Source organism: Marivirga sericea, assembly GCF_900177665.1.
Taxonomy (GTDB): domain Bacteria; phylum Bacteroidota; class Bacteroidia; order Cytophagales; family Cyclobacteriaceae; genus Marivirga; species Marivirga sericea.
The window spans coordinates 57,672-115,342 of record NZ_FXAW01000002.1; the positions used below are offsets into that span (position 1 = coordinate 57,672).

Annotated in this window: 54 protein-coding genes (2 of these 54 cut by a window edge); 39 read left to right on the top strand and 15 right to left on the bottom strand. The window is 36.1% G+C overall.

Features of this window, described 5'->3' with window-relative positions:
* Both B9Y84_RS05420 and B9Y84_RS05425 read right to left on the bottom strand, forming a co-directional pair.
* Positions 1 to 805, bottom strand: partial view of a pyridoxal phosphate-dependent decarboxylase family protein gene (locus B9Y84_RS05420; protein WP_085516089.1) — the 5' portion only. It extends 614 nt beyond the left edge of the window; only the first 805 of its 1,419 coding nucleotides appear in the window; its start codon is at positions 803 to 805; its stop codon lies beyond the left edge, outside the window.
* Positions 806 to 939: 134 nt separating this feature from the next.
* A complete protein-coding gene (locus B9Y84_RS05425; protein WP_085516090.1) occupies positions 940 to 1,188 on the bottom strand; it encodes a type B 50S ribosomal protein L31 in 249 nt (82 codons plus the stop codon).
* A gap of 142 nt (positions 1,189 to 1,330) precedes the next feature.
* Here B9Y84_RS05425 and B9Y84_RS05430 point away from each other — a divergent pair, with 142 nt between their 5' ends.
* On the top strand, positions 1,331 to 3,043 hold the full coding sequence (locus B9Y84_RS05430; protein WP_085516091.1) for a capsule assembly Wzi family protein: 1,713 nt from the start codon (positions 1,331 to 1,333) through the stop codon (positions 3,041 to 3,043).
* Positions 3,044 to 3,081: 38 nt separating this feature from the next.
* On the opposite strand, the gene B9Y84_RS20565 is transcribed toward B9Y84_RS05430, so the two are convergent.
* Together B9Y84_RS20565 and B9Y84_RS05435 are read right to left on the bottom strand one after the other, a co-directional pair.
* A complete protein-coding gene (locus B9Y84_RS20565; protein ID WP_176223729.1) occupies positions 3,082 to 3,231 on the bottom strand; it encodes a hypothetical protein in 150 nt (49 codons plus the stop codon).
* Positions 3,232 to 3,352: 121 nt separating this feature from the next.
* Entirely contained in the window at positions 3,353 to 4,636 is a 1,284-nt protein-coding gene (locus B9Y84_RS05435) for an acetyl-CoA hydrolase/transferase family protein (RefSeq protein WP_085516092.1), read from the bottom strand.
* Positions 4,637 to 4,801: 165 nt separating this feature from the next.
* On the opposite strand from B9Y84_RS05435, the gene B9Y84_RS05440 reads away from it, so the two are divergent.
* Entirely contained in the window at positions 4,802 to 5,272 is a 471-nt protein-coding gene (locus B9Y84_RS05440) for a hypothetical protein (protein ID WP_085516093.1), read from the top strand.
* A gap of 36 nt (positions 5,273 to 5,308) precedes the next feature.
* Here B9Y84_RS05440 and B9Y84_RS05445 read toward each other — a convergent pair whose 3' ends face one another.
* The 5 genes from B9Y84_RS05445 to B9Y84_RS05465 form a co-directional block, all read right to left on the bottom strand.
* Positions 5,309 to 5,719, bottom strand: coding sequence for an STAS/SEC14 domain-containing protein (locus tag B9Y84_RS05445; protein ID WP_085516094.1), 411 nt, complete (start codon positions 5,717 to 5,719; stop codon positions 5,309 to 5,311).
* A 159-nt stretch (positions 5,720 to 5,878) separates the two neighbouring features.
* A complete protein-coding gene (locus B9Y84_RS05450) occupies positions 5,879 to 7,342 on the bottom strand; it encodes a glutamate synthase subunit beta (protein ID WP_085516095.1) in 1,464 nt (487 codons plus the stop codon).
* Position 7,343: 1 nt separating this feature from the next.
* The gene (gene gltB, locus B9Y84_RS05455; protein WP_085516096.1) at positions 7,344 to 11,867 is read right to left on the bottom strand and encodes a glutamate synthase large subunit; all 4,524 of its coding nucleotides are present in this window, start codon (positions 11,865 to 11,867) and stop codon (positions 7,344 to 7,346) included.
* Between the two features lie 223 nt (positions 11,868 to 12,090).
* Complete coding sequence (locus tag B9Y84_RS05460) at positions 12,091 to 13,206, bottom strand: PQQ-dependent sugar dehydrogenase (RefSeq protein ID WP_176223730.1); 1,116 nt, start codon at positions 13,204 to 13,206, stop codon at positions 12,091 to 12,093.
* Positions 13,207 to 13,320: 114 nt separating this feature from the next.
* A complete protein-coding gene (locus B9Y84_RS05465) occupies positions 13,321 to 15,081 on the bottom strand; it encodes an AMP-dependent synthetase/ligase (RefSeq protein WP_085516097.1) in 1,761 nt (586 codons plus the stop codon).
* A gap of 190 nt (positions 15,082 to 15,271) precedes the next feature.
* On the opposite strand from B9Y84_RS05465, the gene B9Y84_RS05470 reads away from it, so the two are divergent.
* The gene (locus B9Y84_RS05470; protein ID WP_085516098.1) at positions 15,272 to 15,589 is read left to right on the top strand and encodes a hypothetical protein; all 318 of its coding nucleotides are present in this window, start codon (positions 15,272 to 15,274) and stop codon (positions 15,587 to 15,589) included.
* Positions 15,590 to 15,654: 65 nt separating this feature from the next.
* Here the strand turns inward: B9Y84_RS05470 and B9Y84_RS05475 are convergent, their stop codons facing one another.
* Positions 15,655 to 16,074, bottom strand: coding sequence for a nucleoside-diphosphate kinase (locus B9Y84_RS05475; RefSeq protein ID WP_085516099.1), 420 nt, complete (start codon positions 16,072 to 16,074; stop codon positions 15,655 to 15,657).
* 194 nt (positions 16,075 to 16,268) lie between these two features.
* On the opposite strand from B9Y84_RS05475, the gene B9Y84_RS05480 reads away from it, so the two are divergent.
* The 16 genes from B9Y84_RS05480 to B9Y84_RS05555 all read left to right on the top strand — a co-directional run bounded on the left by B9Y84_RS05480 (position 16,269) and on the right by B9Y84_RS05555 (position 30,290).
* Positions 16,269 to 17,312 (top strand): DHH family phosphoesterase, encoded by a 1,044-nt coding sequence (locus B9Y84_RS05480; RefSeq protein WP_085516100.1) that lies wholly within the window; start codon positions 16,269 to 16,271, stop codon positions 17,310 to 17,312.
* Entirely contained in the window at positions 17,299 to 18,231 is a 933-nt protein-coding gene (locus tag B9Y84_RS05485; protein WP_085516101.1) for an FKBP-type peptidyl-prolyl cis-trans isomerase, read from the top strand. The genes B9Y84_RS05480 and B9Y84_RS05485 overlap by 14 nt, the downstream gene beginning before the upstream one ends.
* A gap of 1 nt (position 18,232) precedes the next feature.
* Complete coding sequence (locus B9Y84_RS05490; protein ID WP_085516102.1) at positions 18,233 to 18,772, top strand: FKBP-type peptidyl-prolyl cis-trans isomerase; 540 nt, start codon at positions 18,233 to 18,235, stop codon at positions 18,770 to 18,772.
* Positions 18,773 to 18,784: 12 nt separating this feature from the next.
* On the top strand, positions 18,785 to 19,282 hold the full coding sequence (locus B9Y84_RS05495) for an FKBP-type peptidyl-prolyl cis-trans isomerase (protein WP_085516103.1): 498 nt from the start codon (positions 18,785 to 18,787) through the stop codon (positions 19,280 to 19,282).
* Between the two features lie 4 nt (positions 19,283 to 19,286).
* The gene (locus tag B9Y84_RS05500; protein WP_085516104.1) at positions 19,287 to 19,865 is read left to right on the top strand and encodes a non-canonical purine NTP diphosphatase; all 579 of its coding nucleotides are present in this window, start codon (positions 19,287 to 19,289) and stop codon (positions 19,863 to 19,865) included.
* Positions 19,866 to 19,894: 29 nt separating this feature from the next.
* Positions 19,895 to 20,512, top strand: a complete 618-nt coding sequence (gene udk / locus B9Y84_RS05505) for a uridine kinase (RefSeq protein WP_085516105.1) — start codon at positions 19,895 to 19,897, stop codon at positions 20,510 to 20,512.
* Entirely contained in the window at positions 20,509 to 21,201 is a 693-nt protein-coding gene (locus B9Y84_RS05510) for a potassium channel family protein (protein ID WP_085516106.1), read from the top strand. Before udk ends, B9Y84_RS05510 begins: the two co-directional genes overlap by 4 nt.
* 313 nt (positions 21,202 to 21,514) lie before the next feature.
* Positions 21,515 to 22,813 (top strand): carboxypeptidase-like regulatory domain-containing protein, encoded by a 1,299-nt coding sequence (locus B9Y84_RS05515; protein ID WP_085516107.1) that lies wholly within the window; start codon positions 21,515 to 21,517, stop codon positions 22,811 to 22,813.
* Between the two features lie 121 nt (positions 22,814 to 22,934).
* Positions 22,935 to 23,219 carry a hypothetical protein gene (locus B9Y84_RS05520; RefSeq protein ID WP_085516108.1) on the top strand — a complete coding sequence of 95 codons (285 nt, stop codon included), beginning with the start codon at positions 22,935 to 22,937 and terminating at the stop codon, positions 23,217 to 23,219.
* 278 nt (positions 23,220 to 23,497) lie between these two features.
* A complete protein-coding gene (locus tag B9Y84_RS05525; protein ID WP_085516109.1) occupies positions 23,498 to 24,412 on the top strand; it encodes a patatin-like phospholipase family protein in 915 nt (304 codons plus the stop codon).
* Positions 24,390 to 25,004, top strand: coding sequence for a class I SAM-dependent methyltransferase (locus tag B9Y84_RS05530; RefSeq protein ID WP_085516110.1), 615 nt, complete (start codon positions 24,390 to 24,392; stop codon positions 25,002 to 25,004). The genes B9Y84_RS05525 and B9Y84_RS05530 overlap by 23 nt, the downstream gene beginning before the upstream one ends.
* A gap of 183 nt (positions 25,005 to 25,187) precedes the next feature.
* Positions 25,188 to 26,876 (top strand): sensor histidine kinase, encoded by a 1,689-nt coding sequence (locus tag B9Y84_RS05535; RefSeq protein ID WP_085516111.1) that lies wholly within the window; start codon positions 25,188 to 25,190, stop codon positions 26,874 to 26,876.
* A gap of 158 nt (positions 26,877 to 27,034) precedes the next feature.
* On the top strand, positions 27,035 to 28,516 hold the full coding sequence (locus B9Y84_RS05540) for a glycine--tRNA ligase (RefSeq protein WP_085516112.1): 1,482 nt from the start codon (positions 27,035 to 27,037) through the stop codon (positions 28,514 to 28,516).
* A 118-nt stretch (positions 28,517 to 28,634) separates the two neighbouring features.
* Positions 28,635 to 28,946 (top strand): thioredoxin family protein, encoded by a 312-nt coding sequence (locus B9Y84_RS05545; protein ID WP_085516113.1) that lies wholly within the window; start codon positions 28,635 to 28,637, stop codon positions 28,944 to 28,946.
* Complete coding sequence (locus tag B9Y84_RS05550) at positions 28,927 to 29,184, top strand: DUF6952 family protein (RefSeq protein ID WP_085516114.1); 258 nt, start codon at positions 28,927 to 28,929, stop codon at positions 29,182 to 29,184. The genes B9Y84_RS05545 and B9Y84_RS05550 overlap by 20 nt, the downstream gene beginning before the upstream one ends.
* 239 nt (positions 29,185 to 29,423) lie before the next feature.
* Entirely contained in the window at positions 29,424 to 30,290 is an 867-nt protein-coding gene (locus B9Y84_RS05555; RefSeq protein WP_085516115.1) for a substrate-binding periplasmic protein, read from the top strand.
* 106 nt (positions 30,291 to 30,396) lie between these two features.
* On the opposite strand, the gene B9Y84_RS05560 is transcribed toward B9Y84_RS05555, so the two are convergent.
* Positions 30,397 to 30,705, bottom strand: a complete 309-nt coding sequence (locus B9Y84_RS05560) for a hypothetical protein (protein WP_085516116.1) — start codon at positions 30,703 to 30,705, stop codon at positions 30,397 to 30,399.
* Between the two features lie 608 nt (positions 30,706 to 31,313).
* On the opposite strand from B9Y84_RS05560, the gene B9Y84_RS05565 reads away from it, so the two are divergent.
* The 3 genes from B9Y84_RS05565 to B9Y84_RS05575 all read left to right on the top strand — a co-directional run bounded on the left by B9Y84_RS05565 (position 31,314) and on the right by B9Y84_RS05575 (position 34,503).
* On the top strand, positions 31,314 to 32,633 hold the full coding sequence (locus tag B9Y84_RS05565) for an NAD(P)/FAD-dependent oxidoreductase (protein ID WP_085516117.1): 1,320 nt from the start codon (positions 31,314 to 31,316) through the stop codon (positions 32,631 to 32,633).
* A 96-nt stretch (positions 32,634 to 32,729) separates the two neighbouring features.
* A complete protein-coding gene (locus B9Y84_RS05570) occupies positions 32,730 to 33,764 on the top strand; it encodes a sensor histidine kinase (protein ID WP_085516118.1) in 1,035 nt (344 codons plus the stop codon).
* A 19-nt stretch (positions 33,765 to 33,783) separates the two neighbouring features.
* Positions 33,784 to 34,503, top strand: coding sequence for a LytR/AlgR family response regulator transcription factor (locus B9Y84_RS05575; RefSeq protein ID WP_085516119.1), 720 nt, complete (start codon positions 33,784 to 33,786; stop codon positions 34,501 to 34,503).
* On the opposite strand, the gene hemW is transcribed toward B9Y84_RS05575, so the two are convergent.
* Entirely contained in the window at positions 34,500 to 35,630 is a 1,131-nt protein-coding gene (gene hemW / locus B9Y84_RS05580) for a radical SAM family heme chaperone HemW (RefSeq protein ID WP_085516120.1), read from the bottom strand. The two genes, B9Y84_RS05575 and hemW, sit on opposite strands and share 4 nt — an antisense overlap.
* On the opposite strand from hemW, the gene B9Y84_RS05585 reads away from it, so the two are divergent.
* The 8 genes from B9Y84_RS05585 (at position 35,620) to porN (ending at position 44,870) form a co-directional block, all read left to right on the top strand.
* A complete protein-coding gene (locus B9Y84_RS05585; protein WP_139827951.1) occupies positions 35,620 to 37,272 on the top strand; it encodes a BamA/TamA family outer membrane protein in 1,653 nt (550 codons plus the stop codon). The genes hemW and B9Y84_RS05585 overlap by 11 nt on opposite strands.
* A 29-nt stretch (positions 37,273 to 37,301) precedes the next feature.
* Positions 37,302 to 38,387 carry a DUF4271 domain-containing protein gene (locus tag B9Y84_RS05590; RefSeq protein WP_085516122.1) on the top strand — a complete coding sequence of 362 codons (1,086 nt, stop codon included), beginning with the start codon at positions 37,302 to 37,304 and terminating at the stop codon, positions 38,385 to 38,387.
* Positions 38,388 to 38,412: 25 nt separating this feature from the next.
* On the top strand, positions 38,413 to 39,192 hold the full coding sequence (locus tag B9Y84_RS05595; protein ID WP_085516123.1) for a uroporphyrinogen-III synthase: 780 nt from the start codon (positions 38,413 to 38,415) through the stop codon (positions 39,190 to 39,192).
* A gap of 113 nt (positions 39,193 to 39,305) precedes the next feature.
* The gene (locus B9Y84_RS05600; protein WP_085516124.1) at positions 39,306 to 40,262 is read left to right on the top strand and encodes a PorP/SprF family type IX secretion system membrane protein; all 957 of its coding nucleotides are present in this window, start codon (positions 39,306 to 39,308) and stop codon (positions 40,260 to 40,262) included.
* Positions 40,263 to 40,432: 170 nt separating this feature from the next.
* Entirely contained in the window at positions 40,433 to 41,470 is a 1,038-nt protein-coding gene (gene porK, locus B9Y84_RS05605; RefSeq protein ID WP_085516125.1) for a T9SS ring complex lipoprotein PorK/GldK, read from the top strand.
* A gap of 58 nt (positions 41,471 to 41,528) precedes the next feature.
* On the top strand, positions 41,529 to 42,341 hold the full coding sequence (gene porL / locus B9Y84_RS05610; RefSeq protein ID WP_085516126.1) for a type IX secretion system motor protein PorL/GldL: 813 nt from the start codon (positions 41,529 to 41,531) through the stop codon (positions 42,339 to 42,341).
* Between the two features lie 31 nt (positions 42,342 to 42,372).
* Positions 42,373 to 43,959 carry a type IX secretion system motor protein PorM/GldM gene (gene porM / locus B9Y84_RS05615; RefSeq protein WP_085516127.1) on the top strand — a complete coding sequence of 529 codons (1,587 nt, stop codon included), beginning with the start codon at positions 42,373 to 42,375 and terminating at the stop codon, positions 43,957 to 43,959.
* Positions 43,960 to 43,979: 20 nt separating this feature from the next.
* Positions 43,980 to 44,870, top strand: coding sequence for a type IX secretion system ring subunit PorN/GldN (gene porN, locus B9Y84_RS05620; RefSeq protein WP_085516488.1), 891 nt, complete (start codon positions 43,980 to 43,982; stop codon positions 44,868 to 44,870).
* A 36-nt stretch (positions 44,871 to 44,906) separates the two neighbouring features.
* Here porN and uvrC read toward each other — a convergent pair whose 3' ends face one another.
* The 3 genes from uvrC to porW are packed head-to-tail and all read right to left on the bottom strand — an operon-like array spanning position 44,907 to position 51,653.
* A complete protein-coding gene (gene uvrC, locus B9Y84_RS05625) occupies positions 44,907 to 46,718 on the bottom strand; it encodes an excinuclease ABC subunit UvrC (RefSeq protein ID WP_085516128.1) in 1,812 nt (603 codons plus the stop codon).
* An 11-nt stretch (positions 46,719 to 46,729) separates the two neighbouring features.
* Positions 46,730 to 49,009, bottom strand: a complete 2,280-nt coding sequence (locus B9Y84_RS05630; RefSeq protein WP_085516129.1) for a penicillin-binding protein 1A — start codon at positions 49,007 to 49,009, stop codon at positions 46,730 to 46,732.
* A 43-nt stretch (positions 49,010 to 49,052) separates the two neighbouring features.
* Positions 49,053 to 51,653, bottom strand: coding sequence for a type IX secretion system periplasmic lipoprotein PorW/SprE (porW, locus tag B9Y84_RS05635; protein WP_085516130.1), 2,601 nt, complete (start codon positions 51,651 to 51,653; stop codon positions 49,053 to 49,055).
* Positions 51,654 to 51,769: 116 nt separating this feature from the next.
* Here porW and B9Y84_RS05640 point away from each other — a divergent pair, with 116 nt between their 5' ends.
* The 9 genes from B9Y84_RS05640 to atpA all read left to right on the top strand — a co-directional run.
* Entirely contained in the window at positions 51,770 to 52,621 is an 852-nt protein-coding gene (locus B9Y84_RS05640) for a M23 family metallopeptidase (protein ID WP_245830826.1), read from the top strand.
* Positions 52,622 to 52,643: 22 nt separating this feature from the next.
* Positions 52,644 to 53,084: a bactofilin family protein gene (locus B9Y84_RS05645; protein ID WP_085516132.1), complete on the top strand. Its 441-nt coding sequence runs from the start codon at positions 52,644 to 52,646 to the stop codon at positions 53,082 to 53,084.
* The gene (locus B9Y84_RS05650; protein WP_221406410.1) at positions 53,062 to 53,274 is read left to right on the top strand and encodes an AtpZ/AtpI family protein; all 213 of its coding nucleotides are present in this window, start codon (positions 53,062 to 53,064) and stop codon (positions 53,272 to 53,274) included. Before B9Y84_RS05645 ends, B9Y84_RS05650 begins: the two co-directional genes overlap by 23 nt.
* 5 nt (positions 53,275 to 53,279) lie before the next feature.
* Positions 53,280 to 53,684 (top strand): DUF6168 family protein, encoded by a 405-nt coding sequence (locus B9Y84_RS05655; RefSeq protein WP_085516134.1) that lies wholly within the window; start codon positions 53,280 to 53,282, stop codon positions 53,682 to 53,684.
* A 96-nt stretch (positions 53,685 to 53,780) separates the two neighbouring features.
* The gene (atpB, locus tag B9Y84_RS05660) at positions 53,781 to 54,848 is read left to right on the top strand and encodes a F0F1 ATP synthase subunit A (protein ID WP_139827952.1); all 1,068 of its coding nucleotides are present in this window, start codon (positions 53,781 to 53,783) and stop codon (positions 54,846 to 54,848) included.
* 38 nt (positions 54,849 to 54,886) lie between these two features.
* Positions 54,887 to 55,075 carry an ATP synthase F0 subunit C gene (gene atpE / locus B9Y84_RS05665; RefSeq protein ID WP_085516136.1) on the top strand — a complete coding sequence of 63 codons (189 nt, stop codon included), beginning with the start codon at positions 54,887 to 54,889 and terminating at the stop codon, positions 55,073 to 55,075.
* Positions 55,076 to 55,159: 84 nt separating this feature from the next.
* Positions 55,160 to 55,660, top strand: coding sequence for a F0F1 ATP synthase subunit B (locus B9Y84_RS05670; protein ID WP_085516137.1), 501 nt, complete (start codon positions 55,160 to 55,162; stop codon positions 55,658 to 55,660).
* Between the two features lie 9 nt (positions 55,661 to 55,669).
* Positions 55,670 to 56,227 carry an ATP synthase F1 subunit delta gene (gene atpH, locus B9Y84_RS05675; RefSeq protein WP_085516138.1) on the top strand — a complete coding sequence of 186 codons (558 nt, stop codon included), beginning with the start codon at positions 55,670 to 55,672 and terminating at the stop codon, positions 56,225 to 56,227.
* A gap of 29 nt (positions 56,228 to 56,256) precedes the next feature.
* Positions 56,257 to 57,671, top strand: the 5' portion of a protein-coding gene (gene atpA, locus B9Y84_RS05680) for a F0F1 ATP synthase subunit alpha (RefSeq protein ID WP_085516139.1). The gene runs 160 nt beyond the window's last position; only the first 1,415 of its 1,575 coding nucleotides appear in the window; the start codon lies at positions 56,257 to 56,259; the stop codon falls past the right edge of the window.

Genomic DNA, 57,671 nt, shown 5'->3' on the forward strand with positions numbered 1-57,671 from the left:
CTGCCCCAGAGTAGGCTGCATCGATATGAAACCAAATGTGATGTTTTTTAGCGATCTCACCAATTTTCTCAAGAGGATCAACAGCTGTAGTGCCGGTGGTTCCTAATGCTCCAAGCACGAAAAGTGGCTCATAACCTGAGTCAATATCTTTCTGGATTCTTTCTTCTAACTTTTCAGGTATCATGGCAAAGTTCTGATCAACTGGGATTTTTACAAGGTTTTGAGATCCGAAACCTGCAATTTTAACATTTTTATCAATGGAACTATGTGCCTGTTCCGATGCATAAACCCTATACTTTGGCATTCTGAAAAAGCCTTTATCATTGATTTGAAAGTTGCTGGCTTTTTCCCTAGCGGTAATTAGGGCATTGAATGTTCCGGTGGAGGCAGTATCTTGAATAGAGCCTGTCCACTCTTTTGAAAGGCCTAGCAATTCACGCATCCATTCCATCATGCGATCTTCCAATTCAGTAGCGGCAGGGGAAGTTAGCCATACCATTCCTTGAGTACCCAGAACAGACATCAGCATTTCTCCTAATATGGAGGGCTTACTTTTAGAGGCAGGGAAGTAGGCCAAGAAGTTTGGACTTTCCCAGTGGGTAATGCCAGGCATTATTTTGTCTTCAAAATCTTTAAAGATAGCAGTGAAATCTTCAGGATTATCTGGAAATTCCAGAGGGAGTTTAGCTTTTATATCACCGGGTTTTGAATTTGATAATACGGGGTACTGTTCTACATTTTCTAAATAATCGGCCATCCAATCAACCATGGAATGAGCATGCTTTCTAAATTCTTCTATATCCATCAAATACTTAATTGAACCTTCAGTTCAAAGATAAGCTTTAATTCTTGACGGAATAATTTATAGGAGATATAAACAAAAAAGTCTCACTAAAACTAGGCTTAGTGAGACTTTTGTAAAAAAGTGATAATATAAAATTATTTCTTCTTTTTGTATTTTTGGTTGAACTTCTCCACACGACCTGCAGTATCCAAGAAGATTTTCTTTCCTGTATAAAAAGGGTGGGAAGCTGAACTAACTTCTATTTTAACTACCGGATATTCTTTCCCATCTTCCATTTTGATGGTTTCACCTGAGGACATTGTAGACCTCGTTAAGAATTTCACGTCTGCTTGAGTATCCCAGAAAACAACTTCTTTATATTCCGGATGCGTATCTTTTTTCATAACTAATTAAATTAAATTATTGATTTCCAACCAATTCTTTTAAAAGGATTGCAAAAATAAGGTAAGCTTTTGTTCTTTCCAAGCCTCTTCTTATTTATCCGTGATAATTTTTAGTTAAATTGCAGACGTTAATGTATGCAATATGAGATTATTATTTACTTTCCTATTCGGTTTATGTACTTTTGCCGCTTTTTCTCAGGCTGTGAATGCTCCCTTGAATAGAGATTACTATCATCTTTTGGAAAGATTAGAAGTGCGGAATGGGAAGTTTTCAAACAGTTTTCACGCTTCTATGAAGCCATTTAATAGAAAAGAAATTGCTAAGTTTTTAGATAGTTTAGATGCTGATAATCTGAATAGGAAAGATAAATTCAATTATAACTACCTGAAAAATGACAATTGGGAATGGGTCGATAGTGCCGATTATAAAAATGAAAGAGGTGTTTTCGGCCATATTTATAAAACTAAGCCCGACTTTTTAAATGTGCATGAGAATGAATTTGATTTACATGTGAATCCTGTTTTGGCTCTTTCTTTGGGTCAGGAGTCTATGAGCGATAATAGACTGTATACTAATACTCGTGGACTAGAAGTCAGAGGACTCATCAATAATAAGCTTGGTTTCTACACTTTCGTTGGTGAAAATCAGGTGGTTTTTGCAAACCATGTAAGCAATTATATTGAGGAGTACAATGCGGTTCCAAATGAGGGTTTTTGGAAACCTTATGGTGATAATAATGAAGGGGTAGATTTCTTTACTGCCAGAGGATACATTTCCTTTCAAGCCACTAAGAATATTAACTTGCAGTTTGGTCATGATAGGTTTTTTATCGGAAACGGTGAGCGATCGCTTATTTTAAGTGACTTTGCTACGGGCTATTTGTTTCTCAAAGCTGAAACTAATATATGGAAGTTGAATTATACTAATCTCTTTGGATTGCAAACTGCTGATGTTGTTTTAAGGGGTAATCAATTATCCGGGACACAAAATCAATACCCAAGAAAATTCTTATCTCTTCACCACTTAAGTTATAATATCACGGACAATATTAACATAGGAATTTTTGAAGCTATTATGTCTGGTGATTCTTCCGTGGCTCAAAACCCAATAGATCCGGTTTATTTTAATCCCATTATTTTTTACCGTGCCTTAGAACAGCAAGATGGCAGTTCTGGAAATGCATTGGTAGGGATGGATTTTAGAGCTTTACTCTTGAAAAGATTTAGTCTTTATGGACAGTTGGTACTAGATGAGTTTTTGATTGATAATCTAAGGCAAGGTGGCTGGTGGGCCAATAAATGGGCAGTGCAAACTGGTTTAAAGTATTTTAATGCCTTCGAAATCCCAAATTTGGACTTGCAAGCAGAATATAATGTTGCTCGTCCTTTTATGTATGCTCACGACTCAAATTTTACCAATTATGCGAATTATAAGCAACCATTGGCACATCCACTAGGAGCAAACTTTGAAGAATGGGTAGCTACTTTACGTTATCAGATCACGCCAAGAATACACTTCCAAGCTAAAGCTGTAATGGCAGAATTTGGTACAGATACCACCCAGAACAATCATTTTGGAGGAGATGTTTTTAAGCCAAATAATAACCGTTACAGTCATATTAACCCTGACACTGGAAGCAGATGGCAGTTTGGTCATACTATAGGACAGGGGGAAAGCAATCAATTAAGGTTGATAAAAATGACCTTAAGCGTAATGCCTTATCATAATGTATTTGTGGATTTGAATTACAGCATCCGAAATCAAAATAGCGAATTTGGGAATAATACTAGTGAAAATAATTTCTATGGGGTTGATTTACGCTGGAATATTCCAAAACGAGAGAACCTATTTTAAAAGCTTTATGGGTTCAATAAGAGGAAAAACGAGCTAAGTTACTTTTTGATTTCTGACTTTTTTGCCATATCGTAACCTTCTTTGAATGCAATTACATATTTCTCTGTGTTCACTAAAAGATCAGTTACAATTACTGAGATTAAACCAATAAAAAGGCCAATAAGGTAATCTTTATTAATTTTTTTCATTTCCTATTTAAGGATGGTTCAAGTAACAAAACTATAAAAAATGCTGATAGTCAAAAAAATGTCTGACCACTTTAAAGTCAGACATTAATATTTTTTAAGTTTTGGGAGATTTATTATTTAACTATAAACTATTAAACCTTTCAAAAGCCGCTTTTTCTAGCTCTTCTCTTGCATCTGGATGTGCAATAGAAATCAAAGCTTTGGCTCTTTGTTTCAGGTTTTTACCATAAAGGTCAACCACTCCGTATTCGGTTACTACATAATGTACGTGTGCTCTGGTAGTAGTAACGCCTGCTCCTTCCTGTAAGAAAGGCACGATTTTACTCACTCCTTTTTTGGTCGCGGAAGGCATCGCAATAATCGCTTTCCCTCCTTCAGACAATGAAGCTCCTCTGATAAAATCCATTTGACCGCCTACACCCGAAAATTGCATTTTACCAATTGTATCGGCACAAACCTGGCCTGTTAAATCTATTTCAATTGCTGAATTAATAGCTGTTACTTTTGGGTTTCGTCTTATGATAGCCGTATCATTAGTATATGCTGCTTCTTTCATATGAACCAATGGATTATCGTCCATGAAGTCATAGAGTTTTTGTGATCCAACAGCAAAGCAGGTTACTAGCTTGCCTGTTTTCACTTCCTTCTTACTTCCGTTTATCACCCCGCTTTCTACAAGTGGTAGAATTCCATCAGAGAACATTTCGGTATGTATACCAAGGTTCTTATGATTTCCTAAATTTTGCAATGCAGCATTTGGTATAGCACCAATACCCATTTGAAGGGTAGCGCCATCTTCCACTAAGCCGGCAACATGAGCCCCTATTTTCTGCTCAATTTCAGAAGCTACTACTATATTATGTCCATGAATAGGTTCATTTGCCTCAATGGCAAAATCTACCTGACTAACGTGAATAATGCCATCTCCGTGTGTTCTTGGTACATTTGGGTTGACTTGGGCAATTACTAATTTAGCCGTTTGTATGGCGGGAATAGTTACATCTACTGAGGTTCCTAAAGAGCAATATCCATGTTGGTCAGGAGTGGAAATCTGGATAAATGCCACATCTAGTGGTAAAATATTTCTTCTGAATAACCAATGTACTTCGCTCAAGAAAATTGGAATATAATCACCTCTTCCTTCTTGAATCGCTTTTCTAACGTTTCCACCTACAAATGCACTGTTAATTCTAAAAGATTTATAAAAAGGCTCTTCTGTATAAGCAGCCCTTCCTTCTGTATGCAAATGCATGATTTCCACATTTTCCAATGATTGATATCTGTTGGATAGTGCGTCTATCAAAGTTACAGGAGTCATGGCTGCACCTTGAATAAATACTCTGTCGCCTGATTTTACATGTGAAACTGCGTCTTCTGCAGTTACTATTTTTAATGAGTTATCCATTGTTCTTATTGTTTTGCGATTGCAAATTTACTAGCCTTAAGATAAAGATTATTGACCAATACCAAAGAAAAGGTTGATTAATGTCAGGGTTTCTGAGATTAAGGTAACGTTTTATTGAGAATAACAGTTTATTCCTATCTTAGCGGAATATTGGTATTGAACTATATGTCAAATAATTATTTAAATATAAGAAAAGGAATGCTATTTCCTTTTCAATTTCAATTGCTGGGCTATATACTTTTATTGACGGGACTTGCAGTGTTAGTTATTAATATTTTGGCTAGTGTAATTCTTGTTGTAATAGGCGGATTCATCGTCACAGCATATTCAGGAACTGAATTCAAAGAAGGGCACTTTAGAGCATACAATGCTTTCGGTTTTATGAAATTTGGAGAATGGCAGACACTTTCCAAAGTAGAAAAGCTTTTTATTAAGAAGGTGAATACAAGTCAAAAAATGTATGGCCGGGCCAATCAAAGTTCAATAATTAAAAGTATCAGATTTAAAGCTTTTTTAAAGTTTGAAAACGGCAATTCGATTCTCTTTTACGAAACTAAAAACTACAATAGACTGAAAGAGAAGGCAGAAAATATGGCTAGGTACCTAAATCTAGAAATTGTTGATTATTCTAAGTAATGGACTATAGAGAGTCACTAAAATTTCAAGATTGATTTACAATGATTTGGCTTCTTTATTATCTTTATTTAATTCTTGTATCCAGTCATGAGCTTCTTCCATTTTTGAAACTATCTTGTAAGGAACCGGTTGATTTTGAAATGAAAAAATCATTTTTAAGACAGCCCTGATTGCTGTACTCGGGATTACGTATGCGGTACCTAAACAATAGTTTTGCATTAGTTTCCAATGTTGGTTTAACCAAGATGCCTGTTTTTTCTGATGAGATAATTTCGGAATTGTTGCTTTACTAGCATCAAAAATGATTGCTATAGTTTTGCGATCATCGTAACAGCTTTCCACTTCGTCCAAGTATAATTGGAAATTCTCATCTGTGCTTTTTTCTCCCGTAAAACTAACGGTAACAATTGGCATTTGGGAAGAATCGATTTTTGCGTAGGGCTTCATTCTAAAAAGATGTTAGATATCTAGAAACTACGTAAAATTAGTAATGTTTAGATTACTTTTGCTAACGCGTACTTTAGTTGAACTTAAAACAGCTTTTTAACTAAAAGCTATTCATCGAGTTTTCTTGTAGCACTTATACTTGCAATTTAAGCCAGAACATTAAGCGAGATCCGCTACGTTAAAGAAAGAATCATCCTTTGCCGGCAATTCAGTTTTGCCCATCAAATAGTGATCTACTTCTCTAGCGGCTTCTCTGCCTTCCGAAATAGCCCATACTACTAACGATTGTCCCCTTCTCGCATCACCTGCTGTAAATATGTTATCCACATTGGTTTTGTAATCATTGGCCTCAACAGTCCCTGTTTGTGTTTTATGCACGCCAAGGCTATCTAATAAATGATTTTCAGGATGCGTGAAACCTATTGCTAACAATGCCAATTCACAAGGCACATCTCTTTCAGTACCTTGGATTTCCTGCATACTTTGTCTTCCACCTTGATTTACCCACTCAATATCGACTAAAGTAATGTGAGTCAATTCTCCTTTTTCGTTGCCCTTAAATTCTTTGGTCAGTACACCCCATTTTCTTTCGCCACCTTCTTCGTGAGATGATGAAGTACGTAAAGTCATAGGCCATAGTGGCCAAGGATCCGCTTCCCCTCTATTTTGAGGTGGTTTTGGCATTAATTCCAATTGTAACACTGAACTTGCATGTTGCCTGTGAGAAGTTCCTATGCAATCAGAACCGGTATCACCGCCACCAATTACCACCACATTTTTTCCCTCAGCTGATATTTTATCTTTTACTTCATCACCGGCAACTTCTTTATTTTGCATAGTCAAGAAATCCATAGCGTATTGAATACCTTTTAATTTCCTTCCTGGGATAGGTAAATCTCTAGGGACTGTAGATCCGGTGCAAATCACAATGGAATCAAAATCATCTTTTAACATATCAGGATTAATATTTTTACCCACTTCCGCATTTACTTTAAAGCGAACACCTTCTTCGTCCATGATATTGATTCTGCGCTCAACATATTGTTTTTCCAGTTTAAAATCAGGAATTCCATAGCGTAATAAGCCTCCAATTCTGGATTCTCTTTCGAAAACAGTGACCCAATGACCAGCTTTGTTGAGTTGATCAGCGGCTGCTAAACCGGCTGGTCCTGAACCAATTACTGCTACTTTTTTGCCTGTTCTATCCTTCGGCGGATCTGCTTTTATATAGCCTAATTCATAAGCCTTTTCAGCTATGGTTTTTTCAATATGCTCAATGGCTACAGCAGGTTTATTAATACCCAACACGCAACTTGCCTCACAAGGTGCGGGACATATCCTTCCTGTAAATTCAGGAAAATTATTGGTGGAATATAAAATATCGGCCGCTTCTTCCCAGTTTTCCCGATAAACTGCATCATTAAATTCAGGTATGATATTACCTAAAGGACAGCCGGAATGGCAAAATGGGATACCACAATCCATACATCTAGCTGCCTGCTTTTTAGTTTTTACTTCAGGAAATGGCTGATATATTTCCTTGAAATCTTCTACTCTCTTTCTAGGGGACCTGCTATCCGGCAACTCCCTATCAAATTTTAAAAATCCGTCTTGTTGTGCCATATTATGCTACAATTTTTTCCTTCTCTTTTTGTTCCTCGACTTTTTTAGCCTCCAATATGCGTTTGAAATCATGCGGAATTACTTTGATAAATTGAGGAAGGTATTCTTCAAAGTTATCTAGTATTCGATGGGCTTTTTGGCTTCCCGTTGACTGCGCATGATAATTAATGAGGGTCTTCAATTCTTCCACATCTTCTTCCGATGGACTTTCTAAGCCAACCATGGCTTTATTGCAGTTATCCTCAAAATCTTGTTTTTCATCTAATATATATGCAATACCACCACTCATTCCAGCGGCAAAGTTTTTACCGGTTTCACCGAGTACGACTACTCTTCCTCCTGTCATATATTCACAAGCGTGATCGCCCACTCCTTCTACCACGGCTGTAACTCCTGAATTTCTTACTGCAAATCTTTCTCCTGCCATGCCGTTGATGTAGGCATATCCGGAAGTAGCTCCGTAGAAGGCTACATTTCCAATGATTATATTCTCAGAAGCATCGAAACTAGAGTTTTTAGGTGGGTAAATGATTAATTTTCCACCAGAAAGTCCTTTGCCGTAATAGTCATTAGATTCTCCTTCTATCTCAAATGTGACGCCTTGTGCTAAAAAAGCGCCAAAACTTTGTCCAGCAGAGCCTTCAAATTTATATCGGATGGTGTCCTCTGGCAGACCCTCTCCCTTGTATTTTTTACTGATTTCATTTGACAGAATAGCGCCAACTGCTCTATTGATATTGCGAATCTGGAAAGTGGAACGTATAGGTTTCTGACTATCCATTGCCTCTTTGGCTGTTTCCAGTAGTTCCCAATCTAGTACGTCTTCTAGCTCGTGTTCTTGCTCTATTTGTTTGAAAACCCCCACTTGTTCTGGGATATTTTCCTGATACAGGATTGGGCTCAAATCTAGATCTTTTAATTTCCAGAAAGGCACATCATTTCTGATTTTAAGCACCTCAGAATGTCCGACCATTTCATCAATAGTTCGGAAGCCCAATTGGGCCATGATTTCACGTAAATCCTCAGTTAAGAATTTGAAGAAATTCACCACATGCTCAGGCTCACCAGTAAATAATTTTCTTAGTTCGGGATTTTGTGTAGCAACTCCTACCGGGCAGGTGTTGGTATGACATTTTCGCATCATAATACAGCCTTCCACTACAAGTGCTGCAGTGGAGATTCCCCATTCTTCAGCGCCCAAAAGTGTGGCGATTGCTAAATCTCTACCTGTACGCATCTGCCCATCTGTTTGGACGGTAATGCGGCTTCTCAGATTATTTTTCACCAAGGTTTGGTGCGCTTCTGCTAAGCCCAGTTCCCATGGCAAACCTGCATGTCGAATGGAGCTAAGTGGCGATGCCCCCGTCCCGCCATCTGCGCCTGAAATCAAAACAACATCTGCATTAGCTTTAGAAACTCCCGCTGCCACAGTGCCAACCCCAGCTTGTGAAACCAATTTCACATTGATTCTCGCAGCCCGATTAGCATTTTTCAAATCAAAGATTAACTGTGCTAAATCTTCAATAGAATAAATGTCATGATGTGGAGGCGGTGAGATTAATCCTACTCCCGGCGTGGAATGCCTTACTCTTCCGATCCATTCATCAACTTTATGACCTGGTAACTGTCCCCCTTCTCCGGGCTTGGCTCCTTGGGCCATTTTAATTTGCAATTCATCAGCATTGGTCAAATAATAACTGGTTACGCCAAATCTACCTGAAGCTACTTGTTTGATGGCAGAGCGTTCCCAATCTCCATTGGGTTTAACCTCAAATCTCACTTCATCTTCTCCACCTTCTCCACTATTACTTTTAGCGCCAATTCTATTCATAGCGATAGCTAATGTGGAATGGGCTTCATGAGAAATAGAACCAAATGACATAGCACCAGTGGCAAATCTTCTCATGATTTTTTCAGCTGGTTCCACCTCTGATAAAGAAATAGGAACTCGCTTTTTGAAATCAAAGAGCCCTCTTAAAGTGAGTGTATCTTTAACTTGATCATTAATTTTGGAAGCATATTTCTTGTATAAAGAGAAATTAGCCGTCTTGGTCGAATGCTGAAGCAGATGGATGGTTTCTGGATTGAAAAGGTGCTTTTCACCTCTTTGTTTCCATTGATATACACCGCCAACTTCAAGACCTTTCTTGACGTGCTCATTTTTAGGGAAAGCTTGCAAATGTCTGACCAAAACTTCTCTTGCTAAGCCATCAAAATCAATTCCTTCAATTCTAGATATAGTGCCGGTGAAGCATTTTTCGATTACGGTAGAATGCAGGCCTAGGGCTTCAAATATTTGTGCGCTTTGATAAGATTGCAAAGTACTAATACCCATTTTGGATAAGATTTTCAATAAACCGTATCCAATGGCAGTTTGATAGTTGGCAACGGCTTCTTCCTTAGTGATGTCCTCACCTAAAAGCTTTTTATCATGTAAATTTTCTATGGATTTGATGGCCAGATATGGATTGATAGCACTGGCTCCATAGCCGATAATCGTTGCATAGTGATGTGTTTCACGAACATCTCCAGCCTCTACAATTAGACCGGTCTTAGTTCTTAAGTTCTTTTTTACCAAGTGTTGGTGCACAGCACCTGTTGATATGAGCGAAGGAATAGGGGCATGATTTTCATCTATGTTTTTATCGGAAAGAATTAAGACAACTTTTCCGTTATTGGCCGCATCTTCTGCTTTTGCACAAATAGCATTTAGGCCTTCTTCTAATCTGCCAGGAGCTCCATCAGCATTAAATACGCAATCGATGATCTCGTAATCAAAGCCGATATCTTTCAAATACATGAATTTGGCTATATCCGAATCAAGCAAAACAGGTTGTGATATATGTACTTGTTTTGCATGTGCAGGCGTTTCCTCCAAAATATTTAAACTTTCCCCTACTCGGGTGAATAAGGACATCACCATTCGCTCACGAATCGGGTCAATTGGCGGGTTACTCACTTGTGCAAAAAGCTGTTTGAAATAATTAGCTATATGTTGGCTTTGCTTGCTCAAAATAGCTAAAGGCGTATCGGCACCCATAGAGCCAATAGGTTCTGTCGCACGAACTGCCATATCTGCTAAAATTACTTTTAGCTCTTCGGAAGTATATCCGTAAGCCTTCTGTTTTCTTAGCAGGATATCTCCGGAGATCTTTTCAGTTTTGATTTCTGGAACTGGAAGGTTTCTCAATTTTACTCTATGAGCGATAATCCAATCTTGATACGATTTATTAGCCGTAACTCCTTCCTTGATCTCTTCATCAAATAGGACTTTTTGTTTCTCGATATCAGCCATGAGCATTTTTCCAGGCTGCAGCCTACCTTTTTGAATCACATCATCTGATGCAACTGGTAAGGCTCCAGCCTCTGAAGAAACGATCAATCTTCCGCTTTTAGTAATGCAAAATCTGGAAGGACGTAAGCCATTCCTATCTAAGGTAGCCCCAACTTTTTTGCCATCTGTGAATATCAAGGCGGCAGGACCATCCCAAGGTTCCATTATGGAAGCATGATATTTATAAAATGCCTTGCGGTCTTTGTCCATCATGCTATTATCTTGCCAAGCTTCCGGAACCAACATCATCATAACATGTTCCAAAGGTCTGCCGTCCAATACCAACATTTCTACTATTCCATCCAAATTGGCAGAATCTGAATGTTCTGGATTGGTTACCGGCAATAATTTTGCTAAATCTTCATCCGTAAAAACTTTGGAATCAAAATTGGCTTCCTTGGATTTCATTTTGGTGACATTTCCTCTAATGGTATTGATTTCACCATTGTGGGCAATAAAACGGAAAGGCTGTGCCAGTTTCCAATTTGGGAATGTATTAGTTGAAAATCTTGAATGAATAATTGCAAAGGCAGATTTGAACCGCTCATCCCTTAAATCATCAAAATACTCTCTCAGTTGATTGGTTCTTAATTGACCTTTATAGATTACAGTATTAGTAGACAGACTGCAAACATAGAATGCTTTGTTGTTTCCTTGTACATTATGGCCAATGAAGTGAGTACTATAATTTCGTAAGACAAATAGCTTTCTTTCTAATTCATCTACAGTGATCTCATTATTCGCTTGAATAAATACCTGCTCAATGATAGGCTCTACTGGCTTTGCACCTGCACCGGGCACTTTTTCGTTGACTGGAATGGTTCTGTAACCTAAAATTTTTAAATCTAATTCTAGGGCATGTTTATCTAATATAGCTTTACATTCCTCTGTAACCTTTGTCATTTTGGAGAAGAAGAATACGCCTGTACCTACAGGTTTATTATCGTCTATGGAAATATTGGCGTCTTGGGAAGTCCATTTGATGAAATGTTCATCAATCTGCAACATGATACCAGCTCCATCACCAGTTTGTTTGTCAGCCCCAGTTCCGCCTCGATGCTCCATATTTTCTAACATATCCAGAGCATCTTGAATAAGTTGGAATTCTTTTTTTCCATTGATATTAACGATGGTGCCTATTCCGCAGGCATCATGTTCAAAAGCTGAATTGTAAAGAGAATTATTGTGCATAAATTTGATAGTCAGTCAATTGTAAAGTATAATTTACTGATAAATACTAATCCAAAAAAGTAAAAAATGTTCGAATTTAGTGTAGATACTTAGTGTCTAAGTTACACTAACCAACTTTCATATGCAAATTTAAGTTCAGGGGTAAATGTTAGATTTGCTAATATATAAAACAGCCCTACACGATTTGAGCGAGATAGAGCAGTTTTTAAGTACTAAAAAAAAATTAATTTTTTGGCATGAGTTTAACGATTTTTCCTGGGCCTTCCACAGCAACGTAAATGTAGCCATCTGGACTTTCGGCTACATGCCTCACTCGGCCAATGCCCTCTAATAGTTTTTCTTCTTTTACATAGTTGCCTTCACCATCTAATACCACTCTATTTAAATATTGGAATTTAAGTGAACCCATCAGTATATTGTTTTTCCATTCTGGATACCGGTCACTTGTAACGAAAGTCATCCCACATGGAGCAATCGATGGATCCCAATAATGAACGGGTTGCATCATACCCTCTTTTTGGGTTTCATCCGTAATGATGCTGCCATCGTAATCAATTCCGTAACTAATTTCAGGCCATCCGTAGTTTTTGGCTTTCTGAACAATGTTTAATTCATCGCCTCCCTTAGGACCATGTTCGTGTGCCCAAAGTTCGCCTGTTTGTGGATGAAATTGCATTCCTTGAGGATTTCTGTGGCCATAGCTCCAAATGCTATGTTGCGCATCTGGTATTTGTACAAAAGGATTATCATTCGGAACGTCCCCGTTTTCATGTAATCTATGTACTTTCCCAAAAGGATTCCCAACGGATTGTGCATTATCCATTTCGCCTCTTTCACCTATAGTGAAAAATATATAGCCATCTTTAAAGTCTATTCGGGAGCCAAAATGAACCCCAGAACGAGTTTTTGGGAATGATTCAAAAATCAATTCTTTGTTCACTAAGTTGTCACCTTCTAATTTGGCTCTCATAATGGCTGTACTTCCACCACCATCACCTGGCTTTGAAAAGCTAAAGTAAATCCAGCCATTGTTTTCATAATCTGGATGCAATTGGATATCCAATAGTCCGCCTTGATTATTAGCGTATACTTTTGGAACCCCATTGAGTTTTTTGCCTGCATATTGATCATTTTCAATTACCAATATTTCTCCGCTGAGTTCTGTTACAAGCATTCTGCCGTCTGGGAGCCATGTCATTCCCCAGGGATTGTCTAATCCATCTGCAATGGTTACTACTTCAAAGTCTGCCGCAGCTTGTTGTTTTTCCGGGTCTGCTTGACAAGAAAGGACAATCAGTAAACTGAATAACAGTGTTGGTATAAAGATCGAATTTTTCATAGTTGATGATTTTTGCTACCTACTAGTATACCTAATTGATCAAAATATGTTGGATAACAGCGCTGATCGTCTCCAATAAAGCGAATCTATCATATTAAATAAAGACACTCTTTCCTATCCATTATAAATACTCTCAATCTCTTTTTGGTAGTTCCCTTCAATAATTTTCCTTTTTAAACTCAATTTCGCGGTGAGCTCGTGATTCTCTACCGTCCAAGCCTTTGGCAATAAAACAGTCTTTTTTATTCTTTCATATTGCGCAAATTGCTCATTGGATTTATCAATCTCCTTCTGAAATTTATCAATGATGTTTTGCTGCTCCACCATTTCTGCATCTGAAGAATACGCTATTCCTTTATGATGGCACCATTCTCTTAAAGCATCAAAATTTGGAACAATTAAAGCACCTGGGAATTTTTGCCCGTCACCTACCACCATCGCCATTTCTATCAAAGTCGATTCTTTGAGTTTATTTTCAATGTATTGTGGAGCAACATATTTTCCACCTGATGTTTTAAACATCTCTTTTTTACGATCTGTGATTTTAAGGAATTTTCCATTGACCATTTCTCCAATATCACCAGTGTGAAACCATCCATCTTTGTCAATTACCTCATCTGTTTTTTCAGGTTGATTATAATAGCCTTTCATTATGTTCGGTCCTTTAGCCAGAACTTCTCCGTCTTCAGCAATCTTTATTTCCACACCAGGTAAGGCAGGGCCCACTGTTCCAATCAACATGTCTTCTTTATTATACCTGTTGAAGGCAATACCAGGCGAAGTTTCGGTCAAACCATAAGCTTCCAAAACTGGGATTTGTGCGGACCAGAAAATAGTAGCTAATCGGGGTTGCAGAGCAGCTCCACCAGAAGCAATCAATTTTATATTTCCTCCAACTGCTTCTCTCCATTTACTAAAGATGAGTTTGTTGGCTAATTTTAACTGGAAGTTATACCAAGCCCCTTGATTTTTATTTCGATCAAATTTGTGCCCCAAATTCAAAGCCCAGAAAAATAATGATTTCTTAATGCCGGTCAGATCCATTCCTTTGGCTACAATCTTATCATAGATCTTCTCCAGTAATCTAGGAACGGTGGTGAACATGTCCGGCTGAACCTCTTTTAAATTATCTCCAATCTTCTCTAGATTTTCAGCATAATAAACCGCTACACCCCTGTAAAGATAAAAGTATACACTAGTTCTTTCGAATATGTGGCAAAGGGGTAAAAAACTCAGCGATTTTTTTAATCCATCAACATCTAAATTTTCATTAACAGCTTTTGCATTGCTCAATACATTATGGTGAGTCAACATTACCCCCTTTGGATTTCCAGTTGTGCCTGAAGTGTAAATCAAAGTAACCAAATCTTCAGGTGTTACAGCATCTCGATATTCTTGTAAATCGGTTTGATCTGTCTCACCAGATTCTTTTAATTCAGTCCATTGCGGAACGCTCTGCAGTTTATCAAAAGAGTAAATATTTTTAATAAACTCAAGTCCTTCTGAGGCTTTTTTTACTTTATCATAAAGCTCTTGATCTTCTGCAAAAACATATTTCAACCCTGAGTCCTCAAAAATAAACTTATAGTCTTTAGGCGTTATGGTAGGGTACATTGGCACACTCACTGCACCTATCTGCTGAAGTGCTAAGTCGATAAAATTCCATTCTGGTCTGTTTGAAGAAACTATTCCTACTTTATCGTTTTTGGCTAATCCCAATTTTAGAAAACCGCGAGAAATTGCGTCTACTATATTAATAACATCATCTGTGCTGTAGTTTTTCCAAACCCCATCATATTTATAAGAAAAAGTGTCGTTTAATGGATTGTTGGCTTTTTGATAATCCAATAAATCAAACAGTCGAGTAGGTTCCATAGTGTAGAGAGATTTAAATTTTCATTAATATAAATGAAAAAAGAGCTATTGCCATTCAAAACAAAAGGAAATTTTAAATTTTGGTATAAAATTAATTTAAACCTTACAACTTAGCGTAAGTTCTCCATAGGTTATTGATATATATTCATAATTATTCAATATATTTGATAACATCAAAATGTAATAACTCATGGATTTACTAAAAACCGGTATTATTATTTTATTACTAGGTGCGTTTTGCACATTTGATGTTTCAGCCAAAGAAAAAGAAGAGAAAGAGAAGGCAAAAGTTGAAGCAGAACCCGATAAAAAGAAATGTGATAAGAGCGATTCTTTAAGTAGCTTACGAAATAGAGCAGTAGTAAAAGACAGCCTAAATGAAGAAAAGAGCAATGCTCCAAGTTCAATGTCTTCAATGTCTTACAATATTTTATTTCAAGTGATCTATAGATACAGTTTTAAAGAGATTTTTGATTCTCCAGCAGCATCAGAAATTGTCACTAATTAAATCGAAAAGAGACATCTACTAGCTCGCAAATGCCTCTTTTACGTTTGTAAATTGAAAGTCTTTACTTAAAACTTTTCAATGTCTGCAAAGAAGAAACTTCCTTCGATTTGCGCATTTTCATCAGAATCAGAACCATGAACTGCATTTGCTTCTATAGAAGTAGCAAATATTTTTCTGATTGTTCCTTCTTCAGCATCAGCAGGATTAGTTGCACCAATTAATTTTCTAAAATCTTCAACTGCATTATCTTTCTCCAAGATCATTGCCACTATATTTCCACTCGACATATAAGCAACTAAATCCTTATAGAAAGGACGCTCTTTATGAACGGCATAAAATTGCCCAGCTCTTTCTTCGCTTAATTTTGTCATTTTCATAGATACAATTCGGAATCCACCTTCCTCTATCATTTTAGTGATTGCGCCTATGTTATTTTCACCCACTGCATCGGGCTTAATCATCGTAAATGTTCTGTTTCCAGCCATTGTGTTTATTTTATTGATTTGAATAAATTATGGTGCAAATTTAAAGGATTAATCTGATATGAAATATTATATTTCCTTAAACTCATTATGAATTCATTTTTTTCATCAAGTCACAGTCCTTTAGGCGTTTGTTTTTCATGATTTTCTTGTCAACTTTGCAAATCAATTTAATCCCCACAGGGTTAATCTGATTCATGCAGGATATTTTAAAGTTAAAAGAGGTTTTAGAAACACCTCAAAATATTGTAATTACAACCCACCAAAAACCAGATGCTGATGCGTTAGGCAGTAGCTTGGGGATTTATAATTACCTCGTCAGGACTGGACATAATGCCACGGTGATCACACCTACAGATTATCCCAAATTCCTTCATTGGATGAAGGGCAATGAGAATGTCATTGTGTTTAACGAAAACGGGAACGAAGAAAAATCAAGAAAGCTTGTGGAAGAAGCTGACCTCATTTTTTGTTTAGATTTTTCTAATCTTAAACGAATTAATGAGCTAGGAGATGCAGTTGGGGCTTCCAAAGCACATAAAGTATTGATTGATCACCATCGTGATCCTGATGACTTTGCTGAATATGCTTACCATGATGTTGATTCAGCTTCAACAGCTCAATTAATTTTTAAATTAATTAAATTATTTGGTGATAAAGAACAAGTGGATAGCGATACTGCAGATTGTCTCTATGCTGGTATCATGACTGATACGGGATCTTTTAAGCATCCAAACACGACACAAGAAGTTCATGAAATAGTAGCGGAATTAATTAGCTTAGGGGCAAATAATTCAGAAGTTTCCAGATTGATATACGATACTAACTCCTTAGATCGTTTGAAATTCTTAGGCTTTGCCTTGAGCGAAAGACTAACAGTTTTTGAAAATGAGCGTGCAGCTTATTTCGCCATTTCGATGGAAGATTTAAAAAGATTTAATTCCAAAACAGGAGATACGGAAGGATTGGTAAATTATGCGCTGTCGGTTGATGGTATAACAATGGCAGCGCTTTTCACCGAAACCGAGGATGGGACAAAATTATCTTTAAGGTCTATAGGCGACTTTGAAGTGAATGCATTAGCGGGAGAGTATTTTAAAGGTGGGGGGCATAAAAATGCGGCCGGAGGAAAAGTGGAAATGAGCTTGCAAGAAACTGTAAATTTATTTGATAAAATTATAAAGGAATATTCGTCACAATTACAAAACAGAGAAAAAATAGAAGTATATGAACAATTATAAAAACTTAGCAATTGCATTGATATCAATTATGTTGTTGGGAGCTTGCAATAGTGAGAAAAAAGAAAAAACAGCAGATGGAGTAGAATACGTATTAGTTGAGTCTGAAAATGGCGCTAATTTTGAGGAAGGAGATTTTGCTATCTTTTCCTTGAAACTAGTTGATAGCAAAGATTCTGTTCTTTTAGATAGCGAAGAAGTAGGAGAATTGCCCGTGCAAATTAATGATTCTATTCTGTCCAAAAGAGGGCCATTATTTTCCATTTTGAAAGAATTGCAACTTGGAGATAGCATCAAAACAAAGCTTACAGCAAGTCAGGTGTTAACAGAAGGTTTTAATCAGCCAGTGGCAGAGGACAAAGAAGCAGGTGAAAATTTGACAGTTTATGCGAAAGCGATTCAAAAACTTGATACTGCTGGGTTTATGGAATGGCAACAGCAAAAAAGAGCTGAGGCTATGGAGAAGATGAAGGAGGATGCGGAAAAGCAAAAAGGCATTGATGATCAGTTAATCAAAGATTTTTTATCTAAAAACGGAATTGAGGCAGAAAGAACAGAATCTGGCTTGTATTATATGATTACAGAAGAGACTTCTGGTGAGAAGCCGGCACCAGGTGATACTGTGAGCGTAAATTATGTTGGAAAATTAATGGATGGAACGGTATTTGACACTTCTTTCGAGGACATAGCTAAAGAGGCTGATATTTACAATCCAGAAAGAGAATACGGACCGATAGAGATTCCGATTGGAAAAGGAAGAGTAATAAGAGGATGGGACGAAGGCATAATGCTACTTAATGAAGGAAGTGAAGCTACTTTATTCATCCCGTCAGGATTAGCATATGGATCTCGCGCAGCTGGCGCTAAAATTCCGGCAAACTCATCATTGGTATTTGATGTTGAGCTAGTGGAGGTAAAATAATATGAAAAGGATACTATATTTTATGATAGCAGGGCTCATGGCAGTCCTGTTTTCATCTTGTGATGAGGATTGTGAAAATGAAAGAGGAGAATGTCCTGAAGAACAATTAGCTAAGGATGTTAATATTATAGAAGAATACTTAGCTGAGAATAATTTAACTGCAGAGAGAGATCCTTCTTATGATTTATTTTATATAATCGAAGAAGAGGGAAGCGGCCCAAACCCATCTAATGGCGAACAGGTAGAAGTAAATTATGTTGGAAAATTCCTTGATGGAAAGGTGTTTGATACTTCTATTGAATCTGTGGCTCAAGATGAAGGAATATTTAGTGCATCAAGAACTTACGAACCTTTCAGTTTCACTTTGGGACAAAGACAAGTGATTTTAGGTTGGGATGTAGGTATCAAATTATTGAATGAAGGAGGTAAGGCTACATTAATATTACCTTCCTATATGGCCTATGGTCCGAGAGGTGGAGGTTCAATACCGCCAAATACTGTTTTACTGTTTGAAGTAGAATTAGTGAATATCAACAATTAAAAATCATCAAGAATGATCAAGTATTTGTTATCGTTAAGTGTAATACTTTTAGGTTTTGTTTCTTGTCAGTCTGAAGTTCAATGTAATGAGTCTCCTGAGATTTCAGCTGATCAAGCGAATTTGGAAACTCAAATTAGCGAAATAGAATCTTATTTAGAATCTGAAGGGATAGAATACAGGACTCACCCTTCTGGTATCAGGTATTCTGTTATTGAATCTGGTACTGGCAATTCTCCTAATTTCTGTTCAGGTGTAGCAATTGATTATGAGGGAAGAGTTTTAGGCAATGATGAAGTATTCATTTCAGGAATTGGGACTCAGATTTCATTACGATCTAATCAGGTGGTAGCAGGTTTTAAGATTGCGCTTAGTTTAATGAACCGCAGTGCTGAATATAGATTGTTTATTCCGGGAGAGTTACTGATCAATAAGGGAATTAGTGAGGTTGTCCCAAGAAATATACCAGACGGAGACAATGTTGAGTTTCGTGTTAGACTAAATAGTTATTAATACTGTGAAACTTTGCTTCGCTACCAATAATGCCAATAAAATCAAGGAAGTATCCCATCTTCTAGGAGTAGAGTTTCAGCTACTCAGTTTACAGGATATAGGTTGCCATGAAGAACTGAGAGAAGATCAAAGTACCTTGGAAGGTAATGCTCAACAAAAAGCTGCTTACGTTTTCGATAATTACAATATCAGTTGTTTTGCAGACGATACCGGTTTGGAGGTGGAGGCTTTAAATAGCGAACCTGGAGTTTTTTCTGCTCGCTATGCCGGGCCTCAGCGTTCGGATGAAGATAATATGGCGCTACTGTTGGAGAGACTGGATGCATCACCAAATAGGCAAGCTAGATTTAGAACGGTTATTTGTGCATTCATTGGAGATCAAAAACATTTCTTCGAAGGGATAGTAGAAGGGGAAATAGCCTCGGCCCATAATGGGGATGAAGGATTCGGTTATGATCCGATTTTCATTCCAAATGGTTATTCGCAAACATTTGCTCAGATGAGCTTAGAAGAGAAAAATAAAATTTCACATCGATCGATAGCTGTGAGAAAACTAGTCGATTTTTTACAAACAAATTCATAAAGCGCATATAAAACAGTAGTTTTGCATTCATGATTAATCCATTCATTGTAGGCATCACGGGAGGAAGTGCATCAGGCAAAACGATGTTTTTGAAAAGTTTGCTCGACCATTTCCCGAAAGATGAAATTTGCTTAGTTTCTCAAGACAATTATTATAAAGATCGACATCTACAACCGAAGGACGAAAATGGTGTGGAAAACTTCGATACTCCCCAGTCAATAGAGTTTGACGATTACGCTCGTGATATCAAAATGCTCAAAGAGGGTAAGGCAGTGAGTCGAAAGGAATATACATTTAACAATCCTGATGTCGTGCCTAAGATGTTGGAATTCAAGCCTTCCAAAATTATAGTGGTGGAAGGATTATTTGTTTTTTATTTTCCAGAGCTTGCGCGCTTGCTTGATCTGAAAGTATTTATCGATGCTAAGGATTACGTAAAGCTCAAAAGGAGAATTATGAGAGATAATTCAGAACGGGGTTATGACCTTGATGATGTCTTGTATCGTTATGAAAAACATGTAGCGCCTACCTATGAAAAATATATTGATCCTTTTAAATATGATGCCGATATAATTGTTCCTAATAATAATAAATTTGATAAAGGCTTAGAAGTTTTAGTATCTTACCTCAAAAATGTGAGCTCATGACCAATCGCTTTGCAGTAATCGGATTAGGACAGTTTGGTGAATCGATCGCTAGAACATTAAGTGATAGTGGTGCAGAAGTGTTAGCTATCGATATTGATCTTGACAAGGTGGAATCAATAAAAGATGATGTGGCTTATGCAGTTGCTTTAGATTCCACTGATGTGAAAGCCCTTAAAGCGCAAAACATTCAGGATATGGATGCTGTGGTTGTGGCCATAGGTGAGAATTTTGAAGGGCTTTTATTAACAACTGTGCTTTTGTTAGAGTTGGAAGTAGAGCGTATTATTGCCCGTGCAGCCAATGCTCAGCAACGTATGATTTTGGAAAAAATGGGTGTGGAGGAAATTCTTTCCCCGGAAGAAACCGTGGGTAAAACCGTTGCAGAAATGCTCTTGCATCCCAATATGAAATCATTCCTTCCATTGCCTGATGATTATGAAATAGTTGAAATTAATACTCCTAATAGAGTAGTGGATCAAACCATCAGCGAAATAGGTCTGCGAGAAAAGTATAACCTTAACTTGATTACGGTTAAAAGGCTATATGACGAAAAAGTGGAGGGCGAATTAAAACAGGTAGAACACATCATAGGTGTTCCAAGAGCTGATACCTTCCTTAAAGAAACCGACATCATGATTCTTTTGGGCAAATCGAAGGATGTGAATAAGTTTATTGAGGTGAATAAGTAGGCGACTTTAACATTTTAACGTTTCGGTGGTTCATACAATACTACTTTTTAACCTAAAGAGACCATGCAGAATTCCACCTTTGTAAAACTTCTACTCCTTATCGTTTCCTTTGGCATCTTTTTGTTCAATTCTACCTACGGTATTATATCCGTAATAGTGATGCAAGGAACTATATTTTTACTAGAGTACAGGAAAAGAAAACTCAAGAAGTGATATTGTAAGGGGCATAAGCTAGAAAGGTATCTTATTTCTCTAGTTGATTTAAGTATAATTTGTAAATTGGTTTCAACCTTAAATTTTACTGCCCTACTTCATGAGAATTTTATGCTTTACCTTACTGTTTTTTTTCTTCAATACAGTACTTTTAAAATCTCAAAATACGAAGCTCGAATACAAAGAGATCAGTGGGATTTTATTGTCCAAGGCTGACTCATCCACTATTCCTTTTGCTAATATCCATTTAAAAGGCACCATGATGGGTGCTCATTCCAATGAAGCAGGACAATTTAGCTTTCGCTTTCCACTAAAAGAAAAGTATGATACTCTAGTGATTTCAAGCATTGGCTACGAGGATTTGGAATTGCTGGCCTCCAATTTAAGAAGCCAAGAGTTGAATTACTATTTAAGCCCAGAAGAGGGGATGCTTGAAGAAGTAATAGTTCAGCCTACAAAAGATACACTTCGGGCTATTGTAGGCGAGGCCGTAAGAAAAATCCCATATAATTATTCACGAAGGTCATTTCTATTGAAAGGTTTTTACCGCGAAATGGTAGTGAGGAACAATAGCTATGTTCGTTTACTAGAGGCAGCAGTTTCCGTACAGGATAATGGTTTTGATGTTCCCTATAGTCGCTTAAAAATCCGTTTGGATGAATTAAAAAAGAGTGAAGATTATATGGACTATAGTTTCTTTGAAAAAGTTTATAAATACTTCTTGAGTGGGGATGAAAATAATTTGTATAAGTCTTTTGAGTTTGATGGTATCAGAGGATATAACCGATATGAAGAATACAAATTATTAAATGATATCTACAGTAGATATGATTTTGAGTTAGATTCGGTTATTCAGTCGAGTGAAGGATTGATATATGTTTTAAGTTATTTTTCTCCCTCTTTCCACCTTGGAGGCCTTCAATCATTCGGAAATATATATATTAATGCTGATGATTTTGGAATATTAAAGTTGGAATTTAATAGTCAATTTTTCGCAGTTGAAGATTCCAATGAAGCTAGATTTAGTAAGGATCAAGAGAAATTGTTTTTGAATAGTATTTATAAACAATCAGTTGTGTCGTATAGAAAAATCGGTAAAAAGTATTATTTAAGTTATATAAAATGGAAAGCACCAGTAAGAGATGCCTGGCAAACAGAAACGGAAGATGGAGAAAATGCTGTACAGTTTTATGATGCCGCTTTTTACGTAACGGATGTAAAGACCAGAAGAAGAGACTTTAGAAGAGTTAAATATAAAGAAACCATGGCGGTGGATGAAGACTTATTTGATGTCGAAAAGTCCTATAATGAGGAATTTTGGAATAATTTTAATTCGGTAATCATTGATCCAAAGCTTGAAAAGGCTAAAAGAGATATAGAAGAAATGGACTCTCAATAAAGAATTGCTTATACTGTCCCTAAAAAGACGTTAGCAATCCACTTTCATTCTTCTTAAAAACTTTAGAAGCAATCAACAATGCAAAAGCTTTTATATTTCAGGAAATTAAAGTATTCTTAATATGAAATTTATTAAATTCCTAAGCAAAATTGGATATGCTGCTACAACATCCTTTGGTCTTGCAGCATTAATTACTGGATTTATTTCTGTAATTAGGTTAATAATAAGCTATAAATCTATCCAGAGTTTTTCTGAAGCAATGGAAATAAATCATTCAATTTTTAAAATATATGTAGTGCCTTTAAGTATGTCTATATTTGCTCTACTGTTAATTATCTACAGTATATTTGCTGTTTTGGGCAAAAGAAGATTAATAGACCAACAGCTGCCATTTAAAAAACTCTAAATTCATTTGCTTATTTCAAATTCAGGATGAAAACGCTCAAAATATTATTGCAAATAATCATTGCGATATCTTGCCTCTATTTTTTTACTGTGCACATAACAGATCAACCGATTTTATACGGGGTGGAGTTATCGTTTATATTTCCATTACTAGTTTTTACACTAGCAATTGCTGCTTTAAAGTTTGTGAGAAAGAGTAAATGAAGCTTTAGAGAATGAAGCCTATTTTCCTTCTCTTATTTTTCCTAACTTGCTAATCAGCCAAATTTTTTAATTGAAATGAAACAAAAAGTAGCCTTAGTTTTAGGTAGCGGTGGCGCCAGAGGTGTTGCCCATATTGGCGTAATTGAAGCCTTGGAAGAAAATGGATTTGAAATTTCTTCAATTGCAGGCTCAAGCATGGGAGCGGTTATTGGCGGACTTTATGCTGCCGGAAAAATGCAAGAGTATAAGGAATGGGTCACACACTTTGATAAAATTGATGTTTTTAAATTGTTGGATTTTACTTTAAGTCTGCAAGGTGTAGTTCGGGGGGAAAAGGTATTCAAAGAAATGCGAAAGCTGTTAGGAGAGTTTAATATTGAAGATTTTTCTACACCGTTTACTGCAGTAGCTTCAAATATCAGAACGCAAAGAGAAGTACTTTTCTCGGAGGGGAATTTAATGGATGCTTTGAGGGCGTCTTGCGCCATTCCCACTGTTATGACTCCAGTTTATCATGAAAATGAGGAAATTGTAGATGGTGGTGTGCTCAACCCTATTCCTTTAAATCGAGTAAAAAGAACGAAAGGGGATATCTTAATTGCCGTGGATGTTAATGCGGCCATCCCATTTGAAAAGAAGGTGGCTGTCACTGCAGAGGAAGTACAACAAGATGAAAAGAATAGACAATTTCTGGATGAATTTACAGATCGTATTAAAAGATATTTACCAAAGAATAGTGGGAAAGAGGCAAGCACCACTCCTAAAAAGCTAGGATATTTTGACTTGCTCAATAGATCAATAGATTTGATGCAGGAGAAAATGACCAGTCTACAAATGGAGCTCATTAAACCTGATATGCTAGTGCAAATTTCTAGAAATTCATGCGGAACTTTTGAATTTTACAAAAGCAATGAATTAGTGGAAATTGGAAACGCGGCATTTAAAAAATCTTATAGCCAATATAAAAATGGATTGGAAAGAACTGAATAGTGAACTAGGTAATATTGATCTTTACTGGCTTGATTTCATTTTGAAAGGGCATTTACCCAAAGATGCTAAAATATTGGATGCTGGTTGTGGTGAGGGTAGAAATCTCACTTACTGCTTTAAAAATGGTATGGATGTATTTGGTGTAGATCAAAATCCTGAGGCAATTCAGTTTTTAAAGTATTTTTCCAAGCAGTATGGAGTCCAAGATAGGGAGGCTAGGTTTCAGGTGATGAAGCTGGATAAAATTCTTTTCCCTAGTGAGACTTTTGATGTGATCATTTGCAGTGCCGTATTACATTTTGCTAAAAGCAAAGAATATTTTAGGGAAATGATAAAAGAATTAGTTCGCTTGCTAAAGCCAAATGGTAAAATGTTCATTCGAACTATGACAGATCGCTATATGGCAGAAGGCACTATTAAGATTGACCAGAATATTTATCAGCTGTCCGATCATCAAGTGAGGTTTGCAATGAATGGGGAGATATTTGTAAAAGATTTAAGCACTCTTAAATTAGAATTGATAGAGCCTTTTAAGGAAATTGTAGTTAATGGCAGGTACTCTATGGGAACATTTATGTTACAAAAACATTAATAAAATACTTCGAAATTTATTACATCTTAAATGACTCCTCAATTGCCCTGTTTCAATGCTTTAAAAACGTTGAACGGAAAATATGCACCCAAATTGGGTTAAAACAATACATCTCTTTACGATAGGTACGTCTTATGTAATTAAAAGTATTTCGAAAAATAAGTATATTTACTAATTGTCAGTATGAAAAAATATACATTTCGAAATATTATACTGGGTGAGGGGACTCATATAGAATCAGAAGGTGATTATCGGAAAGCTCTGCTGGTTGGTGTTTGTTGTCTAATTCTTTCATTTATTAGCACGGTTAACGGGTTTCTCAACGTATTTCTCTGGGATATATCGTTAACGCCATCGTTCATGGTGGGTGTCTTTGGAGGTTTATTTGGCTTTATGCTCAACAGATTTGGAAAGTATGAGCTAGCCAAACACAGTTTACTCCTTATTGCGATATTTTTTGTATTTATTTTTATGTCCAATGAAGGTAAATACTATGGTTCTCAGCTGTATCTATTTCCCATATTAGTCGCATCCATTACCTTGTTTGGCTATAAAAATGTAAAAATTTGGTTGTTTTATGGAGTAATTGCTTTTGCATGTTTTGTAATCAGTGAATTAACCGCCTATAAAATTGTATCGGTTGATACGATAAATGAAGCTAAGGAAGATAAGATCTACTTTCTTAATTACTTCTTTACTTTTTTGGGGTTGATCGTTGTGATTTATTTTCAAGTAAAATTGCAATATAAATCGGAGCAAAAGATTTTAGAGCAAGACCGGAAGCTCAAGGAAAGTGAAGAAAGATTTCGACTTGCAGTTGAAGGCACCAATGCTGGTATTTGGGACTGGGAAAACATCAATAAGGATCAACAATGGTGGTCCCCGAAATTATATGAATTATTAGGCTATAACCCTAAAGAGTTTTCCCCAGATCAAAATAGCTTTAAAAATCTATTGGCCGAAAAGTCAGATTATCCTCGTTTGGTAAAGGATTTTAAGAGACACTTAGAGTTTAAAGAACCTTTCTCAGTAGAATACCGGTTGAAACATAAAGATGGAAGTTATCGATGGTTTCAAGGGTCTGGGCAAGCGAAATGGTCTAATGATGAAAAACCCGTGAGAATGGTAGGGTCGCTTGTGGACATAACTGATAAGAAGATTAAAGAAGAAGAAATTAAAGAAAAGAATCAGTTGTTAGAACAGACAAATGCAGAGTTGGACAGATTTGTTTATAGCGTGTCGCATGATTTGCGCGCCCCATTAAATTCTATTCAAGGTTTGATTAATATTGGTGATACAACCGAAGATAGCCAAGAACTGAAGCAGCTCCTTGGGATGATGAAGAACAGAGTGAAGAAGCTCTACAGCTTTATTGATGAAATCATCAGTTTTGCACGTAATACTCGTACAGAAATCATCAAGCAGAGCGTCAGCCTTCGTGATTTGGTCAAAGAAACCTTTGAAAATACTCAATACCGAGAGTTATCAGCAGATATTGATTTTAGAATGAGAGTTGACGAAAATTTGGTGATAGACACCGATAAAGGTCGGTTAGGAGTAATTCTAAATAATTTGGTTGATAATGCCATAAAGTACCACCGGCACTCCCAGCCTGGAAAATATGTGGCAGTTCAAACCGAAGATCTGGGGTCAGAAATCTCAATCAAGGTGGTAGATAACGGGCAAGGAATTCCCTTTGAGGCACAAGCTAGAATCTTTGAGATGTTTTTTAGAGCATCGGAAAATTCCAAGGGCTCTGGTTTAGGACTCTATATTGTAAAAGATATGGTAGAAAGATTAGGGGGAAACATAGAGCTAGAATCTGAAAAAGGAGAGGGAACAACCTTCTCTATAAAATTACCTAAATCCTAAAATTCCAAAGACCCTGTTTAAATCGATTGTGGGTTTTTGTAGAATCTGATTAACAATTCCTTAAAGTTTTTTCATTTGCTGCAGATTTCAAATGGCCAATAGTAGAAAAATTTCTCACGTAATTGCCTAAAAGGTTCTATTTAATTTATCTTTGCGGAATGGCACAAAAAGAACTTAACACCGAAAACACGCTTTTTAGAGATATTGTTGCTCACGCAAAAGAATACGGTTTTGTATATCCTTCAAGCGAAATATATGAAGGATTGCAAGCAGTATATGACTATGGCCCCTATGGTGCAGAATTGAAGAAGAATATTAAAGAGTTGTGGTGGAATACTATGACTCGATTTAATGATGATATTGTTGGTTTAGATTCTGCCATTTTTATGCATCCTGATACCTGGAAAGCATCTGGTCACATTGAAAGTTTTAATGACCCGATGATTGATAATAAAGACTCCAAAAAAAGATATAGAGCAGATGTTTTGTTAGAAGAGAAAGCTGCTGAATACGAAAATGCTGGAGAGCAGGAACAGGCAAATTCCTTATTGAAGAAAACAGGTCAATTACTAGAGGCAGAAGATCTAGAGGCGGTAAGAGAGTTGATTCTGGCGGAGAATATCAAATGCCCAATTTCAGGAACTGCCAACTGGACTGAAGTTCGTCAGTTTAATTTGATGTTTTCCACACAAATTGGTAGTGTATCGGATGGATCTGGTAAAATTTATCTGAGACCTGAAACAGCACAAGGTATTTTTGTTAATTTCTTAAATGTTCAAAAGACAGCCCGGATGAAAATTCCTTTTGGAATAGCCCAAATAGGGAAGGCTTTCAGAAATGAAATAGTAGCGCGTCAATTTATATTTAGAATGCGTGAATTCGAGCAAATGGAGATGCAATTTTTTGTTCGACCTGGAGAGGAGATGGGTTGGTATGAAAAATGGAGAGATATGCGCTTAAAATGGCATAAAGCTATTGGTATAGCAGGAGAAGATTTAAGATTGCATAAGCATGAAAAGCTGGCGCACTATGCCAATGCTGCAGTTGATGTAGAATATAAGTTTCCATTTGGTTTTAAGGAAGTTGAGGGAATTCACAGCCGAACAGATTTTGATTTAAAAAGTCATCAAGAAGTTTCTAAAAAGAAGCTGCAGTATTTTGATCCAGAGGTAGGCAAGAACTATATTCCGTACGTGGTGGAAACTTCCGTTGGGGCCGATAGACTATTTTTGATGTTGTTCTGTAGCGCATTTAAAAATGAAGAAACAGGAGAAGGCGATAAAGTTAAAACAAGAACTTATTTGAAATTACATCCGGCCTTAGCACCAGTGAAAGCGGCAATTCTTCCACTTACTAAAAAAGATGGGCTACCAGAAAAAGGTCAAGAAATCTATAAATCACTGAAAGGGGCCTTTAATGTGGTTTATGAAGAAGCAGCTTCTATAGGTAAGCGCTACACTCGTCAAGATTTGATAGGTACGCCATTCTGTATTGCTGTTGATCATCAAACCTTGGAGGATGACACTGTTACTATCAGACATAGGGATAGCACAGAGCAGGAAAGAATGCCGATTGCTGATTTGGAGTCATATATTGCAAAAGCCACTTCCTTTAATAGAGTTTATGAGCTTTTACAATAGTATGCTAACTATAGGTTTTGTCTATATTCATATGTAAACAATCAATTTAATAAATCGTAACCTATTTGTATTTTTGCGGTTCATTTAGGTAGATATTAGTCATTAAACGAATTTTAAAATGATAGAATTAGCAGAGGATAAATTACAAGAAATAGTTGATGGAAATGAAATGGTAATGGTGCAATATGGCGCTACTTGGTGCGGAAATTGCAAGATTACTAAGCCAAAATTTAAAAGATTGGCTGGTGAGAATGAAAACATAAAGTTTGTTTATGTTGATGCTGAGAAATTACCAAATTCAAGATCACTTGCTGAGGTAAAAAATCTACCGACATTTGCTGGTTTTAAAAATGGCAAATTAATAAACTCTATTTCAGGAAATAAGCCAAGCATTATAACAGATTTATTAGATGAGGTTACCAATAATTAAACACGTTGTAGAATTCATTGAGAACAATGATGAAGATTATGTTGTAGAAAGCATGGATCTTCTAGAAGATTTGATTGAAGCCAAAGGGATAAAAGATGAAGAACTTGAAGTGATTGGAGAGCTATTATCTAACCTCTCTGGCGCTTTAGAGGTTCATAAAGATGTAAAATCCGGGACTCCAAAGAAGGAAGCTTTGAATGGGTTCATGAAAAGAGTCATGGGTTCTATCGATAGCTAATTTTTTACTCTTAAAGTTTAAAAGCACAATTTCATTTGAGGTTGTGCTTTTTTTTGTGTCATTTAAAAATCATTATATTGTATAGGAATAATTATAAATAATAGCTTTTGAATTCATTTTTGTTGTATTCTATCTTTTAAAAATTTTATTTTGTCGATAAATGTATTTGATTTACAGAAAACTTCTTCTTTATTCAAATTACATTAACTACTTTTCAAATTGGATATAAAATAGATATTATGAAAAAGCTATTATTTAAATCATTGTTGATACTTCCGATTTTATTCACAGGGCTTAAATTAAATGCGCAGTACTCAGGAGATTCATTTGCAAAAGCAAAGCAAAGTAAAACTGCAAATTTAACTTATGTTTATTCTGAGGCTCCGGGATTTGCAGCTAATATGGGTGGGGAAGTTCAAGGAGTTTGTGTAGATGTGATGAGTGATTTCGAATTTTTCCTTTTAGATAACTACGGGATCACTGTAAATTCCAAGATGGAAAAGAAGCATGCGGATAATTTTACTTCGTACTTAGATGCGGTTAAAGCATCATCCAATGGTGTATTTGGTTTAAGTAATACAACCATCACTCAAAAGCGAAAAGCATCTTATAATTTCAGCCCTCCATATATTACTAACATTGGTATGATGTTGAGTAATGAAGCATTGCCTACATTAAATGATATAAGCAAAATTGCAGAGGTTTTTGCAGGCAAAAAAGCGATAACGGTAAAAGGCTCAACTAATGAAGATCAAATTTTGCAGATTAAGAAGAAGTATTTCCCAAGCCTAACAATTGAGTATGTGAATTCTTTCGAAGAGGCAATGAACACCTTATCGAATAGTACTGATTATTTTGCAAACCTTGATTTCACCTATTATTTGGATGCAACAAAATCTAAGAAACCAATTAAAAGACATCCTGCCGGTGATCAAACTGCTGAAGAATTCGGAATTGTAATGCCAAAAAATAGTGATTGGGACAAACCTTTCCAGGAATTTTTAACAGAATCATACAGAGATAGCCCTAGTTACAGAAAAATTATTGCGAAACACTTAGGACGTAACGCACTTCAATTATTAGATGCGGTAGTGCAAGAAAAGTAGTGAAATAAATGTGGGAAAATAAAAAGCCTCTCGCCCTTGAGCGAAGAGGCTTTTACTTACCAAAACATCAACCATTCACTATGAATTAAACTATACCTATCTAATCTTAAATTGTAGGTTTTAGTTCCGTTACCTTAATAAATATTTTTTGCGAATTGATTTCCATAATAAAATCAACATTTCGCATAGCTATAGGGTCAATGTTCTCTTTTTGAAAGCTATGTAGTAATTTTCCGTCAATATCGTAAATTAATACAGCAGGTTCTTCTATTATATCAGCTGTAAAGAAGTATGGATTTTCCATATATGCTTTAACCTCTTTAATTAACTTTTCATTATCTAATACTTTTTCCTCATTTGCATATGCGTTACCAAATGCTAACATTAATGCCAAAATTACTATTGCCCTTTTCATATTATTTTGTTTTAGGTTCTTGTATTGGCTTGACGCAGAATATTGTAATAAAGTTGCTTCTCATTGCTAATAAATAATTTTGCAGATGTACTTTAGGTGTAATAAAAAGTACAAAAAACAAAAATAATATAAAACAAATAAAATACTGTATGATGACTTTGAGTCGGTATAATATTTGGATCCAACAAGCCTTGAAGATTTTTCATCAAGTCGGTTTTTCAATAACAGGTTAGTTTGTTCGCATGCTTTAAGGCAGGGACGCCAGATGTCATAGGTTTATGCAAGGCTCTGATATACAGTGTTGTATGGAACGTGATATGCAAGCTCGTTTTCAGCGGGAAAGTTGAAAATTGGACTTAGTTGGTCTGCTATTAAAGATTCACTCTTTTAAATCGTTTAAACCTAGAAATTGGAGTAAGTGCTTGTTTAGTTGTTGGATTTTAGCAAGAGTTGGTTTTCACTCTTCTTTTATTGAGAATTGATCAATTGATTCAGAGATTTATGTAAGAATATGTGCGTGAAAAAATAAAAATAACTAGTATTTAATTCATAAAACCTAAAAATACTTAAGGAGTTAATAATGTATCTACTATTAAGAAAACTCATATATGGATAAGCCGAATTCGTTTAAAATTCCAAATACAGATCAAAAAAGGATAGTGATTATAGGGGGTGGTTTTGCAGGGATCACCATGGCAAAGAAATTTGCAGGTAAAGATGTTCAAGTGGTGCTGCTCGATAGGCATAATTATCACACTTTCCAGCCATTGCTTTATCAAGTTGCTACTGCTGGTCTTGAACCTGATTCAATTGCTGGTCCATTAAGAAAACTGCTTGAAAATCATAAGAATATTTACTTCCGAATGGCTACGGTCTCAAAAATTGATCAGGTGGAAAGCAAGGTGCTGAGTAATGTAGGAGAATTGGCTTTTGATTATCTTATAGTAGCTGCGGGATCCAAGACAAATTTTTTTGGTCAGAACGAGAAATTCGAGAAGGCATTTCCGCTGAAGCAAATTCCTCAAGCATTGGATTTCAGAAGTCATATCTTACAAAATTTTGAAGAAGCAGTTTTGAGTTCTGATGAAGAAAAGATTCAGCGTCTAATGAATATCGTGATTGTGGGAGGTGGTCCCACAGGTGTAGAATTGGCAGGAGCTATGGGCGAACTCAAAAAACATGTTTTACCTAATGATTATCCGGATTTAGATTTTAGTAGACTTAATATCTACTTAGTTGAAGGGATGGATCGCTTGTTAGGAGGAATGTCAGAGTTTGCCGATAGAAAAGCGCAGAAATACCTGAAGAAATTTGAGGTTAACGTGAAGTTGAATACGATGGTGGACAGCTATGATGGTGAGAACGTAGTTTTCAGTGATAAAGCTACTCTTCCTGCTGCTACTTTGCTCTGGGGAGCTGGTGTCATGGGTAATGTGATTGATGGTCTTTCCGAAGAAAGTGTCAAGAATAGCCGATATAGAGTAAATGAGTACAATTTAGTGCAGGGTACAGAAAATATCTATGCTGTAGGCGACATAGCACTAATGGAAACAGAGGAGTTTCCAAAAGGACATCCAATGTTGGCTCCTGTGGCTATGCAGCAAGGAGAGCGACTGGCAAAGAATATACTAGCTGCTCTGAAAGGAAAAGAACAAAAGCCATTTAGCTATTTAGATAAAGGTAGCATGGCAACGGTAGGTCGAAATAAGGCAGTTGTTGATTTACCCAAGAATCTTCACTTTGGAGGCTTTTTTGCCTGGTTCATTTGGATGTTTGTGCATTTGATTTCAATAGTTGGCTTCAGGAGTAAAATCGTCATTCTCAGCAACTGGATCTGGAATTATTTTACATACGATAGAGGTACGCGTCTGATCATTCGTCCATTCGTGCCCAAAGTGAAAAGCCAAAAAGATAAAGTGCAGCAATAATATGATTTGATAGGCGGTTTCTTAAATCTCTAAAAAGAAGCTTATTTTGTGCTGAAATAAATCATAACTCTAAGCTAATCCCGAGGAAGACTCAAAATGGATAAGAAAGTACTTTATTGGACGCTTCAAATTGTTGGATGGACAGCCTACGGTGTGCTTAATATTTATTTGGCTTACTGGGGAGAGCGTTTGTCTACAGAACAGGCGATAGGCCAACTCATTTTGGTGCCTTTTTATATTTCCATCACGCACCTATACAGATATTTCATTATCAGAAATGGATGGCTGAAAATTATAATACAGAAGCTAGTAGTGAGAGTTATCATTGCGTGCCTAATATTAAGTATTATTAATTATGCCTTTTTGTTTGGGATTTCTTCGATTTTGGGCTTGCTGGACCCCACCTTGGATTTAAATCCAATTGTGATATTTTTGAGCATACTTGCCAATCTTATCTTATATTTTCTCTGGTCATTGGTATATTTCATGTATCATTATGTTGAGAATTATAATCGATCTTTAAAATTCGATGCGGCCATGAATGAAATAGAGTTGAATAATTTAAAATCTCAGCTTAACCCACATTTTATTTTTAATGCCTTAAACAGTGTTAGAGCATTGGTAGATGAAGATCCTGCGAAAGCAAAGAATTCTATTACACAATTATCCAATATTCTGAGAAACTCTTTGATTTTAGATAAGAAAAGATTGATTAACTTCAATGATGAATTAAATACGGTTATTGATTTTTTGGCATTAGAAAAGATCAGATATGAGGAAAGATTGATTACAGAATTTATCATTCATCCTGATTCTTATAAGTATCAAGTACCGCCTTTGATGATACAAACACTAGTGGAGAACGGCATCAAACATGGGATTTCAAACTTAACATATGGAGGAAAACTTTCAATTGAAACGCAGGTAGATGACAATAAAAAATTGAATATATTTATCAGAAATTCAGGAAATTTTAAGTTAGATAAAAGAAGAAAGCATAAAGGCTTTGGACTAGAGAATACTAAGCAAAGGTTAAAATTAATCTTCGACAGAGCAGCTTCGTTTAGTATCAAAAATGAACAGGAAGGAACAGTCGTAACTACAGTAATAATCCCTCAATTGAGTTATTGAAATTTTTTAAATTAGAAATATGAAAGTATTAATTATTGATGATGAAAGGTTGGCTCGCAAAGAATTGAGCAATTTATTAGCGGAATATAAAGATATCGAAATTTTAGGGGAGGCTGCCAATGCCGATGAAGCAGAGGAAATGATTGATAAACTCAATCCTGATTTGATATTCTTGGATATCCAAATGCCAGGGAAAACGGGTTTTGAGTTACTAGAGACCTTGGAGCGAACTCCAAAAGTTATTTTTACAACAGCCTATGATGAATATGCTTTAAAAGCCTTTGAGTTTAATGCACTTGATTATCTCCTAAAGCCAATTGAACCTAAAAGGTTAACAGAATCGATTAGTAAAATCAGAAAAGAAGTTGAGGCGCAAGAAGAACATCAAAAAAAGAGTAACCAACTAACAGTAAATGATCAAGTCTTTGTGAAGGACGGTGATAATTGTTGGTTTGTGAAGTTAAAAGATGTGAGATTATTCGAATCTGACGGCAATTATATTAAAGTCTATTTCGATAAAAACAAGCCAATGATTCATAAATCTTTGAATGCCTTGGACGAGAAGCTTGATAATAAGCATTTCTTTAGGGTAAGCCGAAAGCATATTATCAATCTGGAATGGATAGATGAAATTGAAACTTGGTTTAATGGCGGATTGATGGTAAAGTTAAAAGGAGGTGATAAGGTAGAGGTAAGCCGAAGACAAGCCACCAAGTTCAAAGACTTGATGAGCCTTTAATTGACTAAAAATAGGTCCGAAGCCAATTTATCAGCTAGCAGCCGGCCTCTTAAAGTCAGCTTCAATATATCGTCTTCTAAAATGCAAAGTCCTGAGTTTTTCCATTGCTCGATTTGAGGTTTTGCATTTCTTAGTAAATCATAATTTAATGTATTTTTAAGATACAGAAGATTGCAACCCTTGGCGGTTCGCAAAGAAGTCATTAAGTATTCGTTAATACGGTCTTCTGTGGTTAAGATGTCCAGCTCTGCAGGAATCTCATTAGTTTTCAATGCATTCAAGTACTTTCCATTGTTAGAAATATTGAATTGTCTGTTTTTTCCATCGTAAGAATGCGCAGAAGGTCCTAGACCTAAATAGGGCTTTTGCTGCCAATAACTACTATTGTGTTTGGAATGAAATCCTTCTTTTGCAAAGTTCGATACCTCGTAATGCTCGTATTGAAATTTTCGCAGGAATTCTGTCAAAATATAAAATTGCTCGGAAGCATAATCTTCAGAAGCTTCATTTAACTTTCCTTTTTGCTGCCACCTACCAAAGACTGTATTGGGTTCAATCGTAAGACAGTAAGAAGAAATGTGGGGAGGTTCAAAACCCACTAAGGTTTTTAAATCCTTTTCCCAGCTTTTATGAGTAGCAATAGGGATTCCATAGATCAGATCCAGACTGAAATTATTGAATTCACTTTGCTTGATCCATTCCAAGGATTGAAAAGCCTCTCGACTATTATGTGCCCTGTTCATCCATTTTAAAACTTCATCATCAAAGGTTTGTATTCCTACACTTAGCCGATTAATGCCATTTTGAAAGAGCATTCTTAGTCTACTCGGGCTAATATCATCGGGATTTGCTTCGAACGTAATTTCAGCTTCCGATGAAATAGAATGATGACGATCAATCGTTTTGAGAATAGTTTTCAATTGATTTTCTTCCAGTAGGGAAGGGGTGCCACCTCCAAAATAGATAGATTCAATGATCGCTCCATTGAGATAATCATCTTGAAGCTCAATTTCTTTGCATATTGCTTCTACCATTTCGTTTTTAATCGCCATATTGGTGGAAAAATGAAAGTCACAGTAGAAGCATGCCTGCTTACAAAAGGGAATATGTATGTATATGCCTGCCAAAATTAATGCAAATCTAAGTCGAATTTTACAGAAGTGCCTGCTACTAGCTCTCCTATCTTTTATATGGAGCTCATTTTCTTTCGCTCAAAATTCTACTGACAGTTTATTACAACGAAAAGACATTATTCAGGATTCTTTGATGAAAATGGGTTATTGGGAGGCTCAAGTTAGAATTGAAGAACAAAACAGTCTCAATATTAGCAAGGGTAGACCGTACTATTGGGAGACTATTTTAGTTTATGAAGATAATTTACCAACTTTTATACCTTTCTTAAGCAATTTGAAAGGTACAATCGCTAATCAATTCCTCTTAAATAGAAAGCTAAACTCTTATATAAACACAAACTATCACAGATCGGGCTATCCTTTAGCTAAGGCAAGTTTATCCATAGATAATTTGAATGATAATGGTATTGAAATTTCAATTAGAATTGTCCCTCAAAACTTTATTCTGTACGATTCAGTTCGATTTCGAGGAGACAGCCAGTCAGTAAACACACCATATTTAAGTAATCTCTTAAATCTAAATTACAATCAAGAGTTTGATATTAAGTCATACCATCGTATTTCGGATAGAATTGAGCAGTTGGAGTTTATAAGTTTAGCTTCTGATCCAGAATTGAAATTTGCAAATAACAAAGCAATTGTGGAGCTAGATATTAAGAAGGAGAGAAGCAATCAATTCGATGCCATAATTGGTTTAGTGCCTGATGGCTCTAGAACCAATCTGACTGGGCAGGTGAATGCACGATTAAGGAATTTATTTAAAAGAGGTGTTGGCTTGGATGTCTTTTGGCAAAAATATTCAGCTAATTCGCAACTGCTGAGTACAAGATTGCAACAATCTCATGCTTTCAGAAGTCCTTTAGGTATCCATTTTGGGTTCGAACTTTTGCAAGAAGACAGTACATTTTTGCAAACAAGCTTGCAAGTAGGATCAAGTTATCCATTAGCGAACAGCTTTCAAGTAGGATTATCCTATCAAAGAGGCACTAATAACGTATTAAGAGATTTTTCGGAATCGGAGGTAGCAAATCTCAATCCATTGAGAAGTTCGATTGTAAATGCTTTAGTGATGGGCACAAGCTGGAAAACTCCTTTGACTTATCCGCAATTAAAAGATTATAGTTTTGCAGAGCTGGATCTGAGCGCAGGGATCAGGCAAATTATGAATTTTGCAGCATTGCCAGCTGCTTGGCAGGATGTTCCTCAAAACAGTACTAATTTAACTGGAAGGCTGCTATTGCATTGGCAAAAAGTATTAGGGAAGAGGTTTTTACTAGAGGCAATTCCTCAATATAGCGTAGTTCAAAATCAAGCACTATCTCAAAATGATCTCCTGAGGCTTGGTGGATTACAAAATTTACGTGGATTCGACAGGAATTTCTTCTACACCCGCTACTATGGGTTGCTTAACTTAAACTACAGATATTTTTTAGATCAAAAATCAAGTTTTTTTTTACTCACTGATGTTTCAAAACTGCAGTCCAATATCGGGTGGCTTTATGCTGCAGGGGCTGGCTTGGATGTAAAAAGCAAAAATGGCTGGTTTAGAATTATTTACGCATTAGGTCAAGAAGTAGGAAAAATGCCTGATTTTTCACAAGGAAAGGTGCATTTTGGTTATATTGCAGTTTTTTAGTAATCATCATTATAATTGAATAATAGTTAATGCAAAAGCTGGTATTCCTCTTTTCAATATTGCTAATTCTATCGTGTAGGCAGGAGAAACTGAATCTCGATAATAGTGAACCTAGTGCGGAGTCAGGAGCTCGCTTATGGCACCTAAGAGACACTATATCAACTTCTGAAAAATGGGGTTCTGACAGTGTCAGGCAGATATTGTTAGAATCTGATATTTTAAAAGAGGCACATCTTGAAACGAAATCTGATGCAGCTATTTACTTATTTGTAGGCGATAAATTGATTAAGAAATCGAGCAATGGCTATTTAGAACATTCTTTCAATGAAGATAAGGCAGAGCCAGTCTATTTACATTTAGACCAAAATCTTTCCGAACTGACCTACGGAATTTACACGCTGGAAAGTCGATCTCAAAATGGAGGGTATTCAAGTTTAGGAAAAGAGGAAAGAGCAAGACTATGGGTTTCGGATAATATTTTATTGATTTTACTACTTGGTGCGTCCCTTTTTATGGTAATTATCAAAATTAACTATGATAAACGGTATATTAATATTTTATCCTTCAACAAAATATTTACCACTCGTCTGAATGAGGGCGATCAATCTAGAGTCCGGATAATGGATGAAGACAACTTGGTTTTTGCTGGGTTCTATGCATTCTTAACAGCGGGCTTAATTTATTTCTTAGATATAGATAATAGTTTAGCATTTTTCGGAATCGGAGCCAACGGTATTATTGAGTACTTGAAAATATTGAGCATAGTTGCAATAGGATTAATAGCAAAGGTCATATTGATCTCAATTGCGTCTAATTTATTCGGTAATAGTAAAATACCTGCTTTTTATGTTAAGGAAATGCTCAATATTAATCTGTTTTTTATAATAATATTATTTTTTAGCTCTATTCTTATATACTTGTTTTTAGGTTCCATACCTGCTTTTTGGTTGTCTGTTAGCACATATGCACTATTACTATTTTACATACTCAGGTTGGTATTACTATATTTTAAAATATTAAAATTAAGCAGCTTCACTAATCTCTATTTATTTTCTTACTTTTGCACCACAGAAATATTCCCATTTTTAATTGGACTAAAATATTTCTTGAGATAAAACTTTTCAAAGTAGACCGATTAACATGTCAACAACTGTAAAAGACCGATTTTATCCGGTAAAAAGTATCATGGTTTCACAACCTGAGCCGGCAGATATTTCAAATTCTCCGTATCATAAATTGGCGGATAAGTACAAAATTAAAATTGACTTCAGACAATTTATCAAGGTAGATCCTATAGATTCTAAGGAATTTAGGAAGCAAAAAATTGATATTTTGAAGCATACTGCTATCATATTTACAAGTAGAAATGCAGTAGATCATTTCTTTAGGATATGTAAAGACAGCAAGATAGAAATGCCGCCTGAAATGAAATACTTTTGTATTTCAGAGCAAACAGCAAATTATCTTCAAAAATATATTGTTGTTCGGAAGCGTAAAGTTTTTGTAGGAGAGAGAACCGCACAAGATATTTTGAACGTAATTAAGAAACATAAGAACGAAAAGTATCTGTTTCCATGTTCTAATATCAGAAAGGATGATATACCATCATTTATGAACAAGGATGGATATAATTTTACTGAAGCAATTATTTATAAAACAGTTGCTGCAGATTTATCTGACCTCGAACATATAACCTATGATATCTTGGCGTTCTTCAGTCCTTCAGGAATAAATTCCTTATTTGTGAATTTCCCTGATTTCAAACAAAATAATACCAGGATAGCGGTTTTTGGACCAACAACGGCTCAAGCTGCAAGAGATGCTGGCTTAATTATAGATATTGAAGCGCCATTACCAAATGCACCTTCAATGACAGGCGCATTAGAACTTTATATAAAAAAAGCTAACGGGCTTAAGTAATTGTTTATTAGTTATTTAGGTATATATAATTCTATAATAACTTTAAATTAATTACATAAAAGCTTGAACAAAAGTTATTTTTATTATATTTATCCTTCTAAAGTGTTGAGGATATGAAAAAAACAGTACAAATATTAACTCTAATCTTCTTGATGGTGGGCATTTATAATGCACAGGGTCAAGACGTGCAGTTCTCTCATTATATGTTTAATAACCTTTTTAATAATCCAGCTTATTCTGGAGTGGAAGGTTATACAAAACTAACAGCAATGCATAGAACTCAATGGGCAGGATATACTCCTTCAAACGGACCTGGCGGTGGAATTAACTCTCAGCTGATTTCGTTAACCAGCCCAATTATGCGCTACAATAGTGGTTTCGGGTTTTATGTGTTAAATGATGAGATAGCCAATCAAAACTTTGTTCAAGTGCAGGTGTCAGGTGCTTATCATTTAGGGATTAAGGAATCAAAGATCAGCATTGGATTTAGAGGGGGTGCAATTACCCAAAATATTAATAAAGACGGATATATTTATATTGATGATGATGATCCTAATATTAATAACATCCAAGCAACTCAAGTTAGGCCGGATTTTTCAGTAGGCGTAAATTATCAACATAAAGATTTTTATGTAGGTGCAGCATTTAATCACTTGATTGAAGCTGAATTTGGGTTTGGAGCAGATGCTATTAGAAATCCATACCCTAAAGATTTTTTGTTGACTGCAGGATATACCTTTCCTATTAATTACGATGTAAATCTAACTCCTAGTTTTTTAGTAAGAACTACTGAGTTTAGTTCTTATACTTTCGACATTTCAGCTATGGCAACCTATAAAGAAAAAATATGGGGAGGGCTCTCATTTAGGCAACAAGAAGCGGCTATAGTAATGTTGGGTTATAGTTTCTTCAAAGAAAATACATTAAAACTTGGTTATGCTTTCGATTATACCCTTGTGGCACAAAGCGCAAAAAGTACTACTTCTCATGAAATCATGGTAAGTTATAGGTTGCCTGCCATATCTACATCGGGTAAAAAGGTAGTGCGAACGCCAAGATTTAGACATTAATCGTAAAAAGTTTGCAGAATAAAACTTTTTTATGAAAATTGTAGAGATTATTCTATAAATTATTTAAAATACAATAAAACCTTACAGTTCAGGGTTTAATTGTGTAGGTGTAAAGGATATATTTAATAATTGTCAATATATTAGCGTTTAGTTAGAAACAAATAGGTGTTATGAATAATAAAGGTGTTTTGAAAAAATTAACCCTATCAATTTTGTTTATTGCTACTCTTTTCCTTGAAGGCTGCGGTCTTTTCGGTGGTGGAGCTGGCGATGGTGGAAACTTGGTAGGAGTCGCAGGTAGAGAAGGCTGGTATATGTCTACTCCTTATGGTATGAGAGCGGTTCCAGCTGGAACTTTTCATATGGGACAAGCTGATGAAGATGTTGCACATTCGCAAATTAACTTCAACAGGCAAGTAACAATCGGTGGGTTTTACATGGATGAAACTGAAATCACTAACAACGAGTATCGTCAATTTATACAGAGGATGATGGAAGATTCAGCCTCAACTCTTGGGAGAGATTACATTATGACTGAAATCTATCCAGATACGACAGTGTGGATGAAAGATTTCACTAATCATATGGGGGATCCGATGCAAGAGTATTATTATATGCATCCAGCATTTGATGATTATCCTGTGGTAGGAGTAAATTGGGAAGCTGCTAAAGTTTTTTCTCAATGGAGAACTGATTATTTGAACTCATACAGAGAGTCTTTAGGGGAATTTCCTATGCCTGCATTCCGTTTGCCTTCAGAGGCCGAGTGGGAGTATGCTGCAAGAGGCGGTAGAGATATGGCCAAATATCCATGGGGGAATCCTTACATTAGAAATGCCAAGGGTTGTATGTTGGCAAACTTCAAACCTGGTAGAGGTAACTACTATGATGATGGAGCGGCTTACACTTCTGAAATAATGTCATATTTCCCTAATGATTTTGGACTGTATGATATGTCAGGTAATGTTGCTGAATGGTGTGAGGATGCATTTAATCCAGCTTCTGTTCCTTTGGTTTGGGATTTAAATCCAACGTTTTTTGATGAAAGTGAACCAAGAAAAGTTATTAGAGGAGGTTCTTGGAAAGATATAGCTTTCTATTTGGAAACTGGTACAAGAGCTTTTGAGCATAAAGATTCAACAAGAGCGTATATAGGTTTCAGATGTGCAATGACATACTTAGGTAGATCATCTGGAACTGAATTTTAATTGACTTTTTAAAAAAATAAAACAATATTTAGGACATTAACCATTAAAAACTACAAACATGAGTAATAAAAAAGGCGGATTTCAGGAGTTACTATTTAAAACCATAATGCCTAAGGTGTATGGTATTGGTGCGGCTATCGTTATTATCGGAGCCATGTTTAAGATTCTTCACCTACCGGGTGCATCTTTTATGTTAGGTGTTGGTTTAAGTACGGAGGCCATTATATTCTTATTAAGTGCATTTGAACCTACACATGAAGAAGTAGATTGGAGTAAAGTGTATCCAGAGTTAGCAGAAGAATTTGATGAAGAGCCTGCTCCAAGAAAGAAACAAATCTCATCCGCTGGTGGTGGTAGTACTTCACAACAACTCGATAAAATATTAGAAGAAGGTAAAATTGGTCCTGATTTGATCAAAAGTTTAGGTGATGGAATGAAAAGTATGGCTGATTCAGCTAAGCAAATGTCCAACTTAAGTAATGCTGCAGTCGCTACTAATGATTATGCTAACAATGTTAAGCAAGCTAGCAAATCATTATTAGAAATGAATAAATCTTATGACAGCACCGTGAAGGCAATGTCAGAGATGTCAAACGCTTCAATGGATGCAAAATCTTATCATTCTCAAGTACAAGCGGTAACTAAAAACTTGACTGCATTAAATCAAGTTTACGAAATGGAATTGCAAGATTCTCAGAACCATGTGAAAGCAATGAATAAATTCTACAAGAATTTGGCTACTGCTTTAGATAGCATGACAGAAGCAAGTAAAGATACTGCTCAATTCCAAACAGAAGTTAAAAACTTAACAACTAATCTTTCTCAATTGAATAAGGTATATGGTAATATGCTTTCTGCAATGAAAGGTTAATTTGTTTTTAAAGCTTAAACTATAAATCTATATGGCTGGAGGAAAAGAAACCCCAAGACAGAAGATGATCGGCATGATGTACTTAGTACTGACTGCCCTTTTGGCGCTTAACGTTAGTGTTACGGTACTCGACAAATTCATCGACATTAATAACTCTTTGGAAGTGTCTGTAGATGCTGCTAAAGAGCAAAACGGTAATACTCTGCGTAGAATTGAAAATGCAGTGGAAGAATCTGGCAGTCGTCCAGATGATGTGAAGATTTTGGATAAAGCAAAAGTGATCAGGGAAAAAACTCGTGACATGATTGCTGAACTGAAAACTTACAAAGACACCTTTATTGATATTACAGGAGGTTACAATGAGGACGGTGAAATGGTTGGTAAAACCGATTACGATATGGTTGGTAACTATATGATGCCTGAAAATGAAAATAATGGGATCAAACTCCAGAAGTCTCTGAACGAGTATGCAAACTTTGTAGATGAGACTGTTGCTGATTCTGCTGTAAGTTTTGATCCATTAGCTTTAGATGCAAACGAAAACCCTAGATTTCAAGATGATCCAAATCAAAATGGTAAGGACTGGGCAACTTTAGAGTTTATGGGCGCACCAACACCAGCTGCCTTGGCTACCATTAGTGATTATCAGAACAAAGTGATGGCCTATGAAGCACGAGCATTAGATTTACTAGCGAGGAGAGTGGGGGCCGGTGACTTAAAATTTGATTTAATCCAATTAGTAGCTTTACCTGAATCTAAGGTGGTAGCTGCCGGTGCGAAGTATAAAGCTGATTTGATTGTAGCTGCTTCGTCTTCTGCTGAAGACCCAGAGATGACTTTTAATGGTAAAGAAATAGATGTAGAAAGTGGATCAGGTAAAATTGAATTTACTGCGACTCCTGCTAGTTCATATGGTGAAGAGGGAACTGCACGAAAAACATATGAGGCTACAGCAAAGCTGAAAGATAGTGTTTACAGACAAGAAATTGAATACTTTGTAGCTGAACCAATTATACAAGTGCAATCAGCTGCTTTAAGTCAATTGTATCTAAATTGTGGAAACGAGCTAGATGTATTAGTGCCTGCTTTAGGAACTGCTTACAATCCATCATTTTCTGTGCAGGGTGGTAGTTCTATTGAAGGACAGGAAAGAGGACGAGTTACCATTATTCCAAATGCTCCTAAAGTAACGTTGGGTGTTAGTTCAAATGGTAATAAAATCGGAAATAAAGAGTTTAGTGTTCGAAGAATACCGAAACCTGATGTGGAAGTTTATAATGGTTCAAAACCGGTAAACTTGAAGCAAGGTGAAAAAGCAACTGCAATGAGAGTACTTAGAGTTCAAGCGATTGCTGATGAAAACTTTAAGGCACAGTTACCGAAAGATGCGCAGTATAAAGTGACAAGATGGACAATTACTTTAGCAAGGGGACCTAGACCTGTAGGCCAACCTATTAAAGCTACAAGTGAGACTGTAAATATTAGTCAACTAATGTCGAATGCTCGTCCTGGTGATCGATTGGTTGTGCAAGTAGATCAGGTCTTAAGAAGAAATTTTAGAGGAAATACGGAAGAAGTAGCTTTAGGTGAGTTAGTTTATCCTATTACTCTAAATTAAAAGTGTTAAAATTAGATGTTATGAAAAAGTTTGTGTTGTTAACAGTAGGTTTAGCTTTAATGGTTTTTATTCAGCCACTAAAAGCTCAAGAATCTAGCAATGATGGATATAATCCTAATTCGGTTTATCCTATTCATGAAGATGATATTATGTTCAAGAAGAGGGTATGGAGAAGAATGGACTTACGTGAGAAGCAGAATGAACCATTTTTTGCCTCAAATAATGAGATTACTAAGCATATCGTGAATGCTGCTAAAGCTGGAATTATTCCTATTTACCAAGGCGATTCTATGGTTAATAGATTAACTAAAGAAGAGTTTTTAGAGAAATTAGAAAACCCTGCATTGCAAGATATGAATATGGGTGGAGCTGATGACGGCTGGGGTGATACTGGTGGAGATTCATGGGGCAATGATGACGGTTGGGGTGATACTGCAGCTGATGAGTCAGCTGGAGAAGAAGAAGAGAGTGCACCGGCAAATGAGGTTTCTACACAATTTTTAGTTAGAGAAATGTCAACTTTAGAGATTGTAGAGGATATGATCTTTGATAAGAAAAGATCTGTTACTAATTGGGACATTCAGGCTATCAAAATTATTATTCCTGCTGAGAATTTTACATCCGGAGTTGAAAGAACAGTTGGTGTTTTCAAATACAAAGACTTAGTCGATTTGTTCAGAAGCAATCCAGAGCAGATGATTTGGTTCAATCCACAGAATAGCGCTGAACACAAAAACTTAGCAGATGCTTTTGCTTTAAGATTATTTAATGGTAGAATTGTGAAAGTTGCTAATCCTGACGATAATATGATCATAGATATATATGACGAATCTCCTAGACAAGGTATTATGGCTTCTCAGTGGCTTGAATATGAGTTAATGGAGAAAGAGCACGAATTGTGGTCGTACTAATTTAATATCAAATAATATTTTGAAAGAGGGGGAGGCTTAAAGGTCTTCCCCTTTTTGTTTGAAGGCTTTTAGTAGTTGTTCTGCTTTACTGCTGCCCACTATTTTACTCAAGTCTTCGTAACTTCCTTCTTTGATCTTCTTTACTGATTTGAAATGAGAAAGCAGTTGATCTATTGTTTTTTCTCCAATTCCTTGAATTCCTTCTAATTCAGTTGTAAAGCTATTTTTGCTTCTTATTTGTCTGTGAAAAGTAATAGCGAATCTGTGTGCTTCGTCTCTCAACCGTTGTAAAAGTTTAAGGGCTTCACTTTTTTTACTAATATGAACTGGATAGGGGTCGTCTGGAAAGTATATTTCTTCTAGTCGCTTAGCAATGCCAATAATCGGAATTTGCCCATATAGATCAAGTTGGTTTAGAGCCTTAACTGCTGCGCTTAACTGCCCTTTTCCACCATCTATAACGATCAGGTTGGGAAGGTCTTGTTGTTCATCTACTAACCTTTTATAGCGTCTACCAACAATTTCTGTCATAGAAGCAAAGTCATCAGGGCCAATTACTGTTTTCACATGATAATGTCTGTATTCACTCTTTTTAGGGCGACCATTTTTAAAGTGAACCATAGAGGCTGTCGGATTGGTGCCTTGCATATTGGAGTTGTCAAAGCATTCTATTTTAATGGGAAGTTCTTTGAGTCGCAAATCAGATTGCAGTTGCTTCAAGACTCTTAATTCCTTTATTTTGCTAGATTCATTTTGGTTAAGCTTTTCTTTCTTAAAGTAAAGAGCATTTTTCAAGCTCATTTCTACTAACTTCTTCTTGTCTCCAATTTGTGGTTTTATAAAATGAAATTTTTCGGGTAGATTTTCAATATCAATGTTGGTTAATATTTCTTCGGTGGTACTTTCATACTGCTTTCGTAGGTCGATAAGAGCGAGGAGAAAGAGCTCTTGATCAGTTTCATCTAATTTTTTCTTTAATTCAATCGTTTTGGTAACATTTATACTTCCATTATTCACTCTCATATAGTTTACGAAAGCATACTTATCCTCAGATATAATGCTGCATACATCAATATTGGTAAGTTTAGGATTCACTACCAGGGACTTACTATGGAATTTTTCTAATAGGTCAAATTTGTCTTTGTAGTTTTGAGCCTTTTCAAAGTCAAGATTTTCGGCTGCAATTTGCATGTGTTCCCGAAAATGTTGTTTTGGTATATTTAGATTTCCTTTAAGAATTTCAGCTGCTTGTTCTATGTCCTTCTGATAGTTATCATGTTGTTGAAGACCTTCGCATGGGCCTTTGCAATTGCCAATATGGTATTCTAAACATACCTTGAATTTACCAGCTTTTATATTTTGGTCAGTAAGATTTAATTTGCATGTTCGGATTGTATACAGTTTGCGAATTAATTCTAATACATTATTCATGGCTCTGACACTAGCATAAGGGCCGAAATAGGTGCCATTTCTTGCTATTCTCTTGCGAGTGGAAATGATCCTTGGAAATGGTTCATTTGTAATACATAGATAAGGAAAGGATTTATCGTCCTTCAGTAGGATATTGTATTTGGGTTGCAGCTCCTTAATCAAGGAGTTTTCGAGTAGAAGGGCATCAAATTCGGAATTTACAATTGCAATTTCAATTTTTTCTATTTCCCTTACTAATCGAATGGTTTTCCTGTTGTGTTGAGTTGACTTATTGAAGTAGCTCGTTACTCTGTTTTTGAGATTTTTTGCTTTCCCAACGTAAATAATGTCTCCAGATGAGCTATGAAATTTATAGACACCTGGTAGTTTCGGGAGCTCATTAATATCCTGTGGCTTTAAGAAAACCGCATCGTACATTTTACAATTGTTTATTGTATGCCTTCAACATCCAGTTTTTGAATTTGTTCTGTCGAGTCAGTAACATTGTTCTGCTGCATCATGTATTGTTCGCAGTCTAGCTCCATTGATAGATTGGAAGGTCTTTTGAATGGTCCTTTTGAGATAGCAAGTTCTTCATCCGCATAAACCTTCATCATAAATTTTTCCCAAATGGGCATAGCCATTCTTGCACCCTGGCCCAATGAAATATTTCTAAAGTGGATGCTTCGTTCATCTCCTCCTACCCATGTACCCGCTGCTAAATCTTTGGTGACGCCTACAAACCATCCATCCGAATAGTTTTGAGTAGTTCCAGTTTTAGCTCCTATTTCGTTGTCTACTCTTAATTCTCGGTCGAGTCCTAATGCAGTTCCTCCCGATATTTCAGTAGATCCTTTTAGCATATGTAACATAGCGTATGCGGTTTCAGAACTAAGTGCTTCTCCTGTTTTTGGTACAAATTGTTTCAAAACCTTTCCATTTTTATCTTCAATTCTTTCAATATAGAACGGTTTTGTATAGAATCCTTCATTCACAAAGGTACTATAGGCTCCGATTAGTTCATAAATTGATACATCTGAAGTTCCCAAACATAATGAGGGTACAGCTGCCAGTGGACTTTCTACACCAAGTCTTTTGGCATAGTCAACTACTGTTTGTGGACCGATTTTACTCATTACATAAGCAGTACCTGAATTTAATGATCGTGCCATAGCTTGCCTCAAAGTCATGGTTTCTCCAGAGAATTTCCCATCAGAGTTTGAAGGAGTCCAAGTCGGTGGGTCTCCAGGGACTTCAAAGGTAACAGGCACATCTTCAATTTGATAGCAAGGCGAATAACCATTATCGATAGCAGCAGCATAAACTAGTGGTTTGAATGTAGAACCTGGTTGTCTTCTACCCTGCTTAACATGATCATACTTAAAGTATTTGTAGTTGATTCCTCCAACCCAAGCTTTTATATGACCATTATTAGGATTCATGGCCATGAAGCCAGCATGCAGAAATTGCTTGAAATATCGGATAGAGTCCATTGTACTTAATACTGTATCAATTTCTCCGTCCCAACTGAAGACCTTCATATTTTTAGGTTCTCGCAGTTTGTCGAATATTTTTTCTTCATCATCTCCAAACTTCTTTTCCCATTGGTCATAAGCTTTTGTTTTCCTCGCTTCGTTTTTTACAAAATCTTTTATAACTCTTCCAGATTCATCTCGCCAAGGGGCTTTACCCTCCCAATGTTCATCAAAAAGCTCCTGCTGGTACTTCATGTGTTCCTCTACAGCTTCTTCCGCATACTTTTGCATTCTACTATCAATGGTTGTGTATATTCTCAAGCCATCCTCGTACAGGTCATAACCATTTGCTTTTGACCAAGCCAGAAGATCCCATAAAATAACGCCTCTAAAGTAAGTGGCGAGACCATCATTATGATTTTCTACATCATAATCTAGTTCAATTGGTTTTGAAGCTAATGAATCATAAGCTTCATCATCGATATAACCATATTTCCTCATTTGATTCATGACCGTATTTCTTCTTTGGAAAGAGTTTTCAGGTTCATATACAGGGCTGTAGAGATTCGGGTTTTTGCAAAGTCCGACTAATACAGAGGCTTCTGGAATCGTGAGTTTGTCTGGTGTTGTATTGAAAAACGTCTGTGAGGCGGTTTTTATACCAAATGCATTACTACCAAATTCAAATGTATTAAGATACATGGCAATAATTTCTTTTTTAGTGTAAGATCGTTCTAGCTTCACTGCCACCAACCATTCTTTCATTTTGGCAATTACCAAACCTAGAACAGGAATGTCATTCCAAGTTCCATTAGATAAGTCACTTCTAGTCCGAAATAATATTTTTGCTAATTGCTGAGAAATTGTACTGCCGCCACCAGCACTTTTATCAAACATCAGAATGGATTTAAAAAAGACTCTTCCGAGTCCGTAAAGATCAATTCCTGAATGTTCTGTAAAGCGAATGTCCTCTGTTGCTATCAAAGCATTGACCACATTGGGAGACAGCTCATCAAAAGTTACTTGGCTCCTGTTGTAGCGATAGTATTTCCCCATCTCCACATTATCGGCAAAGTACAGAACCGAAGATAGATCGCTTTTAGGGTTTTCTAATGATTTTAAACCAGGTAGTTCCCCATACCATCCATTTAGGTTGATACTGATGCTATAGATAAATAATGAAAAACTAATGATGGCTATTATGAAGATAGCCCATAGTGCAATTATTGCTTTATGTATTTTTGATTTTTTCATATTCGGTATACTCATAAATTGAAGATCAAATCTTCTCTCTCTATTAGGGCGTTACTTGGTAATTTGAGTTAAAGAATTCCGTATAGCTATCAACCACCTTCGCCTGATAGTAGATTTGAAAGTTATCTTTTGAGATTATAAAATTACTAAAATTTAAGCTACTGAAGTTTTTTAGAGGAGATAAATCACTATTAAATTTTTTGTAAAAGGCTTCTGCGGCATTTTTTTGATTAAACTCACTTAAAAGGACCATTGAATATTCATCATTGAAAACGAGATTCCCTGCATTTAAATTTTGGTCTGGGAAGAATTTTTCTCCAAAGGCCTCTATTTCTTCAGGTAGTACTCCTGATAATGCTTTATTCTTTTCATATACTACCACAAAATAATGAGCTTGCTCGAAAAAAGGGATATATTTTATTTGTTCTTTCTGTTGCTGTTTTTTGTCCAGTTGATCTATGGCTGCTAAAAGTGATTTTGCAAAATCATATACATCGCTCTCTGGATAGTCTTCTAAGAAGGTCTGGAGCTTAAACCTGTAAGCATTTTTTCCATCAAGCACGCCTGTTATTAAAGCTTCTAGAAGTTTGAGATTATCTTCATAATCGTTTTCAGGATAGTTGTTTAGACCATCATTTATTTCTTTTAAGGCTTCTTTGTAATACTCATTTTGATAGAGTCGATACGCTTTTTCGTAAATGACTTTGACTTTTGCGCTAGCCTGGTTGCTTTCTTCCTGATAATTGGGGTTTTTTATCAATTTTGCAAAAATGGTGTCTGGAAATTTCTGGACCAGTTCATCTGCAAAGGTTGAAGCTTTATCTAGTTCTTTTTCCTGATAGTATATGTATAATAAATACAAAATCTCAGCTCTATAGTCCGTATCAGGATATCTTTCTAAAAGAGTTTCGTAGGTTTTGACAGCATCTTGTTTTTCTTGTATGTCGAAGTTGTAGATATTCCCTAATTTATAATAGGCAACTTCCATTTCCTCATGCAACTGCTGTTGTTCCTCCGTGTCAAATGGTATGGAATTAAAAAACTCAGATCTTTCATCTGCAATGAGTTCTTCCTCCGATTTTTCGACAGCCTTGTTTTGTCCTGCCATTGCCAATTCGTTTTCATTTTCAATTGCATTATTTTCCTCGTACAGCTGGTTCCTTTTCGTTCTCCAATCATCTTGTAATGATCGATCTCCCCAAGTTCTTTTAAAGGTATTTCTCCCCTGAGCAACTGTAGAGGGGTCATAGAAATAAAAACCACCACCGGGGGCTGTATTGGTTTGTAAAGAAGGACCTTCTTCAAAGGCACTTTGCTTCGTGTTTGCTGCTTGATTTCTTTCTGCTCTTTTTTGCTTTTTCTCTTCTTCCTCTTGTTTAGCAATTCTATCATTTCGTAATGTCAAGAACATGGTATTTAAAGCACTGCTGTCCATTTTTGCAAGATTCAATAAGGAGTCATTCTCGTGAATGGTGTTAAATTGCTTTATGAAATCTGACAAGACATCATGACGTGTCTCAACCTGAGGATAGATGCTTTCATCTTTAGGCATGATATTATATGCACTATCATAATAAGCTTTTGCCAGAGGATATTTCTTTAATTTATCAAAGTAAATAAGACCTAGTTTATGGTAGGAAAAAGACTTTTGTCTGAGATTATCTATGCTTTCTTGTATGGAAGACTCATAAAAAGGAATAGCTTCAGTGATGTTATCTTGCTTTAATTCAAACTCAGCCATTTCGTAATAGATCTTATCTTTAAATTCCGTGTTTTTACCATCTTTAAGCAGTTGTTCAAAGTATTTCCTAATCTTTTTGACATCTTCACCTTTTGACAACTCCGTTACTTGAGCCATATTTAAACGAGCATAGAAAGATAATTCATAGGGAGGTCTATTGCTTAATACTTCATTGTAATTGTCATAAGCAACAGCATCAAGTTTTGATTTTTGATACAGCTGACCTAAAATGAAATGCATTTTTGCTTTTTCAGGCCCTTTGGGCATTAGTTTAATAGCTTCGCTTAGGTATCTAATTAGATTATTGGGATTATTTGTAATCTGATAGTAATTGGCGGCATTTAAATACAAGGCTCGTTTATTGGATTTTGAAAGCTTTTGCCGATTGAGATAATCAATAACCGCAAGTGCATTATTCAATTCTCCATATTCAGTGAACGTCCGAATCAAATGAGTAAGGGCTAAATATTTCGTTTGTTCATCTTTACTATTAACATTAACATATTTTAGGGTTTCTATGGATTCCTCAAATTCTTGGTTTAGCATTCGAGCAATTCCAACTAAAATATAGCTATCATCAACCCACTTGCTCACCTTGTGCCTTTGTATTGCAATTGAAGCTTTTTTAATAACATCTTCAACTTTTTCCGTGTTAGCGTTTACGATATTAGTATCGATTGGAGCTTTTACCATTAATACCCGATTGAAATTATTTTTATGGGCTTCTTCAATTTCTAATAATACCTCTTGCAATTTTTCGTTTGCGATGAAATAAGCATTGTATTTGGCTGTAACATTGTGATAACTGTAGCCTACTATTCCAGAATTTTCTGGTGAGCAGGCGCCAAGAATCAATAATAAGCTCAGTATTAGATTTCGATATTTCTTAATATTTATACTCACTGCGAATTTGAAACGACTAAAATAAGCGATTCATATAAGAAAAGTATTGAGAGTCGTTGATAATATGTATTTTTGCATTAAATAATTAAAAAACAAAGTTGCGAATAAGAAAGACAATGTCCAATTGGCTTACCACTAGATATCAAATGGTGGTAAGAAACGAAGAAAACTTAGCTGAAGTATCTACCATTAACTTTACTTATGCTAAAGTAGCAGTTATTGGTCTTTTAACTTTTGTTATCATTTTTATTAGTGCCTTATATTTATCTCAGTCGTTACTGTCTCAATGGTTTGATCCACGACATACGACCATGGAATATAATCAAAAGTTATTATCATTGACAATGGAGATGGACTCTTTGAAATCAAGGTTGAGAGCTCAGGATCGTTTCATTACGAATGTTCAAACAATCTTGGAAGGAGATGTTCCAGATGGAGAATTATACAGAAGGCCTGATCAAGTTAATACGGATGATTTGAACAGAGATATGAACCCACAGCAAATGAATGTAGGTGACTCTATCATACGACAAGAATTTGAAGAACAAGATTTTAGTCTGACGAGTTATTCAAGCAATAATTATGCAGAGGAATTGAAAGATATTTTCTTTTTCCCACCACTGCAAGGGATAGTAAGTTCTCCTTATGATTTGAGCATAGATCATTATGGGATAGATATTGTAGCGAAAACTAACGAACCAGTAAAATCTATTGCAGACGGAACCGTTATATTATCGTCATGGACACAGGATGGAGGATATGTAATAGCCATTCAGCATAGGGCTAATTTAATATCGGTAATTCGACATAATTCTGCAATATTAAAAAAAGTTGGTAATTTTGTAAATGCAGGCGAGGTAATATCCATAATTGGTAATTCTGGGGAACTTACTACAGGGCCACATGTTCATTTAGAAATATGGTATAATGGAAATCCGGTAGACCCGGAAGAGTTTATTACTTTTTAAGAAATAGGAAACGGAAACGGAAATGTTTAATAACAAGCAAGAAAAAATACAAATGGCACAAGATATCACAAGTTCCAGCAATACAATAGGAAAGGGAACTACTATTAACGGAGATATAGAGACTTTCGGAAATATTAGAATTGATGGAAAAGTAATCGGAAATATTAAAACTAAATCTAAATTGGTTTTAGGCACTACTTCCCATATTGAAGGAAACGTGTTGTCTCAAAATGCAGAGATTGAAGGAGAAGTGAAAGGCGTTGTCGAAATAACAGAGCTATTAATTTTGAAACCTTCTGCTGTTGTTCACGGAGATATTGTAGCCAATAAATTGATTGTGGAGTCAGGCGCAACATTCAATGGAGAATGTAAGATGGGTGTTTCGAACAAAACTATTCAAATAGGAGAGGAAAAAGCGAACGGAAATTCAAACCCGAAAATTGAAAAAGCCAAAGCAGTTTAATAACTATTTTAAATTCTCAGGTTTAGCCATTCAGATGGCTGTTACAATCTACTTGGGAAATTTGTTCGGAAAATATATCGACAAAATTGCTGAAAGTGGTTCTGATATTTATACAAAAATCATTACGCTTTTGGCAGTTTTTCTATCAATTTTTGTGGTCATACGCGAAGTGATCAAAGCACAAGAGTAGAATCAATGTTCAAAAGACTTATAATCTTCACGCTTCTTTCTGTCGGGTTAGCCTCCGCTATTCTTTTTATTCAAAAATGGTATATTAGTAGCATTGACGAAACGCTGACCTACTCAATTAATTCGATATATCTATTTCATTTTATCGCATTCATCATAATTGTATTGTCTGTTGAACTTCTCAGTCAAAGACTACCAGATCAAGTTGGTTATTTTTATTTAGCCAGTGTTTTTGTTAAAATTGGGCTGTTTGTTTTAGTCTTTAAAGACACTATTTTTGCCAGTTCCCCTTTGAACTTTTTGGAGAGAATATCTATTATCATTCCTTTCTTCATGTTTTTAGTTTTAGAAGCCATCTATAGTGGAAGGCTCATGAATGCGGCTAATAATGAATCAGATTCTAAGGGCTAAAAAACTTAATAAAAAAATTATCTTTAATAAGAAATTGATTACCTTTGCCCCAAAATTAAGGCTATCGTAAAAAGTAGAATGATCAATCCAACTATAATGAGAAACGCATTGTTGTTATTACTTTTAATATCGCTGATTAACGTTAATTCGTTATTTGCGGTTGCAGGAGGTTCAGAAGAAGGTGGGCAAATAGACACCAAAGAGGAGATTAACGAATATATTCAGCACCACTTGCAGGATTCTCATGATTTTACTTTCTGGACCAATGGTAAGACAGGGACTCACATCGGTTTCCCCTTGCCTGTAATTTTATGGTCTGATGGTTTACATGTTTTTTCTTCCTCAGAATTTGATCATGGACATGAAGTGGCGGAATCGAAAGATAAATATTTTGCACTCTATCATAGCAAAGTTTATGAAACAAATGCGGAAGGTGAAATTAAATTAGATGATGAAGGTCATACTGTAAATGCTAAACCTTTGGATTTTTCAATTACAAAAAATGTGGTTGGTATGCTATTAACTTCTTTATTGATGTTCATTGGCTTCAGATCATTAGCAAAGGGTTATGGTAAAACAGCTATTCCTAAAGGAGTGGGAAGAATTCTCGAACCTTTAGTAGTGTACGTTCGAGATGAAATTGCAAGACCCAATATTGGTCCTAAGTATGAAAAATTTATTCCGTATTTACTTACAGTGTTCTTCTATATCTGGATTTTAAACTTGTTAGGTTTAACACCATTAGGTTTCAATGTAACTGGGAATATCGCAGTAACTGTAGGTTTAGCCTTAATTACTTTCTTTTTAACTCAATTTAGTGGGAATAAAGAGTATTGGAAGCATATATTCTGGATGCCCGGTGTTCCGATTCCAATGAAAATAATTTTAATGCCAATTGAGGTGTTGGGAATGTTCACTAAGCCTTTTGCTTTACTAATTCGTTTGTTTGCAAACATTACGGCTGGTCACGTAGTAGTTATGAGTCTGATTGCTTTAATTATTACAATGCGTTCGCAATTTGGTATTGTTGCTTCTTCAAGTATATCATTTGGATTGGCATTTTTTATTACGTTAATAGAGTTATTAGTCGCTTTTCTTCAAGCTTATATCTTTACAATGCTATCGGCTTTGTTCATAGGTATGGCAGTAGAGGAGCATCATTAAAAGAGTATTTTTGTTTAATTTAATATAAATCAACTATCATGTACAATTTAATTGGAGCAGGATTAATCGTAATCGGTGCTGGTATCGGACTAGGTCAAATTGGTGGAAAAGCAATGGAAGGTATTGCTAGACAACCTGAGGCTTCTGGAAAAATTCAGACCGCTATGATTATCATCGGTGCATTATTAGAAGGATTAGCATTTGGTGCTTTGATCCTTGCTGGATGATTTGATCCGAAAAAAAACAACGCTATTTGTGTGCGCTAGGCCGCAAATAGCGTTTTCATAAACTTAAATTATTCAAATAAAGAAATGGAACAATTAATAAATGATTTTTCTCCGGGCTTGTTTTTCATGCAGCTCCTCATTTTCCTTGTTCTCTTGGGATTATTATCAAAGTTCGCTTGGAAGCCGATTCTAAACTCTTTGAAAGCAAGAGAAGGTAGTATTGCAGATGCATTGCAGTCAGCAGAAAATGCGAAAGAAGAGATGGCAAAATTGCAGGCTGATAATCAAAAATTATTGCAAGAGGCAAGGTTGGAGAGAGATAAGCTTTTAAAAGAAGCAACTGACATCGCTAATAAAATTAAAGAAGAAGCTAAATCTGATGCCGCCAAGCAAGCTGATAGAATGATTTCTGATGCTAAGAATGCTATTGAGGTAGAGAAAAAAGCTGCCTTGAAAGAGGTGACAACTAAAGTTGCTGAGCTTTCATTAGAAATTGCAGAAAAGCTTATTCGTAAAAACTTATCTGATGATAAAGCTCAAAAAGCTTTAGCTGAAGATTTTATGAAAGATTTAAAACTCAATTAATCTGATCAAATGTCAGAATATAGAATTGCATCCCGGTATTCCAAATCTTTAATAGACCTTGCAGTTGAAAAAAATCAACTGGAGGACATTAAGGAGGATATGGAACTTTTATCTAAAGTCTGCAAGGAGAATAGAGAATTTGTACTTATGTTGAATAACCCGATTTTGGAGAGCGTTAAAAAAGCTGCTGTCATTCGGGCCGTCTTCAAAGGCAAAGTACAAGAAATGACTTCTTTGTTTTTTGATATTGTTTCAAGAAAACACAGAGAGTCTGTTTTGCCTGAAATGGCAAAAGTTTTCAAGCAGCTTTATAATGAGCATAAAGGGATTATCACTGCTGATGTTAGTACTACATTCAAATTGGATGATAGTTTACGTTCAGAGGTGATTAGAATTGTAAAGGAGATTTCCGGTAAGGAAGTTGAATTGAACGAAAAAGTAGATAAGGCTTTGATTGGTGGCTTTTTAATCCGGGTGGGAGATAAGCAGATTGATGAAACTATTCAAAGCAAATTAAATGATTTGAGACGGGAATTAACCCAAAATCAATATATCAAGCAGATTTAAAAAATTAATTAACCTATAATAACAGAATAATGGCAGAGGTTAGACCAGACGAGGTTTCAGCAATATTAAGAGAACAACTTTCAAGCTTCAAAACAGAAGCAGAATTAGAAGAAGTTGGTACAGTCCTTCAAGTTGGTGATGGTGTTGCACGTATTTACGGCTTGACACAGGCACAATCAGGTGAGTTGTTAGAATTTGAAAACGGCTTACAGGCATTAGTTTTGAACTTGGAAGAGGATAATGTTGGTGCTGTATTGTTCGGTAGCTCACAAGGAATTAAAGAGGGCGATGCTGTGAAAAGAACAGGGAAAATCGCTTCCATTAAAGTAGGTGATGGTATCGCAGGAAGAGTTGTAGATACGCTAGGTCAACCTATTGATGGGAAGGGCCCAATTGAAGGCGAACTATTTGATATGCCGTTGGAGCGTAAGGCACCGGGTGTTATTTTCCGTGAGCCGGTAAGTGAGCCTTTGCAAACAGGTATTAAGTCTATTGATGCTATGATTCCTGTTGGGAGAGGTCAGCGTGAGTTAATTATTGGTGACCGTCAGACGGGTAAAACTGCGGTGGCTATTGATGCCATTATCAACCAAAAAGAATTTTATGATGCTGGTAATCCAGTTTATTGTATCTACGTTGCGATTGGACAGAAAGCATCTACAGTAGCTCAAATTGTATCTGAGTTAGAAAAAGCGGGTGCGATGGCTTATACTACTATCGTGTCGGCCTCTGCTGCTGATCCTGCTCCATTGCAGTTCTTTGCTCCGTTCGCAGGTGCTGCTATCGGTGAGTATTTTAGAGATACAGGTCGTCCTGGCTTGGTTGTTTTTGATGATTTATCAAAGCAAGCAGTTGCTTATCGTGAGGTGTCCTTGTTATTAAGAAGACCTCCGGGACGTGAAGCATACCCTGGTGATGTTTTCTACTTACACTCTCGTTTATTAGAGAGAGCTGCAAAAGTAATCAATGATGATACTATTGCTAAAGACATGAATGATTTACCTCCTTCATTAAAAGACAAAGTGAAAGGTGGTGGGTCATTAACAGCACTTCCAATAATTGAGACACAAGCAGGTGACGTTTCAGCGTATATTCCAACTAACGTGATTTCTATTACGGATGGTCAAATATTCTTGGAAACTAACCTATTTAATGCCGGTATCAGACCTGCTATTAACGTAGGGATCTCTGTATCACGAGTAGGTGGTAACGCTCAGATCAAATCAATGAAGAAGGTTTCAGGAACTCTGAAATTAGATCAAGCGCAGTTTCGTGAATTAGAGGCGTTCTCGAAGTTTGGTTCTGATCTAGACCCTGCTACGAAAAGAATTATTGAAAGAGGAAAGCGTAACCAAGAAATTTTGAAGCAAGGACAGTATTCACCGGTTGCAGTTGAGCAGCAGGTAGCGATTATCATTGCTTCTACTAAAGGGTTCTTAGATAA

Excerpts from the sequence above, each read along its gene's own strand:
- B9Y84_RS05535 (WP_085516111.1), top strand. The coding sequence starts at position 25,188 with ATGAAAAAATATACATTTCGAAATATTATACTGGGTGAGGGGACTCAT.
- B9Y84_RS05425 (WP_085516090.1), bottom strand. The coding sequence starts at position 1,188 with ATGAAAAAAGATACGCATCCGGAATATAAAGAAGTTGTTTTCTGGGAT.
- B9Y84_RS05570 (WP_085516118.1), top strand. The coding sequence starts at position 32,730 with ATGGATAAGAAAGTACTTTATTGGACGCTTCAAATTGTTGGATGGACA.
- porL (WP_085516126.1), top strand. The coding sequence starts at position 41,529 with ATGAGTAATAAAAAAGGCGGATTTCAGGAGTTACTATTTAAAACCATA.
- B9Y84_RS05590 (WP_085516122.1), top strand. The coding sequence starts at position 37,302 with ATGCAAAAGCTGGTATTCCTCTTTTCAATATTGCTAATTCTATCGTGT.
- B9Y84_RS05540 (WP_085516112.1), top strand. The coding sequence starts at position 27,035 with ATGGCACAAAAAGAACTTAACACCGAAAACACGCTTTTTAGAGATATT.
- B9Y84_RS05470 (WP_085516098.1), top strand. The coding sequence starts at position 15,272 with ATGGATTTACTAAAAACCGGTATTATTATTTTATTACTAGGTGCGTTT.
- B9Y84_RS05475 (WP_085516099.1), bottom strand. The coding sequence starts at position 16,074 with ATGGCTGGAAACAGAACATTTACGATGATTAAGCCCGATGCAGTGGGT.
- porN (WP_085516488.1), top strand. The coding sequence starts at position 43,980 with ATGAAAAAGTTTGTGTTGTTAACAGTAGGTTTAGCTTTAATGGTTTTT.
- B9Y84_RS05525 (WP_085516109.1), top strand. The coding sequence starts at position 23,498 with ATGAAACAAAAAGTAGCCTTAGTTTTAGGTAGCGGTGGCGCCAGAGGT.
- B9Y84_RS05640 (WP_245830826.1), top strand. The coding sequence starts at position 51,770 with ATGTCCAATTGGCTTACCACTAGATATCAAATGGTGGTAAGAAACGAA.
- B9Y84_RS05495 (WP_085516103.1), top strand. The coding sequence starts at position 18,785 with ATGATCAAGTATTTGTTATCGTTAAGTGTAATACTTTTAGGTTTTGTT.
- B9Y84_RS05655 (WP_085516134.1), top strand. The coding sequence starts at position 53,280 with ATGTTCAAAAGACTTATAATCTTCACGCTTCTTTCTGTCGGGTTAGCC.
- atpH (WP_085516138.1), top strand. The coding sequence starts at position 55,670 with ATGTCAGAATATAGAATTGCATCCCGGTATTCCAAATCTTTAATAGAC.
- porK (WP_085516125.1), top strand. The coding sequence starts at position 40,433 with ATGAATAATAAAGGTGTTTTGAAAAAATTAACCCTATCAATTTTGTTT.
- B9Y84_RS05600 (WP_085516124.1), top strand. The coding sequence starts at position 39,306 with ATGAAAAAAACAGTACAAATATTAACTCTAATCTTCTTGATGGTGGGC.
- B9Y84_RS05465 (WP_085516097.1), bottom strand. The coding sequence starts at position 15,081 with ATGGAACCTACTCGACTGTTTGATTTATTGGATTATCAAAAAGCCAAC.
- B9Y84_RS05480 (WP_085516100.1), top strand. The coding sequence starts at position 16,269 with ATGCAGGATATTTTAAAGTTAAAAGAGGTTTTAGAAACACCTCAAAAT.
- B9Y84_RS05520 (WP_085516108.1), top strand. The coding sequence starts at position 22,935 with ATGAAATTTATTAAATTCCTAAGCAAAATTGGATATGCTGCTACAACA.
- B9Y84_RS05490 (WP_085516102.1), top strand. The coding sequence starts at position 18,233 with ATGAAAAGGATACTATATTTTATGATAGCAGGGCTCATGGCAGTCCTG.
- B9Y84_RS05565 (WP_085516117.1), top strand. The coding sequence starts at position 31,314 with ATGGATAAGCCGAATTCGTTTAAAATTCCAAATACAGATCAAAAAAGG.
- B9Y84_RS05585 (WP_139827951.1), top strand. The coding sequence starts at position 35,620 with ATGCCTGCCAAAATTAATGCAAATCTAAGTCGAATTTTACAGAAGTGC.
- B9Y84_RS05630 (WP_085516129.1), bottom strand. The coding sequence starts at position 49,009 with ATGAAAAAATCAAAAATACATAAAGCAATAATTGCACTATGGGCTATC.
- B9Y84_RS05450 (WP_085516095.1), bottom strand. The coding sequence starts at position 7,342 with ATGGCACAACAAGACGGATTTTTAAAATTTGATAGGGAGTTGCCGGAT.
- gltB (WP_085516096.1), bottom strand. The coding sequence starts at position 11,867 with ATGCACAATAATTCTCTTTACAATTCAGCTTTTGAACATGATGCCTGC.
- atpE (WP_085516136.1), top strand. The coding sequence starts at position 54,887 with ATGTACAATTTAATTGGAGCAGGATTAATCGTAATCGGTGCTGGTATC.
- B9Y84_RS05545 (WP_085516113.1), top strand. The coding sequence starts at position 28,635 with ATGATAGAATTAGCAGAGGATAAATTACAAGAAATAGTTGATGGAAAT.
- B9Y84_RS05550 (WP_085516114.1), top strand. The coding sequence starts at position 28,927 with ATGAGGTTACCAATAATTAAACACGTTGTAGAATTCATTGAGAACAAT.
- udk (WP_085516105.1), top strand. The coding sequence starts at position 19,895 with ATGATTAATCCATTCATTGTAGGCATCACGGGAGGAAGTGCATCAGGC.
- B9Y84_RS05510 (WP_085516106.1), top strand. The coding sequence starts at position 20,509 with ATGACCAATCGCTTTGCAGTAATCGGATTAGGACAGTTTGGTGAATCG.
- B9Y84_RS05485 (WP_085516101.1), top strand. The coding sequence starts at position 17,299 with ATGAACAATTATAAAAACTTAGCAATTGCATTGATATCAATTATGTTG.
- atpB (WP_139827952.1), top strand. The coding sequence starts at position 53,781 with ATGAGAAACGCATTGTTGTTATTACTTTTAATATCGCTGATTAACGTT.
- B9Y84_RS05560 (WP_085516116.1), bottom strand. The coding sequence starts at position 30,705 with ATGAAAAGGGCAATAGTAATTTTGGCATTAATGTTAGCATTTGGTAAC.
- uvrC (WP_085516128.1), bottom strand. The coding sequence starts at position 46,718 with ATGTACGATGCGGTTTTCTTAAAGCCACAGGATATTAATGAGCTCCCG.
- B9Y84_RS05530 (WP_085516110.1), top strand. The coding sequence starts at position 24,390 with ATGGATTGGAAAGAACTGAATAGTGAACTAGGTAATATTGATCTTTAC.
- B9Y84_RS05670 (WP_085516137.1), top strand. The coding sequence starts at position 55,160 with ATGGAACAATTAATAAATGATTTTTCTCCGGGCTTGTTTTTCATGCAG.
- B9Y84_RS05435 (WP_085516092.1), bottom strand. The coding sequence starts at position 4,636 with ATGGATAACTCATTAAAAATAGTAACTGCAGAAGACGCAGTTTCACAT.
- B9Y84_RS05460 (WP_176223730.1), bottom strand. The coding sequence starts at position 13,206 with ATGAAAAATTCGATCTTTATACCAACACTGTTATTCAGTTTACTGATT.
- B9Y84_RS05555 (WP_085516115.1), top strand. The coding sequence starts at position 29,424 with ATGAAAAAGCTATTATTTAAATCATTGTTGATACTTCCGATTTTATTC.
- porM (WP_085516127.1), top strand. The coding sequence starts at position 42,373 with ATGGCTGGAGGAAAAGAAACCCCAAGACAGAAGATGATCGGCATGATG.
- B9Y84_RS05515 (WP_085516107.1), top strand. The coding sequence starts at position 21,515 with ATGAGAATTTTATGCTTTACCTTACTGTTTTTTTTCTTCAATACAGTA.
- B9Y84_RS05445 (WP_085516094.1), bottom strand. The coding sequence starts at position 5,719 with ATGAAGCCCTACGCAAAAATCGATTCTTCCCAAATGCCAATTGTTACC.
- B9Y84_RS20565 (WP_176223729.1), bottom strand. The coding sequence starts at position 3,231 with ATGAAAAAAATTAATAAAGATTACCTTATTGGCCTTTTTATTGGTTTA.
- B9Y84_RS05575 (WP_085516119.1), top strand. The coding sequence starts at position 33,784 with ATGAAAGTATTAATTATTGATGATGAAAGGTTGGCTCGCAAAGAATTG.
- B9Y84_RS05645 (WP_085516132.1), top strand. The coding sequence starts at position 52,644 with ATGTTTAATAACAAGCAAGAAAAAATACAAATGGCACAAGATATCACA.
- B9Y84_RS05595 (WP_085516123.1), top strand. The coding sequence starts at position 38,413 with ATGTCAACAACTGTAAAAGACCGATTTTATCCGGTAAAAAGTATCATG.
- B9Y84_RS05430 (WP_085516091.1), top strand. The coding sequence starts at position 1,331 with ATGAGATTATTATTTACTTTCCTATTCGGTTTATGTACTTTTGCCGCT.
- B9Y84_RS05440 (WP_085516093.1), top strand. The coding sequence starts at position 4,802 with ATGTCAAATAATTATTTAAATATAAGAAAAGGAATGCTATTTCCTTTT.